At 73.8% G+C, this 56,023-nt stretch carries 49 protein-coding genes (2 of these 49 cut by a window edge); 20 read left to right on the top strand and 29 right to left on the bottom strand.

Going from position 1 to position 56,023, the window contains the following annotated elements; genetic code table 11:
- Positions 1-1,124, top strand: the 3' portion of a protein-coding gene (locus tag VM95_RS03010; RefSeq protein WP_045692385.1) for a zf-HC2 domain-containing protein. It extends 79 nt beyond the left edge of the window; 1,124 of the gene's 1,203 nt are visible here — the last part of the coding sequence; the start codon falls outside the window, past its left edge; the stop codon is at positions 1,122-1,124.
- Positions 1,125-1,139: 15 nt separating this feature from the next.
- Here VM95_RS03010 and purU read toward each other — a convergent pair whose 3' ends face one another.
- Together purU and VM95_RS03000 are read right to left on the bottom strand one after the other, a co-directional pair.
- Positions 1,140-2,006 (bottom strand): formyltetrahydrofolate deformylase, encoded by an 867-nt coding sequence (gene purU / locus VM95_RS03005; RefSeq protein ID WP_045692384.1) that lies wholly within the window; start codon positions 2,004-2,006, stop codon positions 1,140-1,142.
- Between the two features lie 121 nt (positions 2,007-2,127).
- The gene (locus VM95_RS03000; protein ID WP_078859545.1) at positions 2,128-2,643 is read right to left on the bottom strand and encodes an SCO4402 family protein; all 516 of its coding nucleotides are present in this window, start codon (positions 2,641-2,643) and stop codon (positions 2,128-2,130) included.
- A gap of 177 nt (positions 2,644-2,820) precedes the next feature.
- Between VM95_RS03000 and VM95_RS02995 the strand changes: the two genes are divergently transcribed.
- Positions 2,821-4,119, top strand: coding sequence for an ABC transporter substrate-binding protein (locus tag VM95_RS02995; RefSeq protein WP_045692382.1), 1,299 nt, complete (start codon positions 2,821-2,823; stop codon positions 4,117-4,119).
- A 69-nt stretch (positions 4,120-4,188) separates the two neighbouring features.
- Here VM95_RS02995 and VM95_RS02990 read toward each other — a convergent pair whose 3' ends face one another.
- Both VM95_RS02990 and VM95_RS02985 read right to left on the bottom strand, forming a co-directional pair.
- Entirely contained in the window at positions 4,189-5,343 is a 1,155-nt protein-coding gene (locus tag VM95_RS02990) for a chromosomal replication initiator protein DnaA (protein ID WP_052707105.1), read from the bottom strand.
- A gap of 159 nt (positions 5,344-5,502) precedes the next feature.
- Positions 5,503-6,879, bottom strand: coding sequence for an NsdA family TPR-like regulatory protein (locus VM95_RS02985; RefSeq protein ID WP_045692381.1), 1,377 nt, complete (start codon positions 6,877-6,879; stop codon positions 5,503-5,505).
- A 352-nt stretch (positions 6,880-7,231) separates the two neighbouring features.
- Here VM95_RS02985 and VM95_RS02980 point away from each other — a divergent pair, with 352 nt between their 5' ends.
- A complete protein-coding gene (locus VM95_RS02980) occupies positions 7,232-7,945 on the top strand; it encodes a bifunctional DNA primase/polymerase (RefSeq protein ID WP_078859544.1) in 714 nt (237 codons plus the stop codon).
- Positions 7,946-8,414: 469 nt separating this feature from the next.
- On the opposite strand, the gene VM95_RS02975 is transcribed toward VM95_RS02980, so the two are convergent.
- Positions 8,415-9,107 carry an iron-dependent transcriptional repressor DtxR gene (locus VM95_RS02975; RefSeq protein ID WP_045692380.1) on the bottom strand — a complete coding sequence of 231 codons (693 nt, stop codon included), beginning with the start codon at positions 9,105-9,107 and terminating at the stop codon, positions 8,415-8,417.
- 219 nt (positions 9,108-9,326) lie between these two features.
- On the opposite strand from VM95_RS02975, the gene VM95_RS02970 reads away from it, so the two are divergent.
- The 3 genes from VM95_RS02970 to VM95_RS02960 all read left to right on the top strand — a co-directional run bounded on the left by VM95_RS02970 (position 9,327) and on the right by VM95_RS02960 (position 12,052).
- Entirely contained in the window at positions 9,327-10,091 is a 765-nt protein-coding gene (locus tag VM95_RS02970; RefSeq protein ID WP_045692379.1) for a sugar isomerase domain-containing protein, read from the top strand.
- Between the two features lie 176 nt (positions 10,092-10,267).
- The gene (locus VM95_RS02965; protein ID WP_052706596.1) at positions 10,268-11,173 is read left to right on the top strand and encodes a DUF4231 domain-containing protein; all 906 of its coding nucleotides are present in this window, start codon (positions 10,268-10,270) and stop codon (positions 11,171-11,173) included.
- A gap of 24 nt (positions 11,174-11,197) precedes the next feature.
- On the top strand, positions 11,198-12,052 hold the full coding sequence (locus tag VM95_RS02960) for an alpha/beta fold hydrolase (RefSeq protein WP_045692377.1): 855 nt from the start codon (positions 11,198-11,200) through the stop codon (positions 12,050-12,052).
- A 13-nt stretch (positions 12,053-12,065) separates the two neighbouring features.
- On the opposite strand, the gene VM95_RS02955 is transcribed toward VM95_RS02960, so the two are convergent.
- The 3 genes from VM95_RS02955 to VM95_RS02945 are packed head-to-tail and all read right to left on the bottom strand — an operon-like array spanning position 12,066 to position 18,419.
- The gene (locus VM95_RS02955) at positions 12,066-13,031 is read right to left on the bottom strand and encodes a 2-hydroxyacid dehydrogenase (RefSeq protein WP_045692376.1); all 966 of its coding nucleotides are present in this window, start codon (positions 13,029-13,031) and stop codon (positions 12,066-12,068) included.
- A gap of 31 nt (positions 13,032-13,062) precedes the next feature.
- Positions 13,063-17,076, bottom strand: coding sequence for an FxSxx-COOH system tetratricopeptide repeat protein (gene fxsT / locus VM95_RS02950; protein WP_078859543.1), 4,014 nt, complete (start codon positions 17,074-17,076; stop codon positions 13,063-13,065).
- The gene (locus VM95_RS02945) at positions 17,073-18,419 is read right to left on the bottom strand and encodes a TIR-like protein FxsC (RefSeq protein WP_045692375.1); all 1,347 of its coding nucleotides are present in this window, start codon (positions 18,417-18,419) and stop codon (positions 17,073-17,075) included. The genes fxsT (VM95_RS02950) and VM95_RS02945 overlap by 4 nt, the downstream gene beginning before the upstream one ends.
- Before the next feature lie 444 nt (positions 18,420-18,863).
- Here VM95_RS02945 and VM95_RS02940 point away from each other — a divergent pair, with 444 nt between their 5' ends.
- On the top strand, positions 18,864-19,073 hold the full coding sequence (locus VM95_RS02940; protein ID WP_045692374.1) for a DUF397 domain-containing protein: 210 nt from the start codon (positions 18,864-18,866) through the stop codon (positions 19,071-19,073).
- A 63-nt stretch (positions 19,074-19,136) separates the two neighbouring features.
- On the opposite strand, the gene VM95_RS02935 is transcribed toward VM95_RS02940, so the two are convergent.
- Positions 19,137-19,439: a hypothetical protein gene (locus VM95_RS02935; protein ID WP_045692373.1), complete on the bottom strand. Its 303-nt coding sequence runs from the start codon at positions 19,437-19,439 to the stop codon at positions 19,137-19,139.
- Positions 19,440-19,641: 202 nt separating this feature from the next.
- Here VM95_RS02935 and VM95_RS02930 point away from each other — a divergent pair, with 202 nt between their 5' ends.
- Entirely contained in the window at positions 19,642-20,202 is a 561-nt protein-coding gene (locus VM95_RS02930) for a GNAT family N-acetyltransferase (protein ID WP_045692372.1), read from the top strand.
- A 48-nt stretch (positions 20,203-20,250) separates the two neighbouring features.
- Here VM95_RS02930 and VM95_RS02925 read toward each other — a convergent pair whose 3' ends face one another.
- Positions 20,251-21,168: a DUF6891 domain-containing protein gene (locus VM95_RS02925; RefSeq protein ID WP_045692435.1), complete on the bottom strand. Its 918-nt coding sequence runs from the start codon at positions 21,166-21,168 to the stop codon at positions 20,251-20,253.
- A gap of 126 nt (positions 21,169-21,294) precedes the next feature.
- Positions 21,295-21,918, bottom strand: a complete 624-nt coding sequence (locus VM95_RS02920) for a TetR/AcrR family transcriptional regulator (protein ID WP_045692371.1) — start codon at positions 21,916-21,918, stop codon at positions 21,295-21,297.
- Positions 21,919-21,994: 76 nt separating this feature from the next.
- Between VM95_RS02920 and VM95_RS02915 the strand changes: the two genes are divergently transcribed.
- The 3 genes from VM95_RS02915 to VM95_RS02905 all read left to right on the top strand — a co-directional run bounded on the left by VM95_RS02915 (position 21,995) and on the right by VM95_RS02905 (position 23,935).
- Positions 21,995-22,687, top strand: coding sequence for an NAD(P)-dependent oxidoreductase (locus VM95_RS02915; protein ID WP_045692370.1), 693 nt, complete (start codon positions 21,995-21,997; stop codon positions 22,685-22,687).
- 187 nt (positions 22,688-22,874) lie between these two features.
- Entirely contained in the window at positions 22,875-23,441 is a 567-nt protein-coding gene (locus tag VM95_RS02910; RefSeq protein ID WP_045692369.1) for a hypothetical protein, read from the top strand.
- 53 nt (positions 23,442-23,494) lie between these two features.
- Entirely contained in the window at positions 23,495-23,935 is a 441-nt protein-coding gene (locus tag VM95_RS02905) for a hypothetical protein (RefSeq protein ID WP_045692368.1), read from the top strand.
- A 9-nt stretch (positions 23,936-23,944) separates the two neighbouring features.
- On the opposite strand, the gene VM95_RS02900 is transcribed toward VM95_RS02905, so the two are convergent.
- The 9 genes from VM95_RS02900 to pdxH all read right to left on the bottom strand — a co-directional run bounded on the left by VM95_RS02900 (position 23,945) and on the right by pdxH (position 36,971).
- A complete protein-coding gene (locus tag VM95_RS02900) occupies positions 23,945-24,709 on the bottom strand; it encodes an AAC(3) family N-acetyltransferase (protein ID WP_244178594.1) in 765 nt (254 codons plus the stop codon).
- Positions 24,710-24,805: 96 nt separating this feature from the next.
- Positions 24,806-27,211, bottom strand: coding sequence for an FxsB family cyclophane-forming radical SAM/SPASM peptide maturase (locus VM95_RS02895; RefSeq protein ID WP_045692366.1), 2,406 nt, complete (start codon positions 27,209-27,211; stop codon positions 24,806-24,808).
- Between the two features lie 72 nt (positions 27,212-27,283).
- On the bottom strand, positions 27,284-27,469 hold the full coding sequence (gene fxsA, locus VM95_RS02890; RefSeq protein WP_045692365.1) for an FxSxx-COOH cyclophane-containing RiPP peptide: 186 nt from the start codon (positions 27,467-27,469) through the stop codon (positions 27,284-27,286).
- 300 nt (positions 27,470-27,769) lie between these two features.
- Entirely contained in the window at positions 27,770-28,861 is a 1,092-nt protein-coding gene (locus tag VM95_RS38475; protein WP_107072832.1) for an aKG-HExxH-type peptide beta-hydroxylase, read from the bottom strand.
- 218 nt (positions 28,862-29,079) lie between these two features.
- On the bottom strand, positions 29,080-30,258 hold the full coding sequence (locus tag VM95_RS02880) for an FxsB family cyclophane-forming radical SAM/SPASM peptide maturase (RefSeq protein WP_052707103.1): 1,179 nt from the start codon (positions 30,256-30,258) through the stop codon (positions 29,080-29,082).
- 54 nt (positions 30,259-30,312) lie between these two features.
- Positions 30,313-34,326: an FxSxx-COOH system tetratricopeptide repeat protein gene (fxsT, locus tag VM95_RS02875; protein ID WP_045692363.1), complete on the bottom strand. Its 4,014-nt coding sequence runs from the start codon at positions 34,324-34,326 to the stop codon at positions 30,313-30,315.
- Complete coding sequence (locus tag VM95_RS02870) at positions 34,316-35,779, bottom strand: TIR-like protein FxsC (RefSeq protein WP_052706520.1); 1,464 nt, start codon at positions 35,777-35,779, stop codon at positions 34,316-34,318. Before VM95_RS02870 ends, fxsT (VM95_RS02875) begins: the two co-directional genes overlap by 11 nt.
- A 187-nt stretch (positions 35,780-35,966) precedes the next feature.
- Complete coding sequence (gene fxsA, locus VM95_RS02865) at positions 35,967-36,158, bottom strand: FxSxx-COOH cyclophane-containing RiPP peptide (protein WP_045692362.1); 192 nt, start codon at positions 36,156-36,158, stop codon at positions 35,967-35,969.
- A 180-nt stretch (positions 36,159-36,338) separates the two neighbouring features.
- Positions 36,339-36,971 (bottom strand): pyridoxamine 5'-phosphate oxidase, encoded by a 633-nt coding sequence (gene pdxH / locus VM95_RS02860; RefSeq protein WP_045692432.1) that lies wholly within the window; start codon positions 36,969-36,971, stop codon positions 36,339-36,341.
- Positions 36,972-37,428: 457 nt separating this feature from the next.
- Between pdxH and VM95_RS02855 the strand changes: the two genes are divergently transcribed.
- Positions 37,429-38,529, top strand: a complete 1,101-nt coding sequence (locus VM95_RS02855; RefSeq protein WP_045692361.1) for a citrate synthase 2 — start codon at positions 37,429-37,431, stop codon at positions 38,527-38,529.
- A 151-nt stretch (positions 38,530-38,680) separates the two neighbouring features.
- Positions 38,681-39,805, top strand: coding sequence for a phosphoserine transaminase (serC, locus tag VM95_RS02850; RefSeq protein ID WP_045692360.1), 1,125 nt, complete (start codon positions 38,681-38,683; stop codon positions 39,803-39,805).
- A 291-nt stretch (positions 39,806-40,096) separates the two neighbouring features.
- On the opposite strand, the gene thpR is transcribed toward serC, so the two are convergent.
- A complete protein-coding gene (thpR, locus tag VM95_RS02845; RefSeq protein ID WP_045692359.1) occupies positions 40,097-40,684 on the bottom strand; it encodes an RNA 2',3'-cyclic phosphodiesterase in 588 nt (195 codons plus the stop codon).
- A gap of 46 nt (positions 40,685-40,730) precedes the next feature.
- On the opposite strand from thpR, the gene VM95_RS02840 reads away from it, so the two are divergent.
- Positions 40,731-41,249 carry a GNAT family N-acetyltransferase gene (locus VM95_RS02840; RefSeq protein ID WP_078859539.1) on the top strand — a complete coding sequence of 173 codons (519 nt, stop codon included), beginning with the start codon at positions 40,731-40,733 and terminating at the stop codon, positions 41,247-41,249.
- 52 nt (positions 41,250-41,301) lie between these two features.
- Here VM95_RS02840 and VM95_RS02835 read toward each other — a convergent pair whose 3' ends face one another.
- Both VM95_RS02835 and VM95_RS02830 read right to left on the bottom strand, forming a co-directional pair.
- Positions 41,302-42,591: an MFS transporter gene (locus tag VM95_RS02835; RefSeq protein WP_045692430.1), complete on the bottom strand. Its 1,290-nt coding sequence runs from the start codon at positions 42,589-42,591 to the stop codon at positions 41,302-41,304.
- Positions 42,592-42,950: 359 nt separating this feature from the next.
- Complete coding sequence (locus VM95_RS02830; protein WP_045692358.1) at positions 42,951-43,385, bottom strand: MarR family winged helix-turn-helix transcriptional regulator; 435 nt, start codon at positions 43,383-43,385, stop codon at positions 42,951-42,953.
- Between the two features lie 121 nt (positions 43,386-43,506).
- On the opposite strand from VM95_RS02830, the gene VM95_RS02825 reads away from it, so the two are divergent.
- Together VM95_RS02825 and VM95_RS02820 are read left to right on the top strand one after the other, a co-directional pair.
- Positions 43,507-43,908 (top strand): VOC family protein, encoded by a 402-nt coding sequence (locus VM95_RS02825; RefSeq protein WP_045692357.1) that lies wholly within the window; start codon positions 43,507-43,509, stop codon positions 43,906-43,908.
- A gap of 385 nt (positions 43,909-44,293) precedes the next feature.
- Positions 44,294-45,289: an MHYT domain-containing protein gene (locus VM95_RS02820; protein ID WP_063773436.1), complete on the top strand. Its 996-nt coding sequence runs from the start codon at positions 44,294-44,296 to the stop codon at positions 45,287-45,289.
- Between the two features lie 78 nt (positions 45,290-45,367).
- Here the strand turns inward: VM95_RS02820 and VM95_RS02815 are convergent, their stop codons facing one another.
- Both VM95_RS02815 and VM95_RS02810 read right to left on the bottom strand, forming a co-directional pair.
- Complete coding sequence (locus VM95_RS02815) at positions 45,368-47,080, bottom strand: hydrogenase maturation protein (RefSeq protein WP_045692356.1); 1,713 nt, start codon at positions 47,078-47,080, stop codon at positions 45,368-45,370.
- A 172-nt stretch (positions 47,081-47,252) separates the two neighbouring features.
- A complete protein-coding gene (locus tag VM95_RS02810) occupies positions 47,253-48,176 on the bottom strand; it encodes a DUF4231 domain-containing protein (protein WP_045692355.1) in 924 nt (307 codons plus the stop codon).
- 133 nt (positions 48,177-48,309) lie between these two features.
- Here VM95_RS02810 and VM95_RS02805 point away from each other — a divergent pair, with 133 nt between their 5' ends.
- Complete coding sequence (locus VM95_RS02805; protein ID WP_045692354.1) at positions 48,310-48,759, top strand: VOC family protein; 450 nt, start codon at positions 48,310-48,312, stop codon at positions 48,757-48,759.
- 65 nt (positions 48,760-48,824) lie between these two features.
- Here the strand turns inward: VM95_RS02805 and VM95_RS02800 are convergent, their stop codons facing one another.
- The 3 genes from VM95_RS02800 to VM95_RS02790 all read right to left on the bottom strand — a co-directional run bounded on the left by VM95_RS02800 (position 48,825) and on the right by VM95_RS02790 (position 51,030).
- Positions 48,825-49,208 carry a PIN domain nuclease gene (locus VM95_RS02800; protein ID WP_045692428.1) on the bottom strand — a complete coding sequence of 128 codons (384 nt, stop codon included), beginning with the start codon at positions 49,206-49,208 and terminating at the stop codon, positions 48,825-48,827.
- 32 nt (positions 49,209-49,240) lie between these two features.
- Positions 49,241-49,441, bottom strand: a complete 201-nt coding sequence (locus VM95_RS02795; protein ID WP_045692353.1) for a type II toxin-antitoxin system VapB family antitoxin — start codon at positions 49,439-49,441, stop codon at positions 49,241-49,243.
- A gap of 128 nt (positions 49,442-49,569) precedes the next feature.
- Positions 49,570-51,030, bottom strand: a complete 1,461-nt coding sequence (locus VM95_RS02790) for an NCS2 family permease (RefSeq protein WP_045692352.1) — start codon at positions 51,028-51,030, stop codon at positions 49,570-49,572.
- 230 nt (positions 51,031-51,260) lie between these two features.
- On the opposite strand from VM95_RS02790, the gene VM95_RS02785 reads away from it, so the two are divergent.
- Genes VM95_RS02785 through VM95_RS42245 form a run of 3 tightly spaced genes read left to right on the top strand, consistent with a single transcriptional unit; the run spans position 51,261 to position 54,325 of the window.
- On the top strand, positions 51,261-51,563 hold the full coding sequence (locus tag VM95_RS02785; RefSeq protein ID WP_045692351.1) for a DUF2530 domain-containing protein: 303 nt from the start codon (positions 51,261-51,263) through the stop codon (positions 51,561-51,563).
- Positions 51,564-51,615: 52 nt separating this feature from the next.
- Positions 51,616-54,099, top strand: a complete 2,484-nt coding sequence (locus tag VM95_RS02780; protein ID WP_078859537.1) for an HAD-IC family P-type ATPase — start codon at positions 51,616-51,618, stop codon at positions 54,097-54,099.
- A 28-nt stretch (positions 54,100-54,127) separates the two neighbouring features.
- Positions 54,128-54,325 carry a hypothetical protein gene (locus tag VM95_RS42245; RefSeq protein WP_157881979.1) on the top strand — a complete coding sequence of 66 codons (198 nt, stop codon included), beginning with the start codon at positions 54,128-54,130 and terminating at the stop codon, positions 54,323-54,325.
- Between the two features lie 7 nt (positions 54,326-54,332).
- On the opposite strand, the gene VM95_RS02775 is transcribed toward VM95_RS42245, so the two are convergent.
- Positions 54,333-56,023, bottom strand: partial view of a sacsin N-terminal ATP-binding-like domain-containing protein gene (locus VM95_RS02775; RefSeq protein WP_078859536.1) — the 3' portion only. Its footprint extends 1,606 nt past the window's final position; the window shows 1,691 of its 3,297 coding nt (coding positions 1,607-3,297); its start codon lies beyond the right edge, outside the window; the stop codon is at positions 54,333-54,335.

Below are 56,023 nucleotides of genomic sequence, written 5' to 3'. Positions count from 1 at the left end.
AGGCCGCCGAGTTGGAGCAGCACCTGCGCGCCTGCCCGGAGTGCGCCGAGGAGGCCGCCCGGCTGCGCGAGGCGGCCGGCTGGCTCGCCCTCGACGAGCCGCTGGACCAGCCCGGCTCGCTGCGCCAGCAGGTGCTGGACTGGTGCCTGACCCGCCGCCCGGCCGAACTGCCCGTCCCCGCCTGGGGGTTGCCGTTCGCCGCGGAGACCGCGAAGCTCGACGCGCTGCTGCGCGACCTCGGCCCGCAGGAGTGGCAGGAGGTGGCCGAACTGCCGTGGCACGGCGGTACCGAGCACCTGCGCCCGGCCGAGGTGCTGGGCCACCTGACCGCGGTGGACGGGCTGCTGGCGCTCGCCCTCGGCCTGCCCGACCCCGTCCCGGCCGCCCCGGGCAGCCCGCCCGCCCCGGCGCCGGAGCCCCGGGTGCCGCCGCAGGACGCCGCCGGGCCGTCCCCCGCTCCCCGGGTCCCGCCGCAGGGCGGCCCGTACGCGGGGATCGCGGCGCGCACCGCGCGGCTGGTCGCCGAGCAGGCCGGGCAGCCGCCGGGCGCGGTGCGGGCGCGCTGGCGCCGGCACGCGCACGACCTGGTGCGCAGTGCCGCGCTCGCGCCGCGGGGCAACACCCCGGTCGACCTGGGCTTCGCCGTGCTGCCGCTGCGCGACGCCTTCGTGGACCGCGCGCTGGAGTGCTACGTGCACGGCGAGGACGTGGCCCGCGCGGTCGCCTACCCGTACGATCCGCCGGCGGCGCAGCACCTGCGGCAGATGGTGGACCTGACCGTCCGGCTGCTGCCCGGCGCGCTGGCCGGGCTGCGGGCTGCACGGCCCGAGCACGCGGGCGCCCCGGGCGTCCCCGGTGCCGGTCCGGCCGAGGAGCCGGGCGGGCGGCGGCTGCGGCTGCTGGTCGACGGCCCGGCGGCCGGCGAGTGGCTGGTGCCGCTGGACGGCCCGGAGGCGGGGCCGCCCGGCGGGGAGCCGGTGGCGACGATGGTGCTGGACGCGCTGGAGCTGTGCCAGCTGGCCGCCGCGCACCGCGACCCGGACCGGCTGCCGGTCGGCGCGCACGGCGACCGGGCCGCGGTCCGCGAGGTGCTGCACGCGCTCCCGCTGCTGTCCCGGCCCTAGCCGCCGCTCAGCGCGTCAGGCGAAGACGACCGTCCGGCTCCCGTTCAGCAGCACCCGGTGCTCGCTGTGCCACTTCACCGCACGCGCCAGCGCCTGGCACTCGACGTCCCGGCCGAGCGCGACCAGCTGGTCCGGGCTGACGTCGTGGGTGACCCGGGCCACCTCCTGCTCGATGATCGGGCCCTCGTCGAGGTCGGCGGTGACGTAGTGGGCGGTGGCGCCGATCAGCTTCACGCCGCGGGCGTGCGCCTGGTGGTACGGCTTGGCGCCCTTGAAGCTCGGCAGGAAGGAGTGGTGGATGTTGATCACCCGGCCGGACAGCTCGGTGCACAGCTGGTCGGAGAGCACCTGCATGTAGCGAGCCAGCACGACCAGTTCGACGTCCTCCTTGGCGACGAGGTCGAGCAGCTGCTGCTCGGCCTCGGCCTTGGTGTCCTTCGTGACCGGGATGTGGTGGAAGGGGACGCCGTGGCTCTCGGTCAGGTCCCGCAGGTCGGTGTGGTTGGAGACCACGGCGACGACCTCGACCGGCAGGGCGCCGATCCGGGTGCGGTAGAGCAGGTCGTTCAGGCAGTGCCCGAACTTGCTGACCATCAGGACGATCCGCATCCGCTCGGCGGAGGAGTGGATCTGCCAGTCCATCCCGAAGGAGGCGCCGATCGCGGCGAAGCTGGCCCGCAGCTTCTCGGCGGTGACCGGCTCGGCGGCGGAGAAGTGCACCCGCATGAAGAACAGGCCGCTGTCCGCGTCCCCGAACTGCTGGCTGTCGATGATGTTGCAGCCGGTCATGAAGAGGTAGCTGGAGACAGCGTGGACGATGCCCTGCTTGTCGGGGCAGGACAGCGTGAGGACGTACTGGGCGCTGGCCGGCTGCTGTTCCACTGGGGTAATCCGTCCTTGGTCGTGCGTGCGTGAATGGTCCAGCGTGTCACATTCCGGACGGCCGCCGCCCCGCTGCCCACGAGCTGGACGGGGACGGCGGGGCGGGCGCGGGCGGAAGGGATCAGACCTGGGTGAGGATGCGCAGCACGTCCAGCGACTTGGGCGCCGCGTCCGGGTCGTCCCCGTCGTTGACGGCCAGCGCGACGTGCGCCTCGCGGGCGGCCCGGACGGTCTCCGGCCAGTCGGGGTGGCCGAGGTAGGCGGCGGCCGGGGCGTCCGCGCCGACCTCGTGCAGCAGTCGGACGGCCCGCAGCACCGCGGTGTCCACCAGGGCGGCCTCGGTGGAGTCGCGGAAGATCGCGCCGACGTACTTCTCGGCCGACCAGCGGTCCAGCCAGGTGTCCTCGACCAGTCGGTAGACGGCGTCGGTGACGTCGCCGTAGCCGTCCCGGCCGGTCAGCCAGGCCTCCTGCTGGAAGCCGGGGTCGGAGAGCATGTGCAGCGCGGAGCGCAGTCGGGCACGCCAGCGCCACCAGGGCAGGTCGTTGAGCGGCATACCGCCCATCGTGCTGGAGCGGTGGCCCGGACGAGAAGGGCTTCCGGCAGACCGGTGCGAAGAATTCGTGCTGGCGGACATGAAGAACGATCGTACGTTCCCCGTCCGTTCGTGCTCCACTCGCGATCTACACGCGTACCGACCCGGATTTCAGCTTCCGTTTGCCGAACGTTCGGACTTCTGCCCTCTCGGCGTGCGTCTCCGGGGGCTTGGCTTGTTCCCCGGTGCGCCGGAGGGCGCCCCAGAGAGGGAAGACCGATGACCAGCCGAAGGGACTCGTTCCGGGCCCGTCCCCCGATCGCCCGGCACCGCCGCCGGCCCGCGATCGCCGCCGCCGTCACCACGGCGGTGCTGCTCCCCACCCTCTTCTCGGCCTCCGCGTGCGGCGGACCGGCCGATGCTTCCACGAGTTCCGACCTGGTCGTGATGACCTGGGCGCCGTCCGGCACCGGCGCCGCCGACCGCCCCGGGATGACCGAGCTGGCCGACGCGATCGGCCGGGACGTCAACCTGAAGGGCGGGCTGAGCGGGCGCCGGCTGCGGGTGCTCACCTGCAACGAGCACAACCGGCCCGAGGGCGCCAAGGCCTGTGCCCAGCAGGCCGTGGACGCCAAGGCCGTCGCCGTGATCGGCTCGTACAGCCAGTTCGGCGACGACTTCATGCCGGTGCTGGAGCGCGCCGGGATCCCGCTGATCGGCGGGTACGGGATCTCCCAGCCCGAGTTCTCCAGCCCGCTGTCCTACCCGGTGGACGGCGGCCTGCCGGCGCTGATCGGCGGCAGCGGCCGCCAGCTGGTCGAGGCCGGTTGCAAGGCCGTCGCGCTGGTGCGGCCGGACACCCCGGCCGGCGACGTGCTGCTCGGCTACCTGGGCACCGCGCTCAAGCCGGCCGGGATCAAGCTGCTGGACGTCAAGGCGCCCGAGAAGTCCAGCGACTACACGCAGGTCGCCCGCAAGGCGATCGGCAAGGACGAGCCGGGCAACTGCGTCACCAGCGCCCTGACCGCCGAGCCGACCGGCAACCTGCTGGACTCCTACCGCCGGCTGACCCCGAAGAACACCCGGATCGCCTCGGTGATCGGCAGCGTGCAGCAGTCGGTGGTCGACTCCACCGGCGGCGACAGCGGCCCGCTGGCCGGCGCCATGGTCACCAGCTGGTACCCGCCGGAGTCGGCGAAGATCTGGGACGGGCTGCGCGGCGTGGTGCGCTCCGACACCACCGACGGGCGGCCCATCGACGTGTCCGACCCGGGCGTGCAGACCACCTGGGTCTCGTACGAGGTGTTCCGGGTGGTGGTGGAGAAGCTGACGGCCGCCGGCAAGCCGGTCACCGGGAAGTCCATCGCCGCGCTGCTGGACAGCGGCGAGGGCGTCGACGTCGGCATCACCCCGCCGCTGAACTGGGGCACCACCAACATGCTGCCCAGCAACGAGTCGCCCCGGCTGGTGAACACCTGGGTCACCTACCAGGTGGTCAAGGGCGGGCGGATGGCCCTGCAGCAGCCGGGCTTCGTGGACGTCCGCTGGGTGCTCACCAAGGGCAGGCCCCCGGCATGATCCCGCGCGGGTGAGGGCGGGCGGGCCCGGTCGGGCCCGCCCGTCGCCGTTCCTACAGGTCGCCGTTTCCTACAGGTCGCCGTCGCTGCGGGTGGGCAGGCCGGTCTGGCCGGCGATCGTGTTCCACAGCTGCGAGGCCTGCTTCTTCGCGGTGGTCGCGGTGCCGCTGGAGTTCACCGCGTTCTTGTAGTGCTGGTTGTCCTGCTTCTTCGGGTCGCAGCCGCCCTGCGCGTCCCCCGCCCAGGCCGCGTACTCGTCGTCGGCCTGCGCCGAGGCCGTCCAGGCCGCGTTCAGCTGGTCGACCAGCTGCTGGCCGCCGGGCAGCTTGTCCGTCTTCAGCTGGCTGAGCTTGGTCTGCAGCTCGCGCCGCTTCCCGGCCGCCGCCGTGAGCGCCTGCTGCGAGTCGGGCAGCTTGTCGCACTTCTGCACCGAGGCGACCGCGGACACCACCGAGCTGCGGCTGTCGCTCGCCGTGCCCAGCAGGTCGGACAGCGGCTGCGCCTGCGCCTTCACGGCCGGGTCGACGGCGGCGCCCGAGCCGCCGGTGGCCGTCGGTCCGGGGGCGGCGCTGCTGCTCGCGGCCACCGGGGTGGTCTTCGGGTCGGTCTTCGAGCCGTCGTCGCTCATCAGGACGGCGACCAGGATCCCGGCCGCCGCGCAGCCCGCGACCACGCCGCCGAGGATCAGCTTGTTGGACGGGCGGCCGCCCTTGGGGGGCGGGCCGGCGTAGGTGACGTCGGCGGCGTCCGGCGCGTAGTCCTGGACGGGCTGGACGGGCTGCGGGGGCTGCCCGGGCGCGGCGTAGCCGGGCTGCGGCTGGGCCGGCGGGTAGCCCTGGTAGCCGGGCGCGGCCTGCTGCGGCGGCCCGCCGTAGCCGGGCTGGGCCTGCGGGTAGCCGCCGGCGTGCGGGTCGGCGCCGGGGTACGGCGGCAGGGCCTGCGTCTCCGGCGCCGGCTCGTAGCCGGGCTGCGGCAGGCCGCCGCCCCAGGTGTGCCCGCCGTCACCGAAGTACTCCGGCTGCCCGGACGGGTGCGCGGACGCCTGCCCGGGGGCCTGCCCGACCGGGCCCTGCGGGTGGCCGTACGGGCCCGGCTGGCCCTGCGGCGCCTGCGGACCCGGCTGGGCCGGCTGGCCCGGCTGGCCCTGCTGCTGGCCGGGCTCGGGGCGGAACAGGTCGTCCAGGTTGAAGTCACCCGAGTTGGGATACGAGCGGCGCTGGCTCAACGCGATTCCTCACCTGTGCACGACCGCGCGCTGTCGGCGGACCACACCTCGTCGGTTCTTGGGAGCATCACAGTTCCTTGGACGTCGCGCCCACGCTACCGGTTCGCCTCACCGGGTGACCACGTGGGCGGAACGTTCACGCTCCCTCAGGACCTGCTCTCAGGCGGCCTCCGCATCCGCCCGGGCGTGGAACTCGCGCACCACCCGCTGCTCCCGGTAGGGCTCCAGCCTGCGCCGGAACTCGTCCAGGTACTCGACGCCCCGGTTGGAGCGCAGCCCGCTGAGCAGCCGCACCGCCTGCGCGCCGGTCTCGCAGGCGCGCTCCAGGTCCCGCTGCTGCAGCTGCGCGGTGGCGAGCAGCACCAGGTCCACGGCGCGGCGGCGCACCCGGGTCGGCGGGTGCAGGTCGAGCGCCCGGCGGGCGTAGTGCTCGGCCTGGCCGGCCTGTTCCAGGTCCCGGTGGCAGTGGGCGAGTTCGTCGGCGAGGTAGGCGTCGTCGAAGTGGGCGATCCAGTCCGGGTCGTCCTCCGGGCGGCGCTTCTCCATCATCTCCAGCGCCCTGGCCGACACCGCCTCGCAGGAGCGGGCGTCGCCGAGCAGGGCGTGGCCGCGGGCCTCGGCGGCGTAGAACATGGCCATCGCGGTCGGGGTGGCGACCGTGCGGGCGCCCTCCTGGGCGGCCCGGGCAAGTTGGGCGATCTCGCGCGGGTTGCCGAGGGTGGCCGCGAGGTGGCTCATCGAGGCGGCGAGCACGTAGCCGCCGTAGCCGCGGTCGTCGGCGGCCTGGGCGAGCCGCAGTGCCTGGATGTAGTAGCGCTGGGCCAGCCCCGGCTGCCCGGTGTCCACCGCCATGTAGCCGGCGAGTTCGGTCAACCTGGCCACGGCGGCGAAGAGTTGGCGGCCGGTCTCCTCGCGGTAGGCGCCGCCGAGCAGGCCGGAGACCACCGAGTTGAGGTAGTGCACCACGACCGGGCGCACGTGCCCGCTGCCGAAGCGGTGGTCCAGGTCGACCAGCATCGCGGTGGTGGCCTTGATCGCGGCCACGTCGGTCGGGCCGACCCGGGGGCCGCCGGCGCGGGCGACCATCGGGTCGGGCGGGGTGATCAGCCAGTCCCGGCTGGGCTCGACGAGCGCCGAGGCGGCGACCGTCGCGCCGGTCAGGAAGTCCCGCCGGCCGACGTCGCTGCGCCACAGCTCGCAGACCTGCTCCAGGGCGGCGTTCAGGGTCGGCGCGAACTGCAGCCCGATGCCGGAGCTGAGGTTCTTGCCGTCCGCCATGCCGATCTCCTCGACCGACACGCTGCGGCCGAGCTTGCGCCCCAGGGCCTCGGCGATCACGGCGGGCGCCTGCCCGCGCGGCTGCTGGCCGCGCAGCCAGCGGGCGACGGAGGTCTTGTCGTAGCGCAGGTCCAGGCCGTGCTCAGCGCCGCAGAGGTTGACCCGCCGGGCCAGGCCCGCGTTGGAGCAGCCGGCCTCCTGGATCAGTTGCTGCAGGCGCTCGTTGGGCTGTCGTGCGACGAGTGGTCTCGCGGCCATTGGGCTTCGCCTCCCCACACCCTCCGGTCCCGGCCGGCGGGCGACGATTCTGCTGATCTGTTGCCGACTGTCCGACCGTCCAAGGAATCTGACACCAGGTTAGCGATCAGCAACGCCAGCGGGATACCCACGGTGACGGGCCGCACCCCCCTTGCGCCCTGGGAAATGCTCCCGTGCGCCCCCGCTGCGCCCGGCCCCCGCCGGGCCGCTCGGCCCGGCACCGGCCGGCCGCGCCCCCGCGTCGACCGGCCGCGACCCGGCCGGGTAACCGGATCGGGTGACATCGGCGGACCGCGGTCGACCGGGCCCCGCCCGGCCGTAACCAGCCCCACACACGGTAGTTGAGCAGCGCGTGGACGACATCCCCGACTCCCCCGGATCCCCTGACCAAGGCAAGAACGCCGGCCTGCCCCCGCTGCTGATCGAAGCCGTCAACTACGCCGAGAGCCGCCACTGGGAGGTCACCCCGGGCGCCTGGCTGGTCGACGGCGACGGGCCCGCCCGCTGCTCCTGCGGCGATCCGCGCTGCGCACTGCCCGGCGCCCACCCGCTGGACGCGGACTGGGCCCGCAAGGCGAGCGCCGGCCCCGGCGCGGTGCGGCGCTGGTGGACCGAGCGGCCGCAGGCCTCGATCCTGCTGCCGACCGGCCGCTCCTTCGACGTCCTGGACGTCCCGGAGACGGCCGGCTGCCTGGCGCTGGCCCGGATGGAGCGGATGGACCTCCAGCTCGGGCCGGTCGTGGTGCTGCCCGCCTCGCCGGGGCGGGTCGGCCGGCGGCTGCACTTCCTGGTGCTGCCCGGGGTCGCGGCCAAGCTGCCGGAGATGCTGCGCAAGCTCGGCTGGCCGCCCGGCCGGCTGGACCTGGTCGCCCGCGGCGAGGGGGACTGGACGATCGCCCCGCCGTCCCGGATCGGCTCCACCGGCTACGCCCAGTGGGCCCGCTCCCCTTCCGCGCTCAACCGCTGGCTGCCGGACGCGGCCGAGCTGATCAGCCCGCTCGCGTACGCCTGCGGCCGCGAGGCGCCGGCCCAGCGCCCGCAGCCCGCCCAGCCGGCGACGGTCTGACGGCCGGTCCGGCCCGTCCGGCTCGTTCGACCGGTCCGGCTCGTCCGGCCCGTCCGGCCGATGGCCGCCCTACGCCTATCGGGTGAGGGTGCGTACGGCGCGAAACCCCGCGCCGCGACCGACGGGCCCCGCCTCCCACCGGAGGCGGGGCCCGTCATACGCATGTGCGGATAAGGCCCGGAGATACCCGCTGGTCAGCGGGGGGAAGCCCCTCGTACGAGTGACAGCGCTCAAGGATTGCCATGATCGGCCGAGGGGAGGAATGACGACGTGAGGGGAACGCCGAAGGGGCGCTCGGACGGGGAAGCCGGGCGCGGCGGTGGCGGGGAAACCGGGAGGGACGGAGGGGATCGGGAGGGACGGAGGGGAACCGGAGGGGACCGGGAGGGACGGGGAGGACGGAAAGGCCCGCCGCACGGGGAGCGGCGGGCCTTCTCCGTACCATCGGCCGTCCGACCGGCCGTGCGGCTCAGGCCTGGGCGACGAACACGTGCTGCGCGATGTCCTTGCCCAGCTCCGCCGCGTTGTCCCCGGTGCCGACCAGGACGCCGCCGACCCCGGTGCTCACCTGCACCGTCGAGCCCGGCCGCACCCCGGCCCGGCGCAGCGTGCTCATCAGCTCGGCGTCGGTCTGGATCGGCTCGCCGATCCGGCGGACCACCACGCTGGCGCCCGCGTCGCCCGGCTTGACGGTGTCCAGCGTGACCAGCGCGGCGTCGAAGCCCTCGCCCTCGGCCTTGGTGTCGCCCAGCTCGTCCAGGCCCGGGATCGGGTTGCCGTACGGGGACTGGGTGGGGTGGCCGAGCATGGCGAGCACCTTGCGCTCGACCGTCTCGCTCATCACGTGCTCCCAGCGGCAGGCCTCCTCGTGCACCTGCTCCCACTCCAGCCCGATCACGTCGACCAGCAGGCACTCGGCGATCCGGTGCTTGCGCATGACGCGGACGGCGAGCCGGCGGCCCTCCTCGGTGAGTTCGAGGTGGCGGTCGCCCGCGACCTGGAGCAGGCCGTCGCGCTCCATCCGGCCGACCGTCTGGCTGACCGTGGGCCCGCTCTGCTCCAGGCGCTCGGCGATCCGGGCGCGCATCGGGACGATGCCCTCTTCCTCCAGCTCCAGGATGGTGCGCAGGTACATCTCAGTGGTGTCGATCAGCCCAGACATCGCCGCTGGCTCCGTTCCTCGGTGTCCTCACCGCCAATTCTGACGTACCGCGCCGACAACCGAGCCCGCCCGGGGCCCGCGGGAGGGCTTTTCGTCGCTGTTGACAGCGGCGGCGCCGGGGCGACACGGTGCTCGCCGTAGCTTTCTCCATCGGCGCCCGGGCCCTCCCGCGCGCCCCACCCGGCCGGCTCCCTCACCGGCAGAGAGCGGAGGCAACAGATGAACGACCTGGTCGGCCGGTACTTCGACGCCGCGGTCGCGCACCTCCAGAAGGTCCGGGAGGAGGAGGCCGACACCATCGAGGCGGCGGCCGCGCTGCTCGCGGAGGCGATCGCGGATGGTCACCGGGTGTTCACCTTCGGGGCGGGGCACTCCTCGCTGCCGGCCCAGGACGTGGTGTACCGGGCGGGCGGGCTGGTGCCGATGAACCTGCTGAACGTGCCCGGCATGGCCGGGGTGACGGGGATGCCCGCGCCGCTGGCCAGCGCGCTGGAGCGGGTGTCCGGGCTGGCCACCAGCACGCTCGACCTCACCCCGGCGACCACCGGGGACCTGTTGTTCGTGATCTCGCTGTCCGGCCGCCAGGTCATGCCGGTCGAGCTCGCCCGGTACGCCCGGGACCGCGGGCTGAAGGTGATCGGGCTGACCTCGCTGGCCTACCCCGGCGAGGTGCCCTCGGCGCACCCCTCCGGCACCTATCTGAAGGACCACTGCGACGTGGTGCTGGACAGCAAGATCGCGGTCGGCGACGCCGAGCTCAGCCACCCCGGCGCCGGCACCGGCTTCGGCCCGGTGTCCACGATCGTGACCAGCGCGATCATGCAGGCCGTGGTCGCCGCCGCGGTCGGCCGCCTCGCCGACCTGGCGGCGGCCGGGGAGCGCCCGGCCCCGCCGCTGTTCCGCTCCGGGAACGTCCCCGGCGGCACCGAGTGGAACGCGAAGCAGATGGCCGAGAACGCCGACCGGGTCTACTACTCCTACTAGCGCCGGTGCCGTACGCCCTGATCTGGGCGAATCACCGTGCCTTCCCGGCCATTGCGGGCGGCCCCCGGCCCGGTCAGGCGTACCGGGGAGCCGCCCCGGGCAGGAGAGCGGAGCGGTGCGACCGGAGCGACGGGTGGGGGCCGAGCATGGCGTCTGGGGCTGGACGGACCGGGTGGGTGAGCGAGCGGGAGCTGCTGCCCGGCTTCTTCTGGGCCGCCGACTCGGCCTCGCTGAAGGGCCAGCGCCGCTCGGTGCTGCTCTCCGCCTGGGAGCTGGCCCTGCTGGTGGTCGCCGCCGCGACCGGCTCGGCGGACGGCGAGCCGTGGGCCTGGCCGGCCGCCGTGGCCTACCTGGGCGCGATCACGCTCGCCGTGGTGATCAGCCGGCAGAACCCGCAGGGCCTCTGGTACGAGGGCCGGGCGGCCGCCGAGTCGGTGAAGACCCTGGCCTGGAAGTACGCGGTGCGGGCCGACGCCTACCGGCCGCCGCCGCGCGCCCTGCCCGACGCCGAGGGCCTGTACCGCTTCCAACTCGGCGGCGTGCTGGACGCGTTCCGGGGCAGCCGGGTGATGCCGGAGCCCGAGTCCGAGCCGGTCGGGATCACCGAGGGGATGCGCGAGCTGCGCGGGCGGCCGTTGGCGGTGCGGCGCGAGGTGTACCTGCGCGAGCGCATCCAGGTGCAGCACGACTGGTACCGCAGCAAGGCCCGCTACTGCGCCCGGGCCGGCCACTGGGCCGGGGTGCTGGGGGTGCTGCTGCCGGCGCTCGGCCTGGTGCTGGCGGTGCTGCGGGCGCTCGGCGCGTTCACCTACGACGCGCTGGGCACGGTCTCGGCGGTGGCCGCCTCGGTCACCGCGTGGGCGCAGCTGCGCCAGTACCGTCCGCTGGCCGCCGCGTACGCCCTGGCGGCGGACGAGTTGGAGCTGATCCGACGTCAACTCACCACCCTGGACCTGGCGTCGCCGGACGCCGAGGAGCTGTGGGCCCGGCTGGCCCGGGACGCGGAGGACGCGGTGTCCCGGGAGCACACGACCTGGCAGGCCAGACGGGAGATCCGCACCACCACCGACCGCGAACACTGAGGAGGCAGGCGCGTGGCGTTACGGATGGTGAATGCGGCCGGCGGCCGGGTGCTCGCCGTCGAGTCCCTGGGCGACCCGCGCGGCCGCCCGGTGTTCCTGCTGCACGGCATGCCGGGCAGCCGGGTCGGCCCGCACCCGCGCAGCACCGTGCTGTACCGGCTGGGGGTGCGGCTGATCTCGTACGACCGCCCCGGCTACGGCGATTCGACGCGGCTGTTCGGCCGCCGGGTGTCCGCCGCGGCCGAGGACGTGCGGACCATCGCGGACTGCCTCGGGCTGGACGACTTCGCGGTGCTCGGCCGCTCCGGCGGCGGCCCGCACGCGCTGGCCTGCGCGGCACTGCTGCCGGAGCGGGTGAGCCGGGTGGCGGTGCTGGTCGGCCTGGCGCCGCGCGACGCGGCCGGGCTGGACTGGTACGCCGGGATGACGCCGTCCAACGTGCGCGCCTACCGGGAGGCGGAGCGCGGCCACGAGCAGATCGCCGACGCGATGGAGTTCCGCTCCCGGCAGATCAAGGACGACCCGGTGCGGCTGCTGAACGGGCTGCGCACCGAACTCTCCCCCGCCGACCGGGAGGTGGTGGCGGACAGCGGGCTGCGGGGGATGCTGCAGAGCAACTACCGGGAGGCGTTCCGGCACGGCGCGGACGGCTGGATCGACGACGTGCTGGCGTTCACCGCCGACTGGGGGTTCGACGTCGGGTCGATCCGGGTGCCGACCTGGCTGTGGCACGGCGCGGACGACCAGTTCTCGCCGGTCGACCACTCCCGCTGGCTGGCCGACCGGATCCCGGGCGCCGAGCTGTTCCTGGAGCCCGGGGCGGCGCACTTCGGGGCGTTCCGGGTGATGACCACCGCCCTGGCCTGGGCGGCGGGCTAGTTCAGTAGGGGAGTCAGCCCCCGATCGGGGTGAGCGGCTCGCCGCCGCCGAGCACGGCCAGGATGTTGTCGACGGCGAGCCCGCCCATCGCCTGCCGGGTGCGGACGGTGGCGCTGCCCAGGTGCGGGGCGAGGACCACGCGCTCCTGGGCGAGCAGGGCGGCCGGGACGGCGGGCTCGTGCTCGAAGTTGTCGACGGCGGCGGCGAACAGCGCACCGGAGTCCAGGGCGGCGGCCAGCGCCTCCTCGTCCACCACGCCGGCGGTCATGCTGACCACCACCGCGCCGGGCGGCAGCAGGGCCAGCCGTTCGGCGTCCAGCAGGTGCCGGGTGGCATCGCTCAGCGGGCAGGTGACGACCAGCACGGTGGAGGTCGCGAGCAGGTCGTCCAGCGGCTTCCAGTCGGCGTCCTCGGCCTCCTCGGGCGGCAGCGGGGTCCGGTTGTGGTAGCTGACCGGCATGTCGAAGGCGCGGGCCCGGCGGGCCACCGCCTGCCCGATCCGGCCCATGCCGAGCACACCGAGCGGGGTGCCGGCCAGCTCCAGGCCGAGCATGAAGGTCGGCGACCAGGACCACGGCGTGCCGGAGCGCAACAGCCGCTCGCCCTCGCCGATCCGGCGGGTGGCGGCGAGCAGCAGCGCCCAGGCCATGTCGGCGGTGGCGGTGGTGAGCACGCCGGGGGTGTGGGTGACGCGGACGCCGCGGGCGGCGCAGGCGGCGAGGTCGATGTTGTGGTAGCCGACCGCGTGGTTGGCGACGATCTCCAGCTGCGGGCCCGCGGCGTCCAGGAACGCGTCGTCCACCCGGTCGTCGAGGGTGGTGAGGACGGCCCGCCGGCCGGGCACGGCGGCCAGCAGTTCGGCCCGGTCCATCGCCCGGTCGTCGTCGGGGCAGGTCGCGGCGTACTGGGCGGTGAGCCGGTCGATCACCCCGGGCGCGAGGCGGCGGGTGACCAGGACCGGGGGCGGGTCGATGCTCATGACTCGCGAGCGTACCCGCCCCCTTCCGCCGTCACACCGGCTGCGGCTCCAGGTCCCGGTTGATCCGCTTCCAGCCTCGCGCGGACACCGTGTTGGGGTGTTCCTCACCGAACTGCCGGATCAGCTCGGCGATCGCCCGGGAGCGCAGTTCGGCGGCCTGGGTGTGCCGGCCGGCCGTGCGCAGGGTGATCGCCAGGTTGGCCTCGCAGGCGACGGCGTCCGGGTGCTGCGGCGAGTAGCGCTCGCACAGCCCGGCGTACGCGGTGCGGCCCAGCTGCTCGGCGAGCTGGATCTGCCCGTCGTCGCCGTACGCGTTGGCCAGGTTGATGAGCGCGTTGAGGGTGTACGGGTGGTCCGCGCCGACCGAGGCGGTCAGGCCCTCGACGGTGAGCCGGCCGCGCTCGATGGCCCCGGCGACGTCGCCGCTGCCGCGCAGGTAGATGCCGAGGTTGTTGGCGCAGGCGAGGGTGAAGGGGTGTTCGTCGCCGAAGAGCCGCCGGTGGCCCTCGAAGACGGTGGCGCACAGGTCGCGGGCGGCCTCCTTGTCGCCGGAGGCGCTGTGGTCGGCGGCGAGGTTGAGCGCGCAGGCGAGCGCGTCGGGGGCGTCGGCGCCGTACCGCTCCAGGTAGCGCTCGTAGGTCTCCTTGGTGATCCGGCGGGCCTCGGCGAGCTGGCCGGTGCGGCGCAGCGAGACGGCGAGCGACTTGGCGTTGCGCAGGTTCTCCGGGAGGTCCGGGTCGAGGACGTCGCCGAGGTCGGAGGTGACCTCCTGGAGGAGGTCCACCGAGCCGCGGTAGTCGCCGAGTTCGCGCAGGTCGCGGGCGAGGTTGGACTTGGTGGACAGGGTGTAGGGGTGCTTGGGGCCGAGTACGGCGGTGCGCCGGTCCAGGGTCTCCTGGTCGAGTTCGCGGGCGGCCTGGCTGTTGCCGACCAGCCGGTAGTCGATGGCCAGGTTGTTGGCCATCGACAGGGTGCGCGGGTTGTCGTCGCCGAACAGTTCGCGGAACTGCTCGAGGATCTCCTGGTCGAGGTCGAGCGCGGCCTGGAAGCGGCCGAGCGCCCGGCGGTCGGCGCCGAGCGAGCCGGCCGTCATCAGGGTGTACGGGTGGTGCTCGCCGAGCAGGGCGCGCTGGCGTTCCAGGGTGGACTCGTCGAGGGCCAGCGCCTCGGCGTAGTTGCCCTGGGAGCGCAGCACGTTGGCGAGTTGGAAGCGCAGCAGCAGGGTCTGCCGGTCGTCGTCGCCGAGCTTGCTGGTCCATTCGGCGTCGAGGGCGTGGCCGAGGTCGCGGGCGCGGTCGAGTTCGCCGCGCTTCCACAGGTAGCGGACGCGGTCGATGAGCAGCTGGCGGGTGTCGGCCTCGTCGCAGTTGTGCGCCTTGGAGGGCGACAGGTGCGGCCAGATCTCGTCGAAGGCGGGCCAGTTGGCCGGGTCGTCGGTGTCGCCGAGGACGGGCCGGGCGCCGGTGAGGATGCGGTGCACCTCGTGGACGGCGATCTCCTGCTCGTCGGCGCTCATGCCGGCCCGGATGACGGACTGGACGAGCCGGTGCACCTGGAAGCTGTTGCTGCCGGCGTCGACCTTGGCGAGGGCGTACCGGCCGATCGCCTGGATGACCTTGCCGAGCATGAACTTGTCGCTGAGGTCGGCGTCGTAGCGCACCAGCGCCCGGATCATCTGGTCGCTGTAGAAGAGGTTCATGGAGATCGGCTCGGGCGCGAAGAAGGCGCACAGCTGCAGCAGCCTCACGGCCGCCGGGGACTGCTGGCGCAGCCGGGCGATCGAGACGTTCCAGGTGGCGGCGACCGGGGTCGGGTAGTCGACGGGGCTGCCGACCGCGAGCGCCCGGGCGGCCTCGGCGTGCAGCTGGGCGACGTAGGCGTCGACGGGCGTTCCGGTGGTGTCCAGCCAGGCGGCGGCGACCTCGACGGCCAGCGGCAGGTCGCCGACCGCCTCGGCGACCCGGTCGGCGTCGGTGCGGGAGAGGCTGCGGGCGCGCCGGCACAGGTGCTCGATGCTCTCGCCGCGGGTGAAGACGTCGACCTCCAGCGCCTCGGCGTGCCCGGTCCAGGCCTGGTTGCGGGAGGTGACCAGGATGTGGCCGGAGCCGCCGGGGAAGAAGCGGCGGATCTCGGCGGGCTCGTCGGCGTTGTCGAAGATCAGCAGCCAGCGGGAGGTGGGGGTGCCGCGGCGCAGCGCCTCCCGGGCGGCCTCGGCGGCCTCGGTGACGGAGTCGCCGACGCGCAGGCCGGGCAGCCGGCGGGCGAGGTCGGCGAGGGCGGGGGCGACGAGCTCGGTCTGTTCGGCGTCGATCCACCAGACCAGGTCGTAGTCGGACATGAAGCGGTGCGCGTACTCCAGCGCCACCTGGGTCTTGCCGACGCCGCCGAGCCCGTACAGGGTCTGCGGGGTGGGCAGCACGGCGGCCATGCCGCCGCGCAGCTGGTTGCGCAGCTGTTCCAGGACGGCGGAGCGGCCGGTGAAGGAGGGGTTGCGCGGCGGGACGTCCCAGATGCTGGGCTTGCTGCCGGGGAAGCGCGGTCCGCCGCTGGGGGCGTCGGCGAGGGCGACGTCGCCGCGGCCGAGCGCGCGCAGCAGGCTCTGCACGGACTGCGCCTCGTCGCGGCCGACCAGGTCGACGGGGTTGCGGTTGCTGAACGGCGCGGTGAGCCGGACGTCGCCGACCCGGACGGGCAGCAGCTGGCGGCGGGTGCCGGAGGGGTCGGAGCTGACCACCGACTCCCACAGCGCCCGGGCCTGCGGGGAGCGCTGGTAGGCGGGCGAGAGGACGGCGACGGTGCGGTAGGCGGAGTCGATGCCGCGTTCGGTCTCCTCGCGCGGGTCGGTGCCGGCGCTGAGGTCGCGGGGCAGGACGCGGAAGCCGGCCCGGGTGAGGACGGACTCGATCCAGTCCGCCCACATCCGGTCCTCGGGGACGTAGGAGAGGTAGAGGTCGGCGGGGACGGACGGGCGGCGGCGGGTGAAGGCGTCCACGTAGCGCAGCCGCACCTCCTCGTCGACGGGCGGCAGGCCGCTGACCCGCCCCTCGGTGATCATCGAGGTGAGGCGTTCGCAGGCGGCGAGCATCGAGGTGGGGGTGCCGGTCTGGTCGCCGAAGGTGGCGAGGATCTCCTCGTAGGCGTAGAACGGCCGGTACGGGATCTCCACCGAGCCCCAGTACTGGGCGAGTTCCTCGCCGCCGAAGCCGGACGGCAGGCCGTCGAAGCGGACCCGGGCGAGGGCGCGGCCGGCGTCCGCCTTCTCCTTCTCGCCCTCGTCGATGCGCATCGGGACGGGCAGGATGCGGATGCCGCGCTCGCGGTAGCGGTCGTGGATGTGCTGGGCGATCCGGGAGGCGCCGTCGATGGACTGGTCGCTGAGGGTGAAGCAGACGACGAGGTCGTCGGGCATCTGCACGGTGCAGATCTCGGCGATGTCGGACAGGCCGGTGCGGGAGTCGATGAGCACGTAGTCGTAGCGCTTGGCCATGTCGGCCTTGAGGGCGTCGAAGAACTGCCCGCCGTCGAAGCGGTCGTAGAAGATGTCCCAGTCGAGGTGAGTGACGGCCTCGGAGTAGTCGCGGTTGAACTGCCCGGCGGAGAGGAAGTCCAGGCTGCCGCCGGCCGGGAAGTGCGGCCAGGACAGCGAGATCGCGTGCGGGTGGACCCGGGCGAAGTCCAGGTGCCAGCCCTCGGCGTGCTCGACCGGGCGCAGCGCCTCCTCCCGGTACTCGGCGATCAGGTCCATCATGCCGGTGGTGCCGGCGAGGGAGGCCGGGTCGAGGAAGGGGTGGAAGAACTTGGCGAGGCCGGGTGCTTCCAGGTCCCAGTCGACGGTGAGGACGCGGAAGCCGTTGGCGGCGAGGATCCAGGCGGTGTTGGCGAGCGCCATGGTGCGGCCGGTGCCGCCCTTGTAGGAGTAGAAGGTGATGATCCGGCCGTTGCGGTCGTGCTCGGCGGCCTCGCGTTCGGCCTGCCGCTCGGCCTCGCGCTGGGCGACGAGTTCGGCGGCGCCGATGCGGAAGTTCCTGGTGCGGTTCTCGCTCATCGGGGTCCTCGTCCTCCCAGGGGCGCCGTCCCGTTCTCGGGGTCATCGCCGTCGTCGCGGTACGGGTCGTCGTCGTGGGCGTGGGGGGCTGCTCCGGGTGGTCGGAAGGCGTCCCGCAGGCTCGGGCGGGGCGGGGCCGGTTCCTCGGGTTCGGCGCGGGTGCGGCCCTCGAAGGCGTACTTGGCCTTCATCGCGACCCGGGGCAGCGCGTCGTCGAAGTCGTCCAGGGTGTGCAGCCCGGTGGGGCCGGTGGCGCCGAGGAAGCTGGGGCGGCTGGCGCGGCGGTTGATGCGCAGGGCCTGGTCGCTGAGGTCGGTCAGTTCGGTGTCGCGTTCGGCGCACTCCGGGTCGTCGGCGTTCCACGGTTCGAGGACGCCGACCCAGGTGGCGTCGGAGCGGTCGAAGCGGCGGACCAGTTCGCGCCGTTGCGGGTCGCGCAGCGCCCAGCGGTCGAGCAGCAGCAGGCCGGGGGCCTCGGCGTTGCCGTCGATGATCGACTCGACCTCGTCGTCGAACTCGTGCACGGTCGGCTGGAAGCCCAACTGCCGGGCGAGGCGCACCGCGTGCTGGGCGATCGGTGAGCCGGCCGGGCGGTAGGGGTGCCAGTCGGTGCGCCGGGCGCCGTAGAAGTCGGGGTTGCGGTCCGCCGGCAGCTCGCCCTGGTGGTAGGCGAGGACGGAGATCCGCAGCTGCTTGGTCGGGGCGCTGACGTTGAAGGCGCTGGGGAGGGCGTTGAAGTCGAGCCGGCGCCCGACCGGGATGACGGTTTCCTCGGCCACCTGCACGATGCGCGCGGCGAGGCGGTGCACGGCGAGTTCGTAGGCGGAGCGGAAGTAGGTGAGCTTCATCAGGGCGTACAGGCCCTCGGTGGCGTAGTCCGGCCCGAACCCGGCGTGGTTGAACTGCAGTTCGCTGGCCACCTTGGGCAGCCGGTAGCGGCTCATCGGCGCCCACAGGACGGGGACGATGCCGCTGGTGCGCTCGGCGTCGATGGTGGCCGGGTAGACCGGGCGCCGGGTGAAGGCGTGCCACTCCTGGCCGCACGGGACGCTGTTGAAGTAGCGGGGGGAGTAGAGGGGCACGAAGACGCGGCAGGTCGCCAGCTCGGCGGAGAGGCGTTCCGCCCAGAGTTCGCCCTGGTGCATGGACTCGTCCATGAACCCGACCGGCACCCCGCCCGGCAGGGTGGTCAGTTGCAGCACCGCCTCGGACAGGTCCCGGAACAGCTGCCGCACCCAGTGGTTCGGATCGCCCGCGCCCCGCGCACCGGCTTTCGGGGTGTGCGCGTAGGAGAGGAAGAAGTACGGCCGGGCGTCGTCCTCGTCCCAGCCACGGTCGTTCACACGCGCCTCCCCCGGGCCCGTAGGCAACCTGGTTCCCGCAGCCCCCGTGCGGCGGGGCTTCAGTGTAGGAACGACTGACGCCCCAATGGAATAGCACATCGACCGGTACGAATTGACATGACCGAAACGACCGCCTCGGGCGGCCGGGCCGGACTTTCGACGGACCGGTCACATGGTTTGACGAATGATCAATTCCCACATCGGCCGCGCCGACACCTCCGGCTCGGCCTCACCGTCCACGACGAGAAGCCATGCGCCCAGCCCCGGCCGGGAGAAGTCGTGGTCGTCCCCGTGCAACACCGTCACCGCGCGCGGCGCCGACGCCTCCAGCGCCCGCGCGAGCGTCGCCCTGCCCGCACCCGCGCCCCCCGGTCGACGTCACCGGCATCCGCGCCCCCGCTGCCGCATCATGGACCCCGCACCCACGAAGGAAAGGCAATCACGGTGACCAAGGACCTGTCCCACCTGGAGTGGCAGAAGCCCAGCAGCGTCGACGAGAACACCCCGAACTACCTGGAGATCGCCTCCGAGGGAGACAACGTCTACATCCGCGAGAACACCAACCCGGGCCTGGTCGTCACCACCACCCGCCGCAAGCTCGACGCCTGGATCAAGGGCGCCAAGGCCGGCGAGTTCGACCACTTCATCGCCTGAGGCCGAACGCCCCTCCTCGTGCCCCCGGCGCGCCGCCGGGGGCACGAGGACGACCGCCCGGGTTCAGTCCTGGAAGGTCCACTCGTTCGTCACGTCGAGGTTGCGGAACACCGGCGGCCCGTCGCACAACCCCGCCGCCTGCGCGGCGAATTCGGTCGTCTCCGGGCGGTCGGAGTTCTCCATCGCCTTCTCGTACGACGGGAACTCCACGATGTTCAGGTACACGTTCTCGCGGTCGCGGTCGCGGGTCTGCAGGGACCACGTCGCCAGGCGCCGGCCCGCGTTCCTCTCGACCCAGCTGTCCAGCAGGGCGTTGAACTCGTCGATGCGACTCGTCTTGTATTCGATGATCTGAACGAACTTCACGGTCCAGCCTCCTCGGTTCCAGCGGCACGGCAGCCGACTGCTCGCGCCAGCGTCGGTCAGGGGCGGGCGACGGGCGAGGAGCCTCGCCGGGGTCGGGCGGGTCTCCCCACCCGCCGGGGAGCGGAGGACCGCCGTACGGACGAGCCGGTGGTACGGGAATATCCGGTGGCATCGCCCCGGACCCCACGGCGAAGATCGCGTCATGCCTGCCTTCCTCGAAACCGACCGGCTCACCCTGCGCCCGTTCACCGAAGCCGACGCCGACCACCTCTTCGCACTGGACAACGACCCCGAGGTGATGCGCTTCATCAACGGCGGCAAGCCGACCGCCCCGGAGACCGTCCGGGCGAAGGTCCTGCCCCGCCTCCTCCACGACCACCCCTGCACCGGCACCCGCGGCTTCTGGGCCGCCGAGGAGCGGGCCACCGGCACCTTCCTCGGCTGGTTCGAGTTCCGCCCCCTCGACGACCGCTCCCCCGCCGTCGTCGAACTCGGCTACCGCCTCAACCGGGCCTCCTGGGGCCGGGGTTACGCCACCGAGGGCTCCCTCGCCCTGATCGACAAGGGCTTCACCGAGCTCCGCACCGAGCGCGTCACCGCCAACACCATGGCCGTGAACTCCGGCTCCCGCCGCGTCATGGAGAAGTCCGGCCTGACCTTCCTCCGCAGCTTCTTCGGCGACTGGCCCGACACCATCCCCGGCTCCGAGCACGGCGAGGTCGAGTACGAGCTGACCCGCGCCCAGTGGGAGCAGCGCCGCTGAGCCCGTGCGCAGGAAGTCGGCCCAGCCGACTTCCTGCGCACCACGTCCCTACCCGACCAGGCGGCGGCGCCAGTCCAGCGGCGTCACGGTGATCGCCCGGGACGGGTCACCGTTCCACTCGACGGGCAGGCCGACCGCTTCCACCGCGGCCACGACCTCCCGGCCGATGGCCGCCGTGGTGCCGGCCGAGCCGTCGAAACCGCCGTAGAGGAGCGTCAGGCCGTGCCCGGCGGCGGCGGAGTCCGTGCACTGGGCGTGGAAGTAGACGAAGCCGCGCGCGTCGGGCCCGCCTTCGGCGCCGATCTCGCCCTGGCCGCAGCCGCGGCAGCAGGTGAAGTTCTCGCGGGCGGTGATCCCGGTCCCCTCCAGCGCGGCGAACGCGCGGGTCAGCCGCTCGGGGTCGGTCTCGCCCTGCCACGCGGCCTGCTCCTCGACGCGTTCCAGCCACAGCCGGTCGGCCAGCACCCGCGCCTGCTCGCGCGAGACCGGGCGGCGGTCCTCGGTGACCAGGTGCTCCTCGGCCAGCTCGGCCAGTTCGGCGCGCGAGGCGTAGCCGCCGACCAGCACCTCGCGCACGCGCGCCTCCAGCTCCGCGCGCTCGTCCTCGGCGAGGTCGAGCGGCGGCACCTCGCCGACTGGTCCCAGGTCCAGCGGCGACCAGTCCACCCCGGCGCCCCAGCCGTCCGCGCGGGCGGCCCAGCCGGCGAGCACCGCGATCACGGCCTCCGGGCCGTCGACCCTCGCCTCGAAGTGCCGGTCGGCGGCACCGTCGCGGTGCTCCAGCGTGTAGTCGCCGCCGGCCTCGTGCCACACCTGGGCGAAGACATCCGGCAGGTCGGGTACCCGCTGCAGCACCAGGAACCGGTCGCCGTCCGCACCGATCCGCCGGACCAGCCCGGCCAGTTCCTCGGCGGACACGCGGACGCGCCGCTCCCGGTTCTCCGTCTCCACCACGATCTCCAGCACGATCTCCAGCATGCGCAGACTCTGGCACACCCCTCTGACGGCCTGCTGGGCGGCTGGTTCGAGGACGGCGAGGGCAACCTGATCGGCCTGTTCCGGCGGCGGCAGGACCCGCCCTGCCCGGCCCCCCTACGCGGGAAGTCGGCCCGTCCTCCGTCCCGCGTCGCGCGGCCTCGGGGCCAGCGCCGCGCGCAGCGCCGGGGTGAGGATGCGCCGGGCCTCGGAGGGGCTGAGGGCGGCCGGGGTGGGCAGGGGGTTGAGGTAGCGGGTGTAGATGAGGCCGCCGAGGACCGTCACCACGGCCGTGGCGCGGGCGGTCGCGTCCCGGCCGCCGAGGAATTCACCGAGCCGGGCCAGCAGCTCGCGTTCCAGGTACTCGCGGATCACCTCCGCGGCCTCCACGCCCTGCCCGGTGAGCCGGCGGAACTCGGCGTCCTCCCACAGCCCCGTCACCGCGTCGACCAGGCGCTCGGGGAGGGTGGCCGGGTCGCCGCCGAGGACGGCCTCCACCGCCAGCGCGTCGGCGCACTGGAACTGCATGACCTCGGCGAACAGGCCCTTCTTCGAGCCGAAGTGGTACGCGATCAGCGCCGCGTCGACCCCGGCCGCCCCGGCCACCGCGCGCAGCGTGGTGCCCCGGTAGCCGCGCTCCAGGAACAGCGCGCGGGCCACCGGGACGATCGACTCGCGGGTCCGCGGGTTGCCGCGGGGACGGCCCCGGGGGCGGGCGGGGGCGGGGGCGTCGTTATTCATCGGCGTTGAGCCTGCTTCGCGTGGTCGGCACAGTCAAGGGCGTTCCGCCAGCCACCCGAACGGATGAACCCACACCATGCGCATCGCAGTCTTCGGCGCCAACGGGCCGACCGGCCGCCGGCTCACCGACCAGGCCCTCGCCGCCGGCCACGAGGTCGTCGCCGTCACCCGCCGCGCCGGTTCCCTCGCCGCGCGGCCCGGCCTCACCGTGGCCGTCGCCGACGCCACCGACCCGGTCGCCGTCTCCGCCGCCCTCGACGGTACCGACGCCGTCCTCTCCGCCCTGGGCGCGCGCTTCAGCAAGGACACCATCACCACCTACTCGGCGAGCGCCACCGCCATCACCGGGGCCATGGCCCACCACGGCATCGAGCGGCTGCTCGCCGTCAGCTCCAGCATCGCCGACCCGCACTGGCGCCCCACCGGCGCCCACTTCTTCAACCACGTGCTCGACCCGCTGGTGAACCGCCGCCTCGGCCGCACCCTCCACGAGGACATGCGCCGCATGGAGTCCCTGATCCGCGCCACGGACCTGGAGTGGACCCTCGTCCGGCCCTCGGGCCTCTTCGACCACCCCGCCGTCACGGCCTACCGCACCGCCGAGACCAGCGCGGACGGCGTCTTCACCGCCCGCGCCGACCTGGCCGCGAGCATGCTGCGCGAGCTCGCGGAGCGGCGGTACGTCCGTACGGCCATGGGCGTCATCACCACGGCCGTGAAGCCGAATATCGCCAAACTGATCTGGAACGAGGGCATGAAGAAAAAGTGAACGGATCCATTTCCTCCGCCTCCGCCTCCATCGTCACCCCCACCGCCACGGAAAATCGGGCGATCGGGCGATCGGGCGATCGGGCGATCGGGCGATCGACGCCGATTCGGCCAACCGTCCGCACACATCGCGTCAGCATGCGACCCGCCCATTCCCCGTGCCGACTTGACCGCTGCACGCTGAGGCCATGAATGCGATTCACGGCACCACGAAATCGGCCCGGACGCGTCGGCTTTCCGTCGTCGCACTCGGCGTCCTGGCGACCGCGATCGGCCTGGCCGCTCCCGCCGACGCGGCGGGCGACTACGGCTCCAAGATTTTCTCCATCAACGACCCGTACTTCGAGGCGACCGACTCGAACGGCACCTTCACCGCCCAGGTCTCGTACGGCAACGGCAACCCGGTCGCGCTCTCCTTCCGGCTCAGCGCCTACCTGGTGGGCATCTCGACGTCCCCGATGACGTGTACGTCCTGGCAGTTCAGGAACGGCGCGTTCACCGGCACCAGCGACAACCACGCGAACATCCCGACGAGCTACTTCTGGCACTGGACGTTCCCCACGAACTACCTCGGCGACAACATGCAGGCCAGCGGGAACTGCAGGTTCAGGGTGAACGTCAACGGGAATTCCGGAACCGCGAACGTCAACTTCCGGTTCGACTACGTCGTGGGCGACGGCGGCCTCCCGCCCTTCGCCCCCACCAAGCCCGGCGGTGAAAAGAATCCCTTCACCGCCGCCGTCACGATCGACTGACGATCGACCGAAAACAGGCGGGCGGAATTCCGCCGCGCTGATAGCGTGGCGGAATGACGATCCTCAGCACCTGGAGCCCGGTCGGCACGCCGGCCGGCGGCGTGCCGGCCGGGCTCGCGGACGCCTGCCTGCGGGTCGGCCGGGACCTGCTGGGAACGATCCCGGAGCGGCTTCCCGCCGGGTTCCGCTGGATGCTCGCGGAGGAGGGCCCGGACGGCCTGCCGGCGGGGCCGGCCCTGGGGTGGTGGGCGGGGGAGCCGCTGTTCTGGCGGGGCGTGGACGTGACGCTCCCCGACGCCCGGCTCGCCCTCTTCGTGGCGGACCTCGTCCAGGACCACCTCACCGGCTACGCGTTCGTCCAGTGGCCCGAATGCCCCGGCCACACCCACCCGTTGGAACCGGTGGCGGACGCCGGGGAGGCCTGGTGGCGCTGCCCCGCCTCGCACCGGAAGCTCAGCCCGATCGGCCTGCTCGCCGGACCGGCACCGGCGTAGCGCGGAGGGTCAGGCGGCCAGCAGGCGGGTGGCGAGGTCGACGGCCTCGCGGACGGGGACGAGGCGGGCGGTGGTGCCGCCCAGGGGCGCCGTGGTGACGCCGGGGAGGTCGGCGAGGACGCGGGCGCCGAGGTCGGCGAAGTGCAGGTCGTCCAGGTCGGGGGCCCGGAAGGTGGTCCAGCCGTCCGCCGTCACGCAGCGGTACTCGCGGCGGACGACGCCGGGTTGGCGCAGGTCCGCGAGGTGGAAGGCGGTGAAGTTGGCCATCTGGACGCCGAGCATCAGCACCCGCGCGTCCAGCTCGTAGAGCCGCCCGAGCGGCGAGTCGGGGCCGAGGTGGGAGGTGAGCGGGTGCCGGGCGGTGATCTCCTCGGCCCGGAGCCCGATGGCCGCCCAGGAGGTCTGCGGGTGACTGCTGCGCACCGCGCCGGGCCGGGTGCGGACCGCCTCCGACAGCGCCCCCATCGTCGGCGAGCACGGGGTGGCGGCCGGGTCGAAGCGGGGCATCCGGGCCTCGTACGCGGCGCGCTCCGCCGCCGACAGGCCCGCGACGGCGGCCTGGTGGACGCGCGAGGTCGAGGAGTTCTCGGGCGTCGCGGTGTACGCCACCAAGGTCCCTTCCTCGCCCAGGACTTCGAGCAGGGCGTCGACGACCGCCGCCGCCCCGCCCGCCACCGGCCCGAGGGCCCGCAGCGAGGCCTGGACGTGCAGCACCATGCCGGGGCGGACGCCCAGCTCGGTGAAGGCGGCGGCGAGCGCGGCAGCGGAGATCACGGCACATCCCCCTCGAATCGAACTTCTCGAACTTCGAGAACTTCTCGGCTTCTCGGACTTCTCACACTCTCAGGCCTCTCAGGCTTCTCAGGCCCCTCAGGCCTCGACCGGCTGGAGCCGGACCCTGATCCGCTCGGCGTCCCGCTCCGCCGCGGCGGGCAGCGGTACGGCGAGCCACGGTGTCAGGCTCTCCCGCATCCCGTCCGCGAAACGCGCCCCGAGCGCCGTCAGCGCGCCCGACCCGGCCAGCCGCTCGACCGCCTCCGCCGTGTACCGCCGCCAGAGCGCGAACTGCGCCCGGGCCCGCTCGGCGGCGTCCCCCGGCAGCCCGTCGTACGCGGCGGTCCGGGTGCCCCAGTACTCGGTCACCGCCAGGTGCGCGTACGTGCCCTGCAGCAGGCCCTCCAGCGGCCGCGGGTCGGGCCGCCACGGCGCGAAGTACAGCCGGTCGTCGGCGCGGTCGTACAGGTCGTACAGGTCCAGCACCGCGCCCAGCTTCACGTGCTGGAACTCGTGCGCGAGCAGCAGCGCCAGCGTCGGGGCCGTCGACGGCCGGGCGATCGCGACCGCCCCGTACGCCTGCCGCGCCGCCGAGCTGACGTCCCGCCCGGCCGGCCCGGGCCGCAGCGGGGTGATCGTGGTCAGGCCCGCCCGCAGGCCTTCCGCGTAGCCCGGCAGGTCCCGCCCGAGCAGCTCCCAGGCCTCGCGCAACGCGCCCGTCCAGTCGAGCAGTTCACCCGCCGGGAGCCGCCCGGCGACCGCGTGGTCGTGGCTGTCGCGCAGCGGGTCGACGTCCTCCAGCGCGACGGTCCACCCCCCGGCCAGCCGGACCCGCCGCAGCGGCTCGTCCAGCTCCCCGCGCTCCGAACCGTCCGCGGCCCGCACCCGGAACCCGTCCGCCAGCCCGGTGACGACGGCCTCCCCGTCCGGCACCGCGACCCGCCCGAGCGTCGGCAGGTGCAACCACCCGCCGCGCACCGGCACCGCCACCTGCACCGCCTCCCCCAGCCCGGCCCGCCCGGCCCGCACCGCCGCCGCCGCCGCGAGCGCGGCCAGCGGCCCGAGCCCCACCGACAGGTCCCCGGCGAGCCGCCGCGCCGCCCAGGCCCGCGCGTACGGGTGGGCGAGCACGGCGTCGACGGCGGCGGGAGCCTCGGCGTCGAGCGCCGCGAGCAGCGCCCACGCCTCCCCACGCCCGCGCCCGGACGCGTCCCACGCGGCGGCCAGCATCGCCCGGGTCAGGGCGAGCTGGGCGCGCGACAGCGCCCGCACGGTGTCGCCGTCCCCGTACCCGCGGGCGAGTTGGTCCAGGTGCGCCGGGTCGAGCGGGGACGGTCGCACCGGCTCCCCGCCCTGCGCCGGGACGGGCACGGAACTTCCTTGTCCCGCAATGCCGTTGATGAGCTTCATGAGGTCCCCGCAGTAGACGGAGGGATGGTCGAAGCCGCCGCTTCCATGGTGGCTGCGGTAGCGGTGGGCGTACAGCCCGCCGCCGCAGGAACGCACCACCGGGCAGCTGCGGCAGGTGTCACTGAGCCCGGCGAGGCCCGATTGACGGGCGGCGATACCGGGGTGCCGGGCGAGGTCGTCGAGGCTGTGCCGGAAGACGTCCATACCGGTGGCGGGCGCCCCGTCGTAGGCGGTCTTCAGGCTGTCGGCCTGCTCGAAACTGCCGTCCGTCTCGATCACGGCGAGGTCGGAGGGCTCGAGCCCGAGCGATTCGGTGAGGCTGGAGAGCCCGCGCCGGGTGCGGTGCACGGATTCGAAGGTCCGGACGGCGAACGGCCGCCGGTCCGCCTCCCACAGCTCGTGGACGGTGAGCAGCCAGTCCGCGTACGGGGTGGTGCCCCGGCCGGAGGGGCGTTTCGGCGGATCGTCCCAGGTGGCGTGCGGCAGCAGGAAGTCGACGGCGGGGGGCTGGAGTTCGGCGAGCGCGCGGTACACGGCGACCGGGTCGTTCTCGACGTCGATCGTGCACAGCAGCCCGGCGTACAGGTGCTGGTACGACGGCTCGCGCAGCAACGCCACGGCCCGCAGGACCTGCGGGTGGCTGCTGCGCCCGTCCGCGAAGCGCCGGTGGCGGTCGTTCGCGGCCCGGTCGCCGTCCAGGGAGATGCCGACCCGGACGCCCAGTTCCGCGAAGAGCTCGCAGAACGAGCGGCTGAGCAGCACGCCGTTGGTGTGGATGCGCAGGTCGAGGGCGCAGCCGGGCGGGAGCGCCGCCCGGAGCGCCTCGGCGGCGCGGCGGAGCCGGTCCGGGCCGGCGAGCAGGGGTTCTCCCCCGTGCAGGACGACCCGGACGGCGGTCAGCCGGTGCGCGGCCGCGTGTTCGCCGATCCGCTCGGCGGTCTTGGCCAGGATCTCGTCCCCCGTCGCCCTGGGGCGGGTGCGCCAACTGCTGTCCGCGTGCTCGTAGACGTAGCAGTGGTCGCAGGCGAGATCGCACCGGCTGTGCATCTTGAGCACGAATTGCGTCAGTGGCACCGGAATTCGTGTCGGCATGGGCCTGGTGATGGTCTGCGGCGTTCTCGTGTGGTCGGCTCGGCCTGGGTCCGGTCGGTGTGAGCGGCCGGGTCAGATCGAGGAGTTGAAGGCGGCGACCGGCACGCGGCCGGAGTCGGCGCCGGGGAGCGCGCGCTGCAGCCGGGTGGCGAGTTCCTCGGCGCCGAGGGCGGCGAGATCGGCGAGGGAGGTGCGCTCCGGCGTCTCCTGAGTGTCAGTGAGGTTGCCGGCCGGCCTGGTGCTGGTTACCGGAGTCATATTCGTTTCCTTAGGCGCGGTTAGGACCTGCCGAGGGCGGGTAGGCCACCCGGTTGCGACTTAATGTAGTGCCCGTGCGGACTCCGCGCGGCACCTTGTGTCCTCAAGTTCGTCCGCCCGGCCGGTCGGCGCAGTACGGCGGCGCCCGGCGCCCCGAGAATTCACCCGTTCAGCGGTCGCGCACTTCGCTTCGGCGCGCGCCGAAGCGCGTTGTTCGGAGCTGGCGTTCGAACCATCCCCGGTCGCCCGGACCGGCACACCCGGAATCCGGACCTCACCGGAGCCGGGGTGCCCCGGCGCTCACCGTGTCGCCGCCGATCCGTCCAGCGCGTGGACGGCGCGCACCAGCTCCTCGGTGAACTCCCTTCCGTGCGCGGTGAGTTCACCGGACTCCAGCAGGGTCCGGCCGGCCGCCAGGGTGTGCGTGCGCCAGCAGGTGAACTCCCGTTCCGCACGGGCCGGTTCGCTCGTCCCGGCGGCCAGTTCGGCGGCCCAGAAGTCCGCGACCCCCAGGTGTGCGTACGTCCCCTGCAGCAGGGCGCCGACCGGGCGCAGGTCGGGCCGCCACGGGGCGTGGTAGACAGCGGCGCCGTTCGGGCGGTGCAGCGGCACCAGGTCCAGCAGGGCGCCGAGTTGAACGTGCAGGAACTCGTGCACCAGGGCCAGCGCCAGCAGCACCGGCTCCCCCGGCAGCGAGGCCGCCACCGCGCCGTACGCCCGCCGGGCGGCGGCGCTGACCGCCTCGCCGCCGGGCGCCGGGCGCAGTGGCACGATCACGCCGACGCAGGCCGCGACCGCCGCCGCGTGCCGCCGGTGGCGCCGCACCAGGATCCGCCAGGCCTGCTCCAACTCGTCGGCCCACTGATCGAGTTCGGCATCGGACAGCGGACCGGCCGGCGGCCGGCCGTAGTCCACCCGGTGCGTCCCGGCGTGCTCGACGGTCGGCGCCCAGCGCAGCCCGTCGCACTCCAGCTCCAGTCGCAGCGCGGACGAGGGCGCGGCCCGCAGGAGCTCGCCCAGCCCGTCCAGCGGGACGGCCTCACCGGCCGCGAGGCCGCGCAGGCAGTCCGCCGCCCAGGCGTCCAACTCCGGCCGCAGCAGGGCCTCCTCCCAACGCGGCCGGTCGTCCCGCTGCAGCGCGCACACCCGGGCGTAGGCCGTGCGGTAGTCCCGGTCGCCCGGTGCGGCCCGGCGCAGCGCCAGCAGCAGCAGCGCCCGCTTGCTCAACTGCCCGGCGCGCAGCAGCCGGACGGCCTCCGGACCGCCGCGGGCGGCGGCGATCGCCCGGAACGTCGCCCGGTCCACCCCGTGCCGCGGCAGCCCGTCCGCCGCCCGCGCACCCGGCACCCCGGCCGCCTCCGCCGCCGCCACCGTCTCGCTTCCACCAGCCACCGGTCGTCCTCCTCCTGCTCCGGCCCGCTCCGGCCAACCCGCCGCGCCCGCCCGCAGTTTCCCCGCCCGGCCGCGGATCAGCCGATCCGGTGCCGCACATGACCCGAACGGGCGAGCGGCCCCCTCGGGCACCCCGACCACGGCCTCGGGCGCCGCGCATCCTACCGAGCGGCGCACCTGCCGTGACGGTCCATCAGCGCCCAGTCCCGGCGGCCGCGCTAGACCCGCGCCCGCGCCACCTTCGCCACTCCCGCCCGCAGCCGTCCGGCGATGTGCCGGATCAGCCGGTCGAGGTCCGCGCAGTACACGGACGGGTGCCCGAACCCCCCACCGGCCCCACCGCCCGCGTACCGGTGCGCGTACAGCCCGCCGCCGCACACCCGGACCAGCGGGCAGTCGCCGCACACCGGCGCGAGCCCGGCGAGCCCGTGCTGCCGGGCCCGGAACGCCGGGTGCGCGGCCGCCGCGTCGAAGTCGTGCCGCCAGACGTCGAGCCCCGTCCCGGCCGCCCCCTCGTAGGCGACCTTCAGGCTGTCCACCTGCTCGATCGTGCCGTCCGCCTCGACCACGACCAGGTCGACGGGCGCGAGCCCGACCGCCTCGCTGGCGGCCCGCCCGCCGAGCAGCAGCACGGACAGCTCCTCGAACAGCCGCACCCCGGTCTCCCGGCGCGGCGCGTCGTACCAGCGGTCGAAGGCGGCGATCAGCCACTCCCCGTACGGCGCCGGCTCCTCCCCGGACGGCGGGGCGCCGGGCACCGTCCGCCGGTGGACGCCGGGTGGCGGGGCGGCCCAGGTGGCGTGCGGCAGCAGCAGGTCGATCCGGGGCGGGGCGAAGTCCACCAGCGCCTGGTAGGTGGCCACCGGGTCGGCGGCGAGGTCGACGACGCACAGCAGCCCGGCGAACAGGTCCCGGTGCGGGGCGGAGCCGAGCAGCCGTACGGCCTCGGCCGTCCGGGCCCAGCTGCCGGCGCCGGAGGGCAGCAGCCGGTGCCGGTCGTGGTCGGCGCGGGTGCCGTCGATCGACACGCCCACGGCGACGCGGTGCCGGTGCAGCACGTCGAGCAGCGCCGGTTCGTCGAGCAGCCGCAGCCCGTTGGTCTGCAGGCTGAACCGCACTCGCGGCCCGGCTCCGGCCAACTCCCGCAGCAGCGCGTCGAGATGGGCGGCGCCGACGAGCAGCGGCTCACCGCCGTGCAGGACCACGGTCACCTCGTCGAGCCCGTGCGCGGCGGCGTGCTCGGCGATCCGGCGGGCGGTGCGGCTGACGGTCGGCAGCTCCATCCGGCGCGGCCGCCGCCGCCAGCTCTGGTCGGCACCCTGGTACACGTAGCAGTAGTCGCAGGCCAGGTTGCACCGACTGTGGATCTTCAGCAGGAACTGCCGGAACGGCACCATGCGCGCGAGCCTAGTGCCGGCCGGGAGCCCCTGCTGACCATCCGTCATCACGCGTCACACGTGCGGCGGCTCCACGTCCGAGTCCAGCCTGGTCCCGGCCTTCACGGCCTTCGTGGTCGGGTGGTCGTCGCCGAGCGTCACCTGGGCCCGCCGGATGCAGTCGTTGCGCAGCTTGGCGGCCCGCTCGGTCTGCCCGACCGCGGCGAGCGAGAGCGCCAGGTTGGAGTTGATGCCGATGGAGTCGTAGTGGTCCCGGCCGAGCGCCTCGACCATCAGCGGCGCGGCCTCCAGTTCGAGGGCGAGCGCGGCCTCCGTCTCCCCGCTCAGGGCGAGGTCGTTGGCGTGGTTCATCATCGCGATCGGGATGTACAGGTGGTGCTCACCGAGGACGCGGCGGAACTGCGCCAGGGTGCGGCCGGACAGCTCCCGGGCCTCGTCGACCCGCCCGACCAGCCGCAGGTAGACGGAGAGGTTGTTGGCGCCGGCCAGGGTCACCGGGTGGTCCTCGCCGAGGTAGTCGCGGTAGCGGGCGAGGGCGCGTTCGGCGAGCGGGATGGCCCGCGCGGTCTCGCCGAGCGCGTTGAAGTCGCTGGCCAGGTTGGTCGCGGCGGCCAGGGTGTCCGGGTGCTCCGGGCCGTTGATGTCCAGGTAGCGCTGGTAGATGTCCTGGTCGATCTCCACGGCCTCGTGGTAGCGGCCGTCCCGGCGCAGGGCGACGGCGAGGTTCTTGCGGGCGCGCAGGGTGTCGGTGTGGTTGTCGCCGATGGTCTGCTGGTACGTCCGGACGGTCTCCTCCAGCAGGTCCAGGGCCTCCCGCAGCCGCCCGGTCTCGCGCAGGTCGCGGGCGTAGTTGGAGGCGGAGGACAGCGCGTAGAGGCTGTGCGCGCCGAGTGCGTCGCGCTGCTGGAGGTAGTTGCTGCGGTGGCGTTCCAGCGCGGCCCGCCGGTCGCCGGCCAGGTAGTCGGACACCGCGAGGTTGTTGGTGATCATCAGGGTGCGCGGGTGGTCCGGGCCGAGGGTGCGCCGGGCGGCTTCCAGGGTCCGGCGGTCGAGCGCGCGGGCCTCGTCGTAGCGGCCGAGGAAGCGCAGGTCGGCGCCGAGGCTGTTGGCGACGGCGAGGGTGTGCGAGTGCTCGGGGCCGAGGGTGGCGGTGAAGCGCTCCAGGATGTCCCGGTCCATCTCGTACGCCTCCTGGAGGGCGCCCTGGGAGCGGCGGATGTTGCTGAGCTGGGTGCGCAGCATCAGGGTCTGGGCGTCGTCGTCGACGTTGAAGTCCGGCCCGCCGTAGCCGTCCTGGCGCCAGTGCCGCAGGGTGCGCTCGGCGAGTTCCCGGCCGGCCTCGTGCAGGCTGCGCTTCCACTGGTAACGGACCGAGTCGATGATCCACTGCCGGACGTCCTCGTCGGCGCTGTCGACGGCCCCGGACGGCCACAGGTGGGGCAGCAGTTCGGCGTACTCGGCCCAGTCGGCGGGCACGTCCGGGTCGCCGGGGTTGGCGGCGGCCAGCGCGGCGTGCACGACCTCGCGCAGTTCGGCCTGCCGCTCCTCGCCGACCTGGTCGCGCAGCACGGCCTGGACGAGCCGGTGGACGGTGATGGTCTCGCTGCCCTGGTCGGTGCGGGCGAGCCCGAACCGGCTGATGGCGCGCAGCAGCTCGCCGATCGCGAGCTTGTCGCGCGGGGCGCGCGGGGCCAGCCGCAGGGCGCGGACGACGGCCCGGCTGTAGAGCAGCCGCATCGGGATGGCGTCCGGCCCGAGGAAGGCGCAGATCTCCAGGATCTGGGCGGCCGGCTCGTTCATCCGGCGCAGTTCCTGGACCGAGATGCGCAGCGTCGCGGCGGCGGAGTGCGGGTAGTCGGCGGCGTGCAGCGCGGTGCGTTCGAGCATCTCGGTGAGCGCGCGGTCGAGTTCGCCGAGGTAGTCGGCGATCCGCATCGGCGTCTCCTGGAGCCAGACGGCGGCCTGGCCGACGGCCAGCGGCAGGTCGCCGAGCCGGGCGGCGATCTGCTCGGCGTCGTCCTGGCTGAGGCCGGTGTTGAAGCGGCGCAGCAGCCGCACGCTCTCCTCGCGCAGGAAGACGTCCACCTCGACCAGGCCCGCGTGCTTGGACCAGCCCTGGTTGCGGGAGGTGATCAGCACGTGGCCGCCGGCCGCGCCGGAGGGCAGCCAGGGGGCCAGTTCCTCGGGGGTGCTGGCGTTGTCGAAGACCAGCAGCCAGCGGCCGTGCGGCTGGCCGCGGCGCAGCGCGTCGAGCACCGCGGCGGCGGTGTGCGCGACGTCGTCGCTGCCCGGCACGCCGAGCTTGGGGGCGAGCTTGGCGAGTTCGGCGGGGATGTTCGCCGGGTCCTCGGCGGGCACCCACCAGACCACGTCGTAGGCGGCCTTGAAGCGGTGCGCGTACTCGCCGGCGATCTCCGACTTGCCGGCGCCGCCGAGGCCGTACAGCACCTGGCTGCGGACGGCGGCGGGCCCGCCGGTGAAGCGGTTGCGGAGCAGTTCGAGCAGTTTGCCGCGGCCGATGAAGGAGGCGTTGCGCGAGCGCACCTCCAGCACCTGCGGGGCGGTGCCGGGGAAGCGCGCCGGGGCGGCGAACTCGCCGCTGTCGCCGTCCGACTGCCGGCTGGTGCCGGGCGCCTGGCCGAACTCGTGGTAGAGCTGCGCCTCGGCGTGCACGGCGGAGGAGCGCACCAGGTCGGGCACGACGTGCCCGGCGAACGGCCGGGGCGTCGGCTCGTCCGAGTCCTGCAGCCGCAGGGCGACCAACATCGGTGCGCCGGAGGGCAGTTCGCCCCCCTGGAGGAGTTGCCAGACCTCGGCGGCACGGGGCAGCGCGGTGTACTCGGACGAGAGCAGGGCGAGCACCCGGCCCTGCCCGTCGAGCGGCCCGGCGACCTCCGGCGGCCGGGCGCCGGTGTACGGGTCGGCGGCGTTGTGCAGCGAGGTCTGGTAGCCGAACCGGGTGAGCGTGGCGGCCGCCCATTCGGCCCACATCCGGTTCTCCGGCGCGTAGCTGACGAACACCTGCCGGGGGACGGCGCGGGCGGAGCGCAGGTACGCGGCGTAGAGCCGGCGGCGGGTCTCGGCGCCGAGCGGGCGCAGCGTGCGCACCCGCCCGTCGGTGATCCACCCGGCCAGCCGTTCGAAGGCGTTGAGCAGGCTGCGGGCCTCCTGCGGCCGGTCGGCGACGGTGGCGGGCACCTCCTCGTAGGCGTAGAACGGCTTGTACGGCACCTCGACGTCGGCCCAGTAGCCGGCCCGGCGGTCACCGGGCAGCCAGCGGCCAAGGTAGGGGGCGAAGGCCTCGCGGGCGAAGTCGCGGCCGGCCTCCAGCCGTTCCTGCTCGGCGTCCTCGACCCGCATCGGCACCGGCAGGACGCGGATCGCCCGCTCCTCGGCCTCGGCGATGGCGCGGGCGGCGTCGACGCCGCCGCGGATGTTCTGGGCGCTGAAGGTGAAGCAGTCGACGACGGTGTCGGGCATCAGCACGGTGCAGATGCCGGAGGTGTCGCTGACCCCGGTGCGGCTGTCGATCAGCACGAAGTCGTAGTTCCGGGCCCAGCGTTCGCGCAGCTCGCGCAGGAACTCGCCGCCCCGGATGTCCCGGCCGTGGTAGAAGCTGCGCCAGTTGAAGCTGGTGACGGCGGCGCCGTAGGCACCGTTCTGGCGGCCCGCGGGCAGGAAGTCGAGCCGGCCGCCGGGCGGCAGGTCGAGGGCGAGGCCGCAGATGTAGCCGTCCAGCCGGCCGGGCGCGTCGAGCCACTCGGCGGGGCCGAGGCCGGTGGGGCCGGCGGCGGTGGGCAGCGCCTGTTTGACGTAGGAGCGCAGCAGGTCGATCAGGCCGTCCGTGGAGTGGAGTTCGGGGTCGACGAGCAGCGGGTGGTAGTAGCGGTGCAGGCCGGGCGCCTCCAGGTCCCAGTCGACCACCAGGACGCGCAGGCCGCGGCTGGCGAGGATCCAGCCCACGTTGGCGAGGGCCATCGTGCGGCCGGTGCCGCCCTTGAAGGAGTAGAACGTGACGACCGAACCCGGTCCGCCGCGCTCGGGCCGTGCGTCGGGCTCAGTGGTCATCGCTCTCGTCTCCGTTCGAGGGGGCGTTGCGGTCCTGGTCGGCCCGGCGCTGCCCGGGGAGGTCGTACGGCAGGTCCAGGGTGCGTCGGCCGGGAAGGCCGGGAAGGCCGGACAGATCGGATAGACCGGGCAGACCGGGCGGGGCGGGGGCGGGTCTGGGCGGGATGGCCAGGCCGGGCATCTGCGGGCCGTCGCCGGGGCCTACGCCGAAGACGGCGCCGCCTTCGCCCCAGTCGAAGTTGTCGTCCATCAGCTTGTTCTGGGCGACCGTCACCACGATGTCGAGGTCGCGGTCGAAGCTGTCCCGCCCGACCTTGACCCGGAACAGTGGGTCGGGGTCGAAGCGGCGCAGCCAGTTGCGGCGGAACACCCCGCGCACGCCGGTCCACAGCGCCTCGCGGGTCGGCCCGTCCGCCGGGTCCTGGTCGCCGCTGGGCAGCAGCACTCCGGTGACCGGGTGGTTCTGGTCGTCGTACTCGCGCAGGGCGGCCCGGTAGCGCTCGCTGCCGGCCACCCACGGGTCGACCAGCAGGACGCTGACCTGGCTGTCCTCGCGGGCCTGGTCCAGCTTCTCGCCGAGGCCGGCGTCGATCTCCTCCAGTGTGGTGGTGTGCCCGGCGGCGGTGATCACCTGCTGGGCGCGCGCCGCCAGCGAGGGCCGGGTCGGCGGGTGGTAGGGCGCCCAGTCCCAGGGCTTGGCGCCGTAGTGGGCGCCGCCCGCGGCGGCGGCCTCGGCGGCCCGGCCGGCGGCGATGAACAGCCGCACCATGCCGGGGCTGGAGGACGGCTCCGGCGTCGACACGGTCGGCGGCTGGGGCGGCGGGAAGTAGCCGCGCACCGCGCCGAGGTCGAACTCCTGCAGGTCGGCGAGCCGGCGGTCGGCGGCGACCTTCACCCGCCCGGCGACCACCCGGACGATCTTCCGGTAGGCCTCGCCGCCGGGGTCGGTGCGCAGCAGCGCGCGCAGCCCGTACCGGGCGTAGGCCTCGCCCATGTCCGGCTGGGCCCACTGGATCTTGGTGACCTCCTCGTGCAGCTCGCCCGGGGCGACGGGCTCCCAGAGCACCGGGATCAGGGCCGCGACGTGTTCGCCGTGCTGCTCGTGGTGGCGCCGGACGCGTCCGCGGAACGCCGTCCACTCCTTGCCGCAGTAGTCGCTGGCGAAGTAGGCGGGCGAGTAGAGCGCGACCAGGGCGCGGCAGCGGCCGAGCATCCGGGCGAGCTGCTGGGCCCAGTCGTCGCCGACCCGCAGCCGTTCGGTGTCCCGGTAGGCGAGTTCGTCGGCACGCGCGCCCGGCTGCATCCGGCCGAGTTCGTCGCGCAGGTCGTTGAAGAACTGGTCGACGAAGGCGTCCTCCGCCACGTAGTCCCGACGCGCGTAGCTGAAGAAGAAGTACGGCCGCTGGTCCGGCTGGTCCCCCGCGTCCTGCGCTTGCCGCTGATCCCGCTCCATCACCCGTTTCCCCCCGAACCCGACATGCCGCGACGGCGCTGGTCTCATACCCAGCATGTCGTGAACTCCACCAGCTTTACTGGGAAGTTGGCGGATTCACCCGCCACAGGGGGGTTTAACCGGGGGTCAGGCGCACGCCCGCGCTCGGGAGCGCACCCGGCGCATCGAAGCGCGCCGCGGGGGGGAACTAGAGATCGAGCGCCGACTGGAAGGCGGCGAGCGGCTCGGCGCCGGGGGTCAGGGCGTCCGCGACCACTCGGCGCAGCAGGTCGCCGAGGACGGTATCGGGGAGGGCGTCGAGTTCGTCGAGCGACAGGGCGGCGACGTCGACCAGGTCAGAGCCGAGTCCAGCGGCGGTGTCCGCATCGGTGACGCCCATCAGTCCCTCACTCGATCGCGCCGGCGCCGCGGGCTGCCTGCCGGAACGGGCAGCATCCTACACGCCGGAGGTCGTCCGTGACGGACCATCAGTTCGGCGCGGTCACGGCCCCCGAGCCTCGCCAGCCGACGCCAGAGCACGCCACAGCGCGCCACCCGTCCCCCGCCCCGCCCCGCCGCGCTACGGGCAGAGGCGCTCCACCCGCCAGCCGGTCGGGGCGGCCGGGTCGGCGAGGTAGCGGAGCCGGTCGTGCAGCCGGTTGGCGCGGCCCTGCCAGAACTCGATGCTCTCCGGGATGACGCGGTAGCCGCCCCAGAACGGCGGGACGGGTACGCCCTCGCCCTCGGGGTAGCGGCGTTCGAGGTCGGCGTAGCGCTGTTCCAGGACCTCGCGGTCGTCGACGGGGCTGGACTGCTCGCTGGCCCAGGCGCCGAGCTGGGAGCCGTGCGGGCGGGTGCGGAAGTAGGCGGCGGTCTCGTCGCGGCCGACCTTCTCGACCCGGCCCTGGACGATGACCTGGCGGGCCAGGGCGATCCAGGGGAACAGCAGGGCGGCGTGCGGGTTGGCGGCGAGTTCGGCGCCCTTCTGGGAGCCGTAGTTGGTGTAGAAGACGAAGCCGCGCGCGTCGAAGCCCTTGAGCAGGACGGTACGGGCGCTGGGCCGGCCCTCGGCGTCGGCGGTGGAGAGCACCATGGCGTTGGGCTCGACCACGCCGGAGTCGTCCGCCTCGTGGAACCAGCGGGTGAACTGGGCGATCGGGTCGGGTGCCAGCTGGTCCTCGCCGAGGCCCTCGTGGGTGTAGTGCTTGCGCATCACGGTGAGGTCCGGCCCGGGTCGGGCCTCCTCGGCCGTGACGGCCGGGGTCCGGGGGGCGGGGCTCAGGGGCGTCGACTGGGCGCGTTCCGGGGTCTGCACGCCAACATCATCCCGTACGACAAGCAACCGACGCCGCTCCATGCCGCGACCGACTGGCGAACCACGGTCGGGGATAAGGTGGCTCGCCACCGCTTGGCCGCCCGTCGTGCGGGGAATTGTCCGGTACCGAGGCATTCCGTCCCGGGGCCTCGGCCCCGACCCGCGCGCCCTGCGGCCGTTCGGCGGAGCCTGACGGGAAAGTCAAGCGGTCCGCCGGGCAACATCACCGCTGTGGTGTATGGCGCAATGCACCCCGTGCCTGTCACTCTGGCACCGAGTGCCAACCACCATTCGGTCACTGGCGCGCCGCCCCACCACGGCGGAGCGCCGATCGCAGAACTGAAGGAGCCGTCGCATGTCCGATTTCGTACCCGGGCTTGAGGGAGTCGTCGCGTTCGAGAGCGAGATCGCCGAGCCCGACCGGGAAGGCGGCGCCCTGCGGTACCGCGGTGTCGACATCGACGACCTGGTCGGCAAGGTCTCCTTCGGCCACGTCTGGGGCCTGCTGGTGGACGGCAAGTTCAACCCCGGCCTGCCGGCCGCCGAGCCGTTCCCGATCCCGGTGCACTCGGGTGACATCCGGGTCGACGTGCAGTCCGCGCTCGCCATGCTCGCCCCGGTCTGGGGCCTGAAGCCGCTGCTCGACATCGACGCCGACCAGGCCCGGGACGACCTGGCCCGGGCCGCCGTGATGGCGCTGTCGTACGTCGCCCAGTCGGCCCGCGGCCAGGGCCTGCCGATGGTCCCGCAGAGCGAGATCGACAAGGCCGAGACGGTCGTCGAGCGCTTCATGATCCGCTGGCGCGGCGAGCCGGACCCGAAGCACGTCAAGGCCGTCGACGCCTACTGGACGTCCGCCGCCGAGCACGGCATGAACGCCTCCACCTTCACCGCCCGGGTCATCGCCTCCACCGGCGCCGACGTCGCGGCCGCGCTGTCCGGCGCGGTCGGCGCGATGTCCGGCCCGCTGCACGGCGGCGCCCCGTCCCGCGTGCTCGGCATGATCGAGGAGATCGAGCGCACCGGCGACGCGACCGCGTGGGTGAAGAACGCGCTGGACAAGGGCGAGCGCCTGATGGGCTTCGGCCACCGCGTCTACCGCGCCGAGGACCCGCGCGCCCGCGTGCTGCGCCGCACCGCCAAGGAGCTCGGCGCGCCGCGCTTCGAGGTCGCCGAGGCGCTGGAGAAGGCGGCCCTGGAGGAGCTGCACAACCGCCGTCCGGACCGCGTGCTGGCCACCAACGTGGAGTTCTGGGCCGCGATCATGCTGGACTTCGCCGAGGTGCCGGCGCACATGTTCACCTCGATGTTCACCTGCGCGCGCACCGCCGGCTGGTCGGCGCACATCCTGGAGCAGAAGCGCACGGGCCGGCTCGTGCGCCCCTCCGCGCGCTACATCGGCCCGGGCCCGCGCCGCCCCGAGGCGATCGAGGGCTGGGACGCCATCGCGCGCTGAGCGCACCCGGCGAACCGTCACTGCAGCACTCTGACCAGCGGGTCCGGCTCCGGCCGGGCCCGCTGTTCGCACACCGTCGAGCAGTCGAGATCACAGTCTCAGCGGGCGGACGACCGTATCCGGCCCCGGGCCCGGCCGGTAGGCTGCGCGCGTGGCTCAGATCCAGATCCCCGCTGACATCAAGCCCGCAGACGGCCGTTTCGGCTGCGGCCCGTCCAAGGTGCGCCCCGAGGCACTGAGTGCCCTCGCCGCGACCGGGACCTCCCTGCTCGGCACCTCGCACCGCCAGGCCCCCGTCAAGAACGTGGTCAAGCGCGTCCGCGAGGGCGTGAGCAGCCTGTTCTCCCTCCCCGAGGGGTACGAGGTGGTCCTCGGCAACGGCGGCTCCACCGCCTTCTGGGACATCGCGGCCTTCGGCCTGGTGCGGGAGAAGTCCCAGCACCTGGACTTCGGCGAGTTCTCGTCGAAGTTCGCCTCCTCGGTGAAGGCCGCCCCGTGGCTGGCCGAGCCGACCGTGATCAAGACCGCCCCGGGCACCCACCCGCTGCCGGTCGCCGAGGCCGGCGTGGACGTCTACGGCCTCACCCACAACGAGACCTCGACCGGCGTCGCGATGCCGATCCGGCGCCCGGCGGGCGCGGACCAGGGCTCGCTGGTCCTGGTGGACGCCACCTCGGGCGCCGGCGGCCTGCCGGTGGACATCGCCGAGACCGACGTCTACTACTTCGCGCCGCAGAAGTCCTTCGCCTCCGAGGGCGGCCTGTGGCTGGCCACCTTCTCCCCGGCCGCCCTGGAGCGCGCCGCGGAGATCGCCGCGTCCGGCCGCTACATCCCGCCGTTCTTCTCGCTGCCGACGGCCATCGACAACTCGTCGAAGGACCAGACGTACAACACCCCGTCGATCGCCACCCTGTTCCTGCTGGCCGACCAGCTGGAGTGGCTGAACGGCAACGGCGGGCTCGACTGGGCCGTCGCCCGTACGGCTGATTCCTCGTCCCGGCTGTACTCCTGGGCCGAGAAGTCCTCCTTCGCGAACCCCTTCGTGGCGAACCCGGCCGAGCGTTCGCAGGTCGTCGGCACGATCGACTTCGACGAGTCGGTGGACGCCGCCGCGGTCGCCAAGGCACTGCGTGCCAACGGCATCGTGGACACCGAGCCGTACCGCAAGCTGGGCCGCAACCAGCTGCGCGTCGCGATGTTCCCGGCGATCGACCCGGCGGACGTCGAGGCGCTCACCCACTGCATCGACTACGTGGTCGAGCAGCTCGGCGCCTGAGCGGAAAGCCGGCGCCGGAAGCCGGCACCGGAAGTCGGCACCCGAAGCCGGCACCGGAAAGCCCGGCACCCGGAAAGCCGGCACCCGAGCGCGACTGAGGGCCACCGCCTGCGGGCGGTGGCCCTCCTCCGTTGCCGGGCTTCCGCAACAGGCCTCAGCGATTGACCAGTGAGCTGATCAGCACGACGACCAGCAGCAGCACCAGGGTGCCGGAGACGATGCGCATACGAGTCTTGGGATCCACGGTCAACGAGCGTACCTCCGCCCCGCACCCGCGCCGACCGGCGGCCCTCAGCTCCAGTCGGCCAGCGCCCACGAGCGCAGCGACTCGTAGTGGGCGAAGCCCCCGTCCAGGTCGCTCCGCATCAGGTGCAGCTCGGCGGCCTCCCACTCCGGCCCCCGGTAGTCCGCCAGCGCCGCCGCCAGGGCCTCCAGCTCGGCCGCCGCGACCCGCTGGACGGCCCGCCGGTGGCCGCGCGCGGAGCCGGCCCGGGCGAGCGTGAGGTGCGGGTGGAAGACGTAGGAGTCGGTCTCCCCGGTGAGCTCGGCGGTCGCCTGGGTGACGGCCTCGGCGAGCCGGCGCAGGGCCCAGGTCTGGCCGTCCACGCCCGCCCAGAGCACCCGGTCGCCGAACCGGCCGGAGCCCGCGATCCGCAGCCGGTGCGCCTCGTGGACCTCGGCGACGGCGGCCAGGCCCTCCTCCAGCTCCGGCAGCCGGTCGGGCGCCACCTCGCCGAGGAAGGCCAGGGTGAGGTGCCAGCCCTCCACGGTGGTCCAGCGCAGCCGGTCCGCCCCGGGCAGCCCGCGCACCGGCGCGACCGCGTCGGAGAGTTCCTGCAGCGCCCTGACCGGTGGGAGTACCGCCACGAACAGCCTCATGGATCAATCTTCCCGCGTTCGACCTTTCGGTGTAGAAAGGTTTTCCATGAACATCCGCAACGGGGGGCCCGCGGACGTCCCCGACATCCTGTCCCTGCTCGACGGCGCCGTCTCCTGGCTGACGGCCGACGACCGCGCCGGCCAGTGGGGCGACCAGCCCTTCAGCGCCAACCCGGCCCGCGTCGACCAGATCACCTCCTACGCCTCCGAGCCCTTCCTGGTCCGCCTCGCCGTGGACGAGGACGGCCGGACGGTCGGCTGCTGCGTGCTCAACGAGGACCGCGGCAAGTGGATCCCCGCCGTGGACGAGCGCGAGCTCTACCTCCGCCTGCTGGTCACCGACCGCACCCGCAAGGGCTCCGGCATCGGCGCCGCGCTGGTCGCCGACGCGGTCGAGGAGACCCGCCGGCGCGGCATCGGCCTGCTGCGGGTGGACTGCTACGCGGGCAACGACCGCAAGCTGGTCGGCCAGTACCGGGCGCTCGGCTTCACCGAGACCGTGAGCTTCGAGGTCGAGCAGCCGTCCGGCATGTGGCCCGGCCAGGTGCTGGAGATCCGGGTCTGACGATCAGTCGGGAAGTCCCGGAGGCAGGCCCCCGGGACTTCCTGACGCATCATCAGCAGGCCGCTGCCAGCTCCGACTTGCGCGCCGGGACGGTCCGCGGCACGAAGGCCACCACCCGGCCGCCGCGCCCGGGGTGCAGGTCGAACCGCACCCGCAGGTCCGCGCTGCGGGCCAGCACCAGGCCGACCGCACCGGCGGCCGCCGCGGACACCAGCCCGCAGGCCAGCAGGCCGAGCCGGGGCCCGTACGAGGCGGTGACCCAGCCGACGATCGGGGCGCCGATCGGCGTGCCGCCGGTGAAGACCAGCACCAGCAGGCCCATCACCCGGCCGCGCATCTCGGGGTCGGTGGCCAGCTGGAGCGAGGAGTTGACCGAGGTGTTGAAGCTCAGCCCGAACACCCCGATCAGCATGAGCAGCAGCGCGAAGGTCCAGTAGTCGGGCGCGAAGGCCGCGACCACCTCCAGCGTGCCGAAGCCCAGCGCCGCGCCGACCAGCCGCCGCAGCCGCGGCGCGCCCCGGCGGGCGGCGAGCAGCGCGCCGGCGAGCGAGCCGACCGCCATCGCGGTGTTCAGCAGGCCGTACTGGCCGGCGCCGACCTTGAAGGTGTCGTAGGCGAAACCGGACAGCAGGGTCGGGAAGTTGAACCCGAAGGTGCCGATGAACCCGGCGAGCACCATCGGCCAGACCAGCTCGGGCCGCTCCTTCACGTACCGGAGCCCCTCCCGCAGCTGCCCCTTCTCCCGGGCGATCGGCTCGGTCGGGCGCAGTTCGCTCTCGCGCATGGCGAGCAGCCCGCCGATCACGGCGGCGAAGGACAGCGCGTTGACGGCGAAGGCCCAGCCGCTGCCGACCGCGGCGATCAGCAGGCCCGCGACGGCGGGGCCGACCAGGCGGGCGGTCTGGAAGTTGGCGGCGTTCAGGCTGACGGCGTTGGCGAGGTCCTTCGGCCCGACCATCTCGGCGACGAAGGCCTGCCGGGCCGGGTTGTCGACCACGGTGACCAGGCCGAGCAGCAGCGCGAAGGCGTACACGTAGTACGGCGTCACGAGGCCGCCGATGGTCAGCACGGCGAGGCCCGCGGCGAGCAGGCCCATCGCGCCCTGGGTGTACACCAGCAGGCGGCGCTTGGGCATCCGGTCGGCGAGCACGCCGCCGAACAGGCCGAGCAGCAGCATCGGCAGGAACTGCATGGCGGTGGTGATGCCGACCGCGAGCGGGCTGCCGGTGAGGCTGAGCACCAGCCAGTCCTGGGCGATCCGCTGCATCCAGGTGCCGGTGTTGGACACCACCTGGCCGGCGAAGTAGTAGCGGTAGTTGCGAACGCGCAGCGAGGAGAACATCCCCCCGGGCCTCGTGAAGCGGGCACCTGTGGGAGACGAGGCCGCGTGGCTGCGGCCCTGAGCGGCGGAGTCCGCCGCGGTGCGTTCGTCGGGGTCGTCGTCGCCGCTGCCGGGCAGTCCGCTGGGGGCGGGGGCCTGGGCGTCGGCGGCCGCGGGGCTGTCCGCGGCGGGGTCGGTGGTCGGGTCGTCGAGTCGGGTACGGATGGCGGCGGCGCTTGCTGCGGCCGGCGGTGTCACGGTGGTCTCCCCTCGTGGCGCGACGACCCTGGCGGGGGCCGTCACGCTCCTGGTGTCGGTGGTCGGTCCTGCGGTGATGCGAGCTCCTTCGTCTCCCGGCTGGCTGGCCGAGGTCGGTGTGCCTAGAGGTGTGCGAGCTTGTAGAGCACGGGCGCTGCCTCCCTGAGGACCGCCCATTCCTCCTCGTCGAGCCCTTGGGCGAGCTCGGCGAGCCAGACGTTTCGGCGCCGGCGGCTCTCCGCGAGGATCGCCTCGGCCTGCTCGGTGCTGCTGACGACCACCTGGCGGCGGTCCTCGGGGTGCGGCTCGCGCCGCACCAGCCCCTTCTCCTCCAGCATCGCGACGATCCTGGTCATCGAAGGAGGCTGCACGTGCTCCTTCCGGGCGAGCTCACCCGGTGTGGCCTTCCCGCACCGGGCGAGGGTGCCCAGCACCCCCATCTCGGTCGGACTCAACGACTCCTCCACCCGCTGGTGTTTGAGTCGTCGGGACAGGCGCATCGTGGACGACCGCAGCTGACTGATCGCTGCGAGGTCCTGCTCGGACATCTCGGGCATCTCTTTAGACTACGTCATTACTCTCGCTAAATAAAATCGGATTCCCGCCGCGCCGCCTCCGGAGCCCGGTGCCATATTGGTGATGGGCCACCGGCCCCACTCCCAGAAGGGCCCAGCAGCCATGTCCGACCTCGCCGAACAGCCCGCCCTCGACGGCTCCGGCTTCGCCCGTCTCGCCATGGTCACCATCGACTGCGCCGACCCGGTCGCGCTGGCGGCGTTCTACGGCGACCTGCTGGGCTGGGAGACCCGGCACGCGGACGAGCACTTCGCGATCCTGGACAACCCGGAGGGCGGCAGCCCGCTCGCCTTCGGCCGGGTCACCGGCTACCGGCCGGAGCCCTGGACGGAACCGGACGGCGGCAAGCACTTCCACCTCGACTTCTACGTCGACGACCTGGACGAGGCCACCGCCAAGGCCCTCGCGCTCGGCGCCACCGAGCCGACCTACCAGCACGGACGCACGCTCAAGGTGCTGATCGACCCGGCCGGCCACCCGTTCGGGCTAGCGCCGCTGTCGTAGCCGCGGCGCCGCCGACAGCGGCCGGACCAGCCGCCGGAACAGTCGCCGACAGCCGCCGAAACAGTCGTCGGAGCGGCCGTTTCGGCTGTAGTGAACTGTGCGCAACGAGTTGTCAGGGGTTGGTGCCAAGATCATGCAGAGTCGGTAAAGGCCCACGCTGACCAGGGAATTCACCAAAAGCCCGAACATTGTGCCGCCGCCGGGCAATGACTACTGTCCCCCGTTGTCAGGGGCACCACAGGCCAGGCCCCCTTCGGCGGTGTCTCCTGCATGCCCACCCCCGCGCGCGGCCCCGCCGTCCGTCCGGCCGGCCCGCCCGCCGGCCGCCCCCGCCTCCGCCCGGGCCTGGCGCCCTCCTCCCCGCACCCCGTCCAGGGAGTTCCTCTTGGGTCACATCCACCATGCCGACCACGGCTGGGTGACACCGGCGGTCTCGTACTTCGTCGCCTGCCTCGGCTCCTTCGTCGCGCTGCGCAGCGCCCGCTGGGCCCTCGTCTCGCAGGGCCGCACCCGGTTCGTCTGGCTGCTCTTCGCCTCGACCTCGCTGGGCGCCGGGATCTGGTCCATGCACTTCATCGCGATGCTCGGCTTCTCCGTCTCCGGCCTCGACATCAGCTACCGGCCCGGGCTGACGGTGCTCAGCCTGCTGGTCGCCGTCGCGGTGGTCGGCATCGGCCTGTTCACGGTCGGGTACTGGCGGCGGCGCCCCGTCCTGTCCCTGCTGATCGGCGGGCTGACCACCGGCCTCGGCGTCGCCGCGATGCACTACCTGGGCATGGCCGCGATGGTGCTGCCCGGCCACCTCGAGTACGACCACTTCACGGTCGGGCTCTCCGTCGCCATCGCGGTGTTCGCCGCCACCGCGGCCCTCTGGGCCGCGCTGAACATCCGGGGCACGCTCGCCGTCCTGGCCGCCGCGCCGGTGATGGGCGTCGCCGTCTGCGCGATGCACTACACCGGTATGGCGGCGCTGTCCGTCCGGGTGGACCTCGCGCACTCGACCGAAGGCGGCCTGATGGCCCTGCAGTTCATCTTCCCGCTCGGTGCGGGGCTGGGCTGCTACGTGTTCTTCGGCTCGCTCGCCTTCGCCGTCTCGCCGAGCCACAGCAACGCGCAGCCGCTGCTGCTCGGCCCGGCGGCCCCGCTGCCGCCGCGCACCTCGGGCGCGTCTCGCTCGTCGGGCACGTCGCGGCCCTCGCAGGCCTCGCAGCCTTCGCAGGCCTCGCAGCCCGCGCGCCCGGGCCGGGTGCCGGAGCCCCGGGAGGCACCGCTGGGCGAGCAGCTCCGGCGCGCGCAGCAGGTCCACCGGGCCTGGCAGGAGCAGCAGTTCCCGCAGCAGACGGCACCGCGGCCGGTCGGCGGCCCCGGCGCCGCCCGGTAGCGCCCCGGTAGCACCGCGGTAGCGCCGCGAACGGGTGGGCGTCCGGACCCCGGCCGGGCGCCCACCGCTCTCATCCCCTCACTCCGCCGGGCCGAGCAGCCCCGTCAGGTGCTCCGGCGTGGCCACCGGGCAGACCTTGCGCACGAAGTCCCGCCGCAGCGCGTGGTACGGCTCGCCCGCCCGGTAGAAGTTGGCGTGCATCCGCCGCAGTTCCTCCTCCCGGTACGCGGCCAGCGGCTTCTCCTCCTCGTCGGCGGCCCGGCGGCGCTTCTTGTCCACCAGCCGCCCGGTCAGCTCGGGCGAGTCGGCCAGCCGGGCCGCCTCGCGGAGCGTCCAGCGGCGGAAGGCCGCCGCGTCCCCGCCGGCCGTACGGTCCACCAGGCCGATCCGGTGGGCGAGTTCGGCACCGATCGGCAGCGCCTCGGTGGTCAGCCGCTCGGCCCGGTCGGCGCCGACCCGGCGCGGCAGGGTGTACGTCCAGTACTCGGAGCCGTACAGGCCCATCAGCCGGTAGTGCGGGTTGAGCACCGCCGACTCGCGGCACCACACCTCGTCGGCGGCGAGCGCCAGCATCAGGCCGCCGGCCGCCGCGTTGCCGGCCAGGGCGGCGACGGTGAGCTTGTCGTCGGTGGTCAGGATCGCCTCGACGAGGTCGTCCATCGCGTTGATGTTCTCCCAGGACTCCAGCGCCGGGAAGGGCGCGCCCTCGATGACGTTGAGGTGGATCCCGTTGGAGAAGAAGTCCTGGGGCGCGCCGAGCACCAGCACCGAGGTCGGCCGGTCCGCCGCCTCCCGGTAGGCGGCGAGCAGCCGGCGGCACTGCTCGGTGCTCATCGCCCCGCCCGCGTAGGCGAATTCGAGGTACCCGACGTCGCCCTCCTCGCGGTAGCGCAGCTCGGACCAGGTGTCCCGGCGGGCGGCGGCGGCCGGGCTCACCGGCACCTCGCGGACCCGGCCCAGGACCTCGGCGAGCACCGTCGCGGCGGGCAGCTTGAAGGTGGCGGGCCCGCCGGGGGTGCGGCGCGGGCGCAGCTGCGGGATCCACACCGCGCCGTCGACGGTGGCGCGGCAGACCGCGCCGTCCCGGGTGGCGAGCACGGCCCCGGGCTCCGGGCCGCGCAGCTCGTCCTCGGGGTGGCCGCCGTGCAGGAAGTACTCGCGGCCGTACAGCTCGTCGAGCACGCCGGGCTGGGAGTCGGCGGCGCGCAGCTTGCGCAGCACGGTGGCGGTGTCGTCCGCCGCCCAGTCGATCCGCCGGGCGACCTGCTTGAGGAACGGCCGCAGCTCGCCGTGCACGTCCGGGCGGCCGTAGTCGAGCGGTTCGGGGGTGAACAGCCCGCCCTGGAACCGCTGGACGGCCAGCAGGACGGCCTCGACGGCGGCGTCGGCGACCGCGCCCCGGTACAGCTCGCTCTTGCCGCAGGCCGGGACGGCGAACTCGACGGACGCCCAGATGTCGCCGGCGTCCATCTCCGCGACGGCCTGCAGCACGGTGACGCCCCAGCGCTCCGCGCCCTCGGTGATCGCCCAGTCGAGCGAGGAGGGCCCGCGGTCGCCCTTGGGGCCGGGGTGCACGATGAGGACGGTCCGGCTGGACCAGATGTCCTCCGGGACGGCCTTGGTCAGCATCGGGCAGACGATCAGCTCGGGATCGACCCGGGCCACCGCCGCCCTCATCTGCTCGTCGCCGAGGGCGAGCTGGACGGCGACCTGGTGGCCGCGTCCGCGCAGCTCGGTGTGGACGCGCTGGGTCAGGCTGTTGAACGCGCTGGCGATCAGGAGAATGCGCAAGGGGGGCCTCCGGGCAGGGACTTCGGGTCGCGCGGAGGCGATGAAACCACGGCATGGACACGTAATGATTACGGTCCCCAGCTCCCCGTCCGACCCTCACGCACCCCGCACACCTGTGCGCCCTCAGTGACCCCGCTTCGCCGGATCTCCCCAGTCTCTTCCCGGAGTTGGTCTAGCGGGGGAAGGCGCGGCGGGCCCGCCAGGTGGTGTGCTCGCGGGAGACGGCGTCCTCCGCCTCGGCGGCCAGCCGGGCCCAGCGGGCCTCCGCGTCCGGCGCCCGGAGGTCCAGGTCGGACAGCTGGTTGCCGACGTTCTCCAGCTCCCGCGCGGCCAGCTGGTAGGCGGCCGCCAGCGGGCCGAGCTGCTTGAGCTGCGTCCAGGCGATGATCGCCGCGGCCGCGGCCGAGCTGGCGCCGAAGATGTGCACCTGCAGGGCGCCGGTGGCCTGCGCGACGGCGGCGGCCGCACCGACGATGATCAGCGCCGCGATGCCCAGACCCCAGGAGACCGCCTGCGAGTCGCAGGCCTCGGCCCGGGAGCGGTACCAGGTGCGCTGGCCCTCGACCCGGGTGCGCAGGTAGAGGGTGCGCCGGGCGGCCAGGTCGCCCGCCCGCTGCCGGCGCATCTCCGGGGTGATCTCGGCGACGGCGCCGGGCGGCACGATCTCCGGGTCCTCGAAGGCCCGCAGCACGTCCTCGACCTGCAGCAGGTAGCCGTGGTCCACGTCCGCGGACTCGCCCTCGCCGTCGAACGGCCGGGCCCGGACGGTGTACTTCCAGGCCAGCGTCTTCACCGACTCGGCCGCCGCCCGCGCCTGGTACCAGCGGCCCTGCGGGTTGCCGCGGCGCAGCCGGGACCAGAAGTAGCCGGCGACCAGGAACGCGGCCACCGAGAACAGCGGCGTGATGTCGCCGTCGCCCTTGTGGTCCGGGCCCGGCAGCGAGCCGATCAGCGCGGCGAGCACCAGCATCGCGATGAGTCCGCGGTACCAGCGCAGCGTCTCGCGCTGCCCGTCCAACGAGGCCCTGTCCGCGCGCCAGAACAGCTCCGGCAGCAGCTGCGCCTCGACTCCCCCGGGCGGATCCTGTCGCACCATCGTTCGAGCCCCCTCCCCCATCGTCCGCCCAGGCAGTATGCCCATCGCCAACTGCCCTACACGGTCGCCTTTTTGACATCCCGCGACCGGCGGTGATTGCCCCGCCCCACCGGTAACCCCTATAAAGGGTTACATGCCGCTGCACTGGAAGCTCGTCATCGACTGCGCCGACCCGCACCGCCAGGCCGCCTTCTGGGGTGCCGCCCTCGACTACACCGTCGAGGACCACAGCACCCTGATCACCCGCCTGCTCGCCGCCGGCGCGGTCACCGAGGACGTCCTCACCGAGGTCAACGGCCACCCCGCCTGGCGCACCCTCGCCGCCGTCCGCCACCCGGAGGACCCGCACGACCCGGCCTCCGACACCGGCCTCGGCCGCCGCCTCCTCTTCCAGGCCGTCCCCGAGCCCAAGCAGGGCAAGAACCGCCTCCACCTGGACGTCCACCCCGGCCCGGGCGAGCGCGCGGCCACCGTCACCCGCCTCGAAACCCTCGGCGCCACCCTCCTGCGCCACGTCGAGGAGCCCGGCGGCGCCTGGACGGTCATGCAGGACCCCGAGGGCAACGAGTTCTGCGTCCACTGATCCCGGACACGGCCCGCCCTCCCTGACCGGAGGACGGGCCGCGCGGCGCCGGAGGAACGGAGGCTTCAGTCGGCCGCCCCGGCCGGCACGACCCAGCGGGTCGACTGCCCGGTGATGGCCGCGATCATGTCGTAGTCGCCGTCATAGTGCAGGACCGTGACACCGTGCCGCTCGGCCGTGGCTGCGATCAGCACGTCGGCCATCGAGAGGGCCCGGTGGTTCCCCCGGAACAGGGCACGGCGCTGAATGTCCTTGGCCCGGTCCCAGACCTCGTCCGTGCACGGCAGGTAGTCGAACCCTCGGAGCAGGTGACTCAGCCGATCCGCCTCCGCCGCGTTACGCGCACTGTGCAGAACCTCCATCTCGACCGCCGCGCTCACTGCCAGCAGCGCACGCTGCGAGAGGTCGTCGAGGATCGGCCGCACTGCCGGCTTTCCCCACCGAGCCATGGCCGACTTGTCGATCAGATAGCGTTCCCGGGTCACGCCGCCGCCGACTTGCCCGGCTCGTCGAGGAGGTCGAACTCCCCGTTGGCGATGGCATCGGCGAGCTCTATCCGCCTGGCCAGTTTCACGGCCTCCAACAGGGCCGCATTCACCGTGGCGACCTTGGTCGTCGTACCGAACAGACGCTGCGCCTCGGCCAGCAGGTCGTCATCGAGGTCGATCACCGTTCGCGCCATGGCTGTTCCTCCCTGAGCCGACAACAAGAAAACGATATCAACCCAGGCCAATTATCGATATCGAAAACGGCCCCGCGCTCCGGGGAGCGCGGGGCCGTCAGCGGGGCCGTCAGCGGGGCCGGGGGCCGTCAGAGCAGGCCGAAGGCCGGCATCAGGTAGTAGAAGGTGAAGACACCGGCCACCGCGTACATCGCGACCGGCACCTCACGTCCCCGACCGGCCGCGACCCGCAGGACGCAGAAGGTGATGAACCCGATGCCCAGGCCGTTGGTGATGCTGTAGGTGAACGGCATCATCACGATGGTCAGGAAGGCCGGGATCGCGAGGGTGTGGTCGGCCCAGTCGATCTCCTTGATGGAGTTCGCGAGGATCAGGAAGCCGACCGTGACCAGGGCCGGGGTGGCGGCCTGGGCGGGGACCATGGTGGCGAGCGGGGTGAGGAAGAGCGCCACCACGAAGAGCAGGCCGGTGACGATCGAGGCGAAGCCGGTGCGGGCGCCCTCGCCGACGCCGGCGGTGGACTCGACGAAGCAGGTGTTGGCGGAGGCGGAGGTGGCGCCGCCGGCGGCGGTGGCGATGCCGTCGACCATGAGGATCTTGTTGATGCCGGGCAGGTCGCCCTTCTCGTCCAGCAGGTGCGCCTCGTCGGCGACGCCGAGGATGGTGCCCATCGCATCGAAGAAGCAGGACATCAGGACGGTGAAGACGAACAGCACGCCGGTCAGCACGCCGACCTTCTCGAAGCCGCCGAACAGGCTGGCCTTGCCGACCAGCCCGAAGTCCGGGGCGGCGACCGGGTTGCCGGGCCACGCCGGGACGGTGAGGCCCCACTTGAGCGCGGGCACGTCGGCGAGCTTGTCGATCACCACGGCGAGGCCGGTGGAGACGGCGATGCTGATCAGGATCGCGCCGGGCACCTTGCGGATCACCAGGACCAGGGTGAGCAGCAGGCCGACCACGAAGACCAGCACCGGCCAGCCCAGCAGGTGCCCGCTGCCGCCGAGCTGCAGCGGGACGGTGGTGTGGGCGGCGTCCGGAATGCGGCTGACGAAGCCGGAGTCGACCAGGCCGACCAGGCTGATGAACAGGCCGATGCCGATCGCGATGGCCTTGCGCAGGCCGAGCGGCACGGCGTTCATGACGCGCTCGCGCAGGCCGGTGGCCACCAGCAGCATGATCGCGAAGCCGGCGAGCACGACCATGCCCATGGCGTCGGGCCAGGTCATCTTGGGCGCGAGCTGGAGCGCCACGATGGTGTTGACGCCGAGGCCGGCGGCCAGGCCGATCGGGACGTTGCCGATCACGCCCATCAGCAGGGTGGTGAGCCCGGCGGTGAGGGCGGTGGCGGTGACCAGCTGGGCGCTGTCGAGGTGGGCCCCGGTCATGTCCGTGGCGCTGGCCAGGATGATCGGGTTCAGCACCAGGATGTACGCCATGGTGAAGAAGGTGGCGACACCGCCGCGGATCTCGCGCGGCAGGGTGGAGCCGCGCTCGCCGATCCGGAAGAAGCGGTCCAGCGCGCCGCCGGGGGGCTCGGGCGCGGTGTCGGCGGGTTCGGGCGACTCGGTGGTCGGCTGGACCACAGGCATGCTTGCGTCCTCTGTGGGGGAGCTGAGGAGAGGGGGTCCGCCCGGGGCGACGGTGGCCGGGGCTTGGACGTTTAAGTATGGTTTCCCGATCGCACACGCGCTATCTTCGCGCGTAGAGCCCCAGGTGGGGCGGCATAACGGCCCCGGCCGAGGCCGGCCGCCGCCCGTACGGACCGCCGCCACCCCCGGCAGCCGCCGGGGAACCTCCGCCGCACCGTACGCTAGGCCCCATGCCCAAGACCCCGCTGCACCCCTCGCCCCCTCCGCTGGAGGCCAACGACGTCGCCATCGTCGGCGGCGGCACGGTGCTGTGGTTCGTCGCCTTCCTGGCGCTGGTCCCCTTCCAGGGCACGCTCTCCGACCACGGCCACGGCACCTGGCCGTGGATCTGCCTCTCCGGCGGCCTGCTCGGCCTGATCGGCCTCTGGTACTGCCGCGCCCGCCGGGCCGCCATCGCCCGGGACCGCGCCGCCGAGGCCTCCCGCCAGGAGGCGGACGGCGACGGCCAGGCCGCGGCCACCCAGTCGGACTGAATAGTCTTTTCGTAGCACGCACCGAACATGAGGCGCCCGTAGAGTCGGTGCCATGACGCAGCCTGCGCACCCTTCGGACGAGCAGCCCGCGGACGGCATCCGGCCGGACGGCGCCCACCCGCTCGGCCTGCTGCCCGGCCGCCGCGGTGGCCTGACCGCCTCCGAGGTCGCCGAGCGGGTCGCGAACGGGCAGGTCAACGACGTACCGGTGCGGTCCAGCCGCTCCACCCGGGAGATCGTCCGGGCGAATGTCTTCACCCGCTTCAACGCGATCATCGGCATCATGTTCGGGATCATCCTGATCGTCGGACCGATCCAGGACGGCCTCTTCGGCCTGGTCATCGTCGCCAACACGGCGATCGGCATCATCCAGGAACTGCGCGCCAAGAAGACCCTCGACAGCCTGGCCCTGATCGGCGAGGCCCGCCCGCAGGTGCGCCGGGACGGCACCGTCCAGCAGGTCGCCGTCTCCGAGATCGTGCTCGACGACACCGTGCTGCTCGGCATCGGCGACAAGGTGATCGTGGACGGCCTGGTCAGCGAGGCGGACGGCCTGGAGATCGACGAGTCGCTGCTCACCGGCGAGCCCGACCCCGTCCTCAAGCACCCGGGCGACCAGGTGATGTCCGGCAGCTTCGTGGTGGCCGGCGCGGGCGCGTTCACCGCCACCAAGGTCGGCCGCGAGGCCTACGCGGCGCAGCTGGCCGAGGAGGCCAGCAAGTTCACCCTGGTGAAGTCGGAGCTGCGCAGCGGCATCGACAGCATCCTGCGGTTCATCACCTACCTGCTGATCCCCACCGCCCTCGGCCTGATCATCAGCCAGCTGGCCGTCGAGGGCCGCGACTGGCGCGAGGCGGTGCGTCGGATGGTGGCCGGCATCGTCCCGATGGTCCCCGAGGGCCTGGTGCTGCTGACCTCGGTCGCCTTCGCGATCGGCGTGATCCGGCTGGGCCGCAAGCAGTGCCTGGTGCAGGAGCTGCCGGCGATCGAGGGCCTGGCCCGGGTGGACACCGTCTGCCTGGACAAGACCGGCACCCTCACCGAGGGCGGCATGGACGTGATCGACCTGCGGGTGATCGCCAACGGCGAGCCCGCGCCGGTCGACAAGGACACCATCAAGCACGCGCTCGGCGTGATGGCCGGCGCCGACGCCCGCCCCAACCCGTCCATGCAGGCCGTGATCGACAAGTACGGGCGCGGCGGCGACACCTCCGGGGGCGGCACCTCCGGGGGCGCCACGCCCGGGGGCGACGGCTGGCGGGTGATCGAGGCGATGCCGTTCTCCTCCGCCCGCAAGTGGAGCGGCGTGCAGCTGCTGGAGCCGCAGGGCGGCGAGGCCAGCTGGCTGCTCGGCGCCCCGGACGTGCTGCTGCCCGCCGGGCACCCGGCGCTCGCCGAGGTGGACGAGCTGGGCGCGCAGGGCCTGCGGGTGCTGCTGCTCGGCCGCACGCCCGTCCCGCTGGACGCCCCCGACCCGGCGGCCGACCTCGTCCCGCTCGCCCTGGTGGTGCTGCAGCAGCGGCTGCGCGCGGACGCCGCCGACACCCTGCGCTACTTCGAGGGGCAGCGGGTCCGGGCGAAGGTGATCTCCGGCGACGCGGCGGTCTCGGTCGGCGCGGTGGCCGCCCACCTGGGCCTGCCCGGCGCCGAGCACCCGCTGGACGCCCGCTCCCTGCCCGAGGACCCGCAGGCGCTGGCCGACACCGCCGACCGCACCAGCGTGTTCGGCCGGGTCACCCCGCAGCAGAAGCGGCTGCTGGTCGGCGCGCTGCAGTCGCGCGGCCACACCGTGGCGATGACCGGCGACGGCGTCAACGACGTGCTCGCGCTCAAGGACGCCGACATCGGCGTGGCGATGGGCACCGGCTCGGACGCCACCAAGGCCGTCGCCCAGATCGTGCTGCTGAACGACTCCTTCGCGACCCTGCCCGCGGTGGTCGCCGAGGGCCGCCGGGTGATCGGCAACATCGAACGGGTCGCCTCGCTGTTCCTGGTCAAGACGGTCTACTCGGTGCTGCTGGCACTGCTGGTGATCTTCACCCACTCGCCGTACCCGTTCCTGCCCCGGCACTCCACCGTGCTGTCCACGCTCACCATCGGCGTGCCGGCCTTCTTCCTGGCCCTCGCCCCCAACAACGAGCGGGCCCGCACCGGCTTCGTGAAGCGGGTGCTGCGCCTGGCCGTCCCGGGCGGCGCGATCGCCGGCACCGGCACCTTCGTCGCCTACGCGCTGGCCCGCGCCGACCACGCGACCGATCTCAAGGCCGACACCAGCGTGGCCACCCTGACGCTGTTCCTGATCGCCATCTGGGTGCTCGCCATCGTCGCCCGCCCGTACTCCTGGTGGCGGCTGCTGCTGATCGGCGCGATGGGCGGCGCCTTCGCGCTGGTGCTGCTGGTCCCGGCGTTCTCGGACTTCTTCCAGCTGCGCCTGGTGGGCTACCGCGACCCGTGGATCGGGGTCGCCATCGCGCTGGTCTGCGGCGCGGCGCTGGAGATCGCCTGGGCCGTCATGAAGCGTCGCGGCCTGGAATGACGCCACCCCCCGCACCTAGCATGGCCGCATGACGCGTAGAGGCGGGGAGTTGGAGGCGTTCATCGCCTTCGTCGGCGGGGTGCTGGCGGCCGGGCTGGTGGCCCTGGTGATGGCGGGCATCGGCGTGCCGGTCCGGCCGCTGAAGGCGGCGGTGGCGGTGACGCTCGGCGCCGTCTGGCTGACCGTCACCACCACCGTCTACCTGCGGCTCAAGCCGCGCGCCTAGGGAGGGACTAGCCCTCGAAGTCCCGGGCCGCGGACAGCTCGTACGCGCGGTCCGGCTCGCTGAGCGCGGCCAGCACCTCGAACCGCCGGTGCCACTGCCCGACCGACCAGGCGAGCCCGGCCGCCAGGCCCTCCGGGGTGGCGGCGTGCAGCAGCCCGGGCACCGGCGGGACCTCGAACTCGTCGTCCTCGTCGGCGGCTTCGGCCAGCTCCGGGTCGTACGGCGGCTCCGGCGCCCCGGCCGTCTGGTCCCACCGCCAGTCGACGGCCGCCTCGGCGCCGTCCGGCCCGACGACCAGCAGCTCCTCGTGCTCCTCGTACGCGACCGGGCAGCCGGGCAGCAGCTCCCGCACCACGGCGGGGACCCGGTGCAGCACGCCCTCGGAGAGCACCCGGCCGCCGGCCACCTCGCTGGCCAGCGACACGTGCAGCCGCTCGGCGAGGTCCGCGGCCAGCGCCGGGGCGACGGGCAGCAGCGGGTACGGGTGCAGGAGCTGGACCAGGTCGGGGGCGTCGGCGACGACCGCCTCGGTGGCGTCCACCACCACGGTGTGGGCCGGGCGGCGCCCGGTGGCCGGGTCCAGCGGCGGCAACGCCCGCACCACGTCCAGCGGTTCGATCCGCTCGACGTCGACCCGGGCCAACGCGCTGTGGATGCCGTGCAGTTGGCGGTGCCCGACCTCGGCCTCCGGGTCGGTCATCCGGTCCAGCACCTCGTCCGGCCCGTGCGGCTCGGCGAGCAGCGCGGCCAGTGTGGTGCGCACCCCGAGGGCGTGCAGGAACTGCTCGTCCAGGGTGGTGCGCGCCTCGTCGTACAGCCCGCGCAGCAGCGGGTCGGCGCCGGCGGCGCGCAGCCCGGCGGGCTCGCGGCCGTCCAGCACCGGGTGGTCGCGCAGCCACCAGGCGGTGTACGGCGGCAGGTCGGCGTAGGTGCCGTCCGGCAGCAGGGTGCGGACGGGGCTGACCACGGCGTCCCGGTACGGCGGGCGGGCGAGCGCGGCCAGCGCCTCGGGCCAGGCGTCGTCGTCCACCAGGTCGAGGTCGCGGACGGCCAGCAGTTCGGCGGCGACCGGCGGCACGCCGACCGCCTGGTCCGCGTTCAGCGCCTCCAGCGCGTCCTCGGCCCATTCGGCGAGGCCGTCCGGGGCCTCGTCGAGCAGCCCGGTGGGGTGGCCGCCGGCCGCGCGGTCGGCGGGGGCGGTGGGGTCGAGCCGCTCCAGGTCGTCCGGGTCGAGCACCACGTCCTCGGCGCGGACCAGGACGAAGTCGGTCGGCACGCCCACCGCGGCCAGCACCTCGGGGCCCCAGCGCTCCAGCAGCTCCTCGTCCACCCAGCCGGCGTCCTCCTCGCGCGCGATCGCGGCGAACGGGCTGCCGGGCAGCAGGAGTTCGCCCGCGCGGGCGGGCTCGCCCTCGTCGTCGAGCAGCGCCAGCCGGGCCAGCCAGGGGTGTTCGCCCGGCTCGGGGGCGGCGGCCTTGACCAGCGCCAGGACGGCGTCGGCGAGTTCGAGCGCGGCGTCCAGGTCGTCCTCGGCCAGCTCGTAGGAGCGGGCGACGGCGGCGCGCACCTCGGGGGTGTCCAGCACCCCGGCCGGGGTCGCGGTGCCGGCGCCGAGCTTGGCCAGCAGCGGGTGCGCGGCCTCGGGGTGGGCGAGGCGCAGGTCGAGCGCGGCGAGCGCGCCGGCCAGCGACTCGGGGT

Origin of the sequence: Streptomyces rubellomurinus, from assembly GCF_000961885.1 — a bacterium.
Lineage (GTDB): Bacteria > Actinomycetota > Actinomycetes > Streptomycetales > Streptomycetaceae > Kitasatospora > Kitasatospora rubellomurina.
This window is presented reverse-complemented; position numbering and strand designations above follow the sequence as displayed.

What these genes read in the sequence shown, in the direction of transcription:
- VM95_RS02800 (WP_045692428.1), bottom strand. Translation starts at nt 49,208, where the DNA reads ATGGCTCGGTGGGGAAAGCCGGCAGTGCGGCCGATCCTCGACGACCTC.
- VM95_RS02790 (WP_045692352.1), bottom strand. Translation starts at nt 51,030, where the DNA reads ATGCCTGTGGTCCAGCCGACCACCGAGTCGCCCGAACCCGCCGACACC.
- VM95_RS02995 (WP_045692382.1), top strand. Translation starts at nt 2,821, where the DNA reads ATGACCAGCCGAAGGGACTCGTTCCGGGCCCGTCCCCCGATCGCCCGG.
- fxsT (WP_078859543.1), bottom strand. Translation starts at nt 17,076, where the DNA reads ATGAGCGAGAACCGCACCAGGAACTTCCGCATCGGCGCCGCCGAACTC.
- VM95_RS02930 (WP_045692372.1), top strand. Translation starts at nt 19,642, where the DNA reads ATGCCTGCCTTCCTCGAAACCGACCGGCTCACCCTGCGCCCGTTCACC.
- VM95_RS02870 (WP_052706520.1), bottom strand. Translation starts at nt 35,779, where the DNA reads ATGGAGCGGGATCAGCGGCAAGCGCAGGACGCGGGGGACCAGCCGGAC.
- VM95_RS02895 (WP_045692366.1), bottom strand. Translation starts at nt 27,211, where the DNA reads ATGCCGACACGAATTCCGGTGCCACTGACGCAATTCGTGCTCAAGATG.
- VM95_RS02825 (WP_045692357.1), top strand. Translation starts at nt 43,507, where the DNA reads ATGTCCGACCTCGCCGAACAGCCCGCCCTCGACGGCTCCGGCTTCGCC.
- VM95_RS02915 (WP_045692370.1), top strand. Translation starts at nt 21,995, where the DNA reads ATGCGCATCGCAGTCTTCGGCGCCAACGGGCCGACCGGCCGCCGGCTC.
- VM95_RS02970 (WP_045692379.1), top strand. Translation starts at nt 9,327, where the DNA reads ATGAACGACCTGGTCGGCCGGTACTTCGACGCCGCGGTCGCGCACCTC.
- VM95_RS02960 (WP_045692377.1), top strand. Translation starts at nt 11,198, where the DNA reads ATGGTGAATGCGGCCGGCGGCCGGGTGCTCGCCGTCGAGTCCCTGGGC.
- pdxH (WP_045692432.1), bottom strand. Translation starts at nt 36,971, where the DNA reads ATGCGCAAGCACTACACCCACGAGGGCCTCGGCGAGGACCAGCTGGCA.
- VM95_RS02835 (WP_045692430.1), bottom strand. Translation starts at nt 42,591, where the DNA reads ATGTTCTCCTCGCTGCGCGTTCGCAACTACCGCTACTACTTCGCCGGC.
- VM95_RS02920 (WP_045692371.1), bottom strand. Translation starts at nt 21,918, where the DNA reads ATGAATAACGACGCCCCCGCCCCCGCCCGCCCCCGGGGCCGTCCCCGC.
- VM95_RS02780 (WP_078859537.1), top strand. Translation starts at nt 51,616, where the DNA reads ATGACGCAGCCTGCGCACCCTTCGGACGAGCAGCCCGCGGACGGCATC.
- VM95_RS02985 (WP_045692381.1), bottom strand. Translation starts at nt 6,879, where the DNA reads ATGGCCGCGAGACCACTCGTCGCACGACAGCCCAACGAGCGCCTGCAG.
- VM95_RS02785 (WP_045692351.1), top strand. Translation starts at nt 51,261, where the DNA reads ATGCCCAAGACCCCGCTGCACCCCTCGCCCCCTCCGCTGGAGGCCAAC.
- VM95_RS02955 (WP_045692376.1), bottom strand. Translation starts at nt 13,031, where the DNA reads ATGAGCATCGACCCGCCCCCGGTCCTGGTCACCCGCCGCCTCGCGCCC.
- fxsA (WP_045692362.1), bottom strand. Translation starts at nt 36,158, where the DNA reads ATGGGCGTCACCGATGCGGACACCGCCGCTGGACTCGGCTCTGACCTG.
- VM95_RS02975 (WP_045692380.1), bottom strand. Translation starts at nt 9,107, where the DNA reads ATGTCTGGGCTGATCGACACCACTGAGATGTACCTGCGCACCATCCTG.
- VM95_RS02880 (WP_052707103.1), bottom strand. Translation starts at nt 30,258, where the DNA reads ATGGTGCCGTTCCGGCAGTTCCTGCTGAAGATCCACAGTCGGTGCAAC.
- VM95_RS02810 (WP_045692355.1), bottom strand. Translation starts at nt 48,176, where the DNA reads ATGGTGCGACAGGATCCGCCCGGGGGAGTCGAGGCGCAGCTGCTGCCG.
- VM95_RS02910 (WP_045692369.1), top strand. Translation starts at nt 22,875, where the DNA reads ATGAATGCGATTCACGGCACCACGAAATCGGCCCGGACGCGTCGGCTT.
- VM95_RS03000 (WP_078859545.1), bottom strand. Translation starts at nt 2,643, where the DNA reads ATGTCCGCCAGCACGAATTCTTCGCACCGGTCTGCCGGAAGCCCTTCT.
- thpR (WP_045692359.1), bottom strand. Translation starts at nt 40,684, where the DNA reads ATGAGGCTGTTCGTGGCGGTACTCCCACCGGTCAGGGCGCTGCAGGAA.
- fxsA (WP_045692365.1), bottom strand. Translation starts at nt 27,469, where the DNA reads ATGACTCCGGTAACCAGCACCAGGCCGGCCGGCAACCTCACTGACACT.
- fxsT (WP_045692363.1), bottom strand. Translation starts at nt 34,326, where the DNA reads ATGACCACTGAGCCCGACGCACGGCCCGAGCGCGGCGGACCGGGTTCG.
- VM95_RS02795 (WP_045692353.1), bottom strand. Translation starts at nt 49,441, where the DNA reads ATGGCGCGAACGGTGATCGACCTCGATGACGACCTGCTGGCCGAGGCG.
- VM95_RS02840 (WP_078859539.1), top strand. Translation starts at nt 40,731, where the DNA reads ATGAACATCCGCAACGGGGGGCCCGCGGACGTCCCCGACATCCTGTCC.
- VM95_RS02830 (WP_045692358.1), bottom strand. Translation starts at nt 43,385, where the DNA reads ATGCCCGAGATGTCCGAGCAGGACCTCGCAGCGATCAGTCAGCTGCGG.
- VM95_RS02905 (WP_045692368.1), top strand. Translation starts at nt 23,495, where the DNA reads ATGACGATCCTCAGCACCTGGAGCCCGGTCGGCACGCCGGCCGGCGGC.
- VM95_RS42245 (WP_157881979.1), top strand. Translation starts at nt 54,128, where the DNA reads ATGACGCGTAGAGGCGGGGAGTTGGAGGCGTTCATCGCCTTCGTCGGC.
- VM95_RS02855 (WP_045692361.1), top strand. Translation starts at nt 37,429, where the DNA reads ATGTCCGATTTCGTACCCGGGCTTGAGGGAGTCGTCGCGTTCGAGAGC.
- VM95_RS02805 (WP_045692354.1), top strand. Translation starts at nt 48,310, where the DNA reads ATGCCGCTGCACTGGAAGCTCGTCATCGACTGCGCCGACCCGCACCGC.